Raw genomic sequence first — 57671 nt, 5'->3', positions numbered from 1 at the left:
TGCGCACCGAGGCCACCGGCTACGGCACGGTCCTCTTCGCGCAGCAGATGCTCCGCACGCGCGGGCGCGAGCTCGACGGCCTGCGGGTCGCGGTGTCGGGCGCCGGCAACGTCGCGCTGTACGCCATCGAGAAGGCGCAGCAGCTCGGCGCGCGCGTCGTCACGTTCTCCGACTCGTCGGGCTACGTCGTCGACGAGGCGGGCGTCGACCTCGCGCTGCTCAAGGACGTCAAGGAGGTGCGGCGCGGCCGCGCGGCCGACTACGTCGCCGAGCGTCCCGGCGCACGCCTCGTCACGGGCGGCAGCGTGTGGGACGTCCCGGTCGACGTCGCGCTCCCGTGCGCGACGCAGAACGAGCTCACGGGCGACGACGCCAAGTCGCTCCTGTCGCACGGCGTCGTCGCCGTCGCCGAGGGCGCGAACATGCCCACGACGCCCGACGGCGTCGCGCTGCTCCAGGCGGGAGGCGTGCTGTTCGGCCCGGGCAAGGCGGCCAACGCGGGCGGCGTCGCGACGTCGGCGCTCGAGATGCAGCAGAACGCGTCGCGCGACTCGTGGACCTTCGAGCACACCGAGGAGCGGCTGACCGAGATCATGGTCGGCATCCACGACCGGTGCGCCGAGACGGCCGACGAGCACGGCGAGCCGGGCAACTACGTGCTCGGCGCGAACATCGCGGGCTTCCAGCGCGTGGCCGACGCGATCCTCGCGCTCGGCGTCGTCTGAGCCGCGTCGTCCGACGCCGCCGAACGGGGCGACCGGACGGCGCACCGGCAAGGACGGCCGAGGGGCCGGTGACCGTCGTGGTCACCGGCCCCTCGGCGTGTCCCGGGCGTCGCGTCAGCTGCGGCCGGGCGGACCCCACGGGGTGACGGGCTCGCTCGTGGCGGTCCCGTGCGGGTTCTCGACGACGACGCGCCACGACCGGTCGCCGACGACGTCGCGCGTCGGGACCCTCAGCGTCGTCGTGCCGTCGTGGACGCGCTCGACGGTCACGTCCGTCCACGTCGCGCCGTCGTCGGACACCTGCCAGCGCGCGACGGGCGCGGGGGTGCCCGTCACCTCCGCCTCGAGGACGGCGGCGCGTCCGGGTTGCGTGTCCTGCGGCTGCCCGACGACGGCGGCCGGCTCGACCGTCTGGTCCACGACGGGCCAGCCGTCGACCCACGCGAGGCGCTGGAGGCCGAGCGTCGGGAAGTACGGGACCTCCTCGTTGAGCGCGTCGTAGTAGTGGAACGCGAGGACGCCGTCGGCGACCGACTGGCCGCCCGGCCCGACCATGGCGCCGTGCTCCTCGAGGATCACCGTGCCGCCGCCGCCGAACATGTCGCGGCCGTCCTGGTCCAGGTACGGACCGGTGACGTCGCGCGACCGGCCGACGGCGACCTTGTAGGTCGAGTCGCCGCCCGCACAGCACGCGTCGAACGAGACGAACAGGTAGTACCAGCCGTCGTGCTCGTAGATGTACGGCGCCTCGATCGGGTTGCCGGGCACGAACCGGTCCGCGAGGTTGACCGCGCTCTCCTGCCAGTTCTCGACCGGCTTGCCGCTCGGCCAGTCCAGCTCGACGAGCCAGATGCCGTACCAGTAGGAGCCGATCGCCATCCAGTGCGTGCCGTCGGCGTCCTCGACGATGCCCGCGTCGATCGCGTTGAACGTCTTGCCGTCGGGCAGGCCGACGACGGGCGACGAGACGACCTCGCCCTGGTCGGTCCAGCCGTAGTCCGGGTCCTCGGGGTCGAGCGTCGTCGCGGTCGCGAGCGCGGTGAGCGACGTGCTGGAGCCGAACGTCGAGGCCGAGTAGTAGAGGTAGTACGTGCCGTCGTCCTCGTGGACCTCGGGTGCCCAGAGGTTGTCGAGGCCCGGGATGCGCTCGTCGATCCACGTCGGGATCTCGGGCCAGATCGTGCCCACGTACTCCCACGAGACGCCCGCGTCGCGTGAGATCCAGTGCTGGACGGTGCCGCCGTTCTCGCGGTTGACCAGCCCGGTCGAGAAGACGTGCCACGTGTCGCCCTCGACGACGAGCGCGGGGTCGTGGATCGGCGACGTCTCGCCCGTGACGCTGAGGCCGCCGGTCGGCAGCGTGGTGTCGGCGGGTCGGCCGTCGCTCCCGAGGGCGGTGGCGGGTGCCGTCCCGCTCGGCAGGGCGGCTGCGGTGCCGCTCACGGCCAGGCCGACCGCGGCGACCGCGGCGGTGACGCCGGCGAGCCGACGACGGGTCCACGTCGGGCCGGCCGGGGCTCCCGCGGGGCGGGTGGTGTCGGACGTCTGCATGGGCTGCTCCCCCATCTACATCGTTGTAGAACTGATGCGGCCCATCATGTTCACGCTCACATCGACGGGTCAAGGGGGTGCCCACGGCCCGGGAGCCCTGACTCGAGGGTGCGGTGCGAGACTTCGACGATGGCGTCGTCGATCGTCGTGCGCCGGCCCGTGCCGGCCGACGTGCCCGCCCTCGCCCGCGCGCACGTGCAGAGCTGGCGCGAGACCTACCGGGGGCTCATGCGCGACGAGGTTGTCGACGACCCGAGCGCGGTCGAGCGGCGGGAGCGGTTCTGGTCGACGGTGCTCGCCGACGACCGGCCCGACCGCGTCGCTGCGCTCGCCGAGCGGCACGGCGTCGTCGTCGGCGTCGCGCTCGCCGGACCCCCGCTCGACGTGACCGACGCGTGGTCGCGCCAGCTGTACGTGCTGTACACCCTCGCGGAGGTGCACGGCTCGGGTGCCGGGGCGGCGCTCATGGACGCCGTGCTGGACGTCGAGGGACCGGTCGGCCTGTGGGTCGCCGACCCCAACCCGCGAGCGCAGGCCTTCTACCGCAGGCACGGCTTCGCACCGGACGGCCGGAGCCGGGTCGACGACGGCGTCCGCGCGATCCGCATGGTCCGCCTGGTCCGCATGGCCGGCCCGGCGGCCCTCGCTCACTGACGGCGCCACCGCCCACCGGCACCACCGGCCCCGGACGGCGGGCCGGTCTCGCCGACTTCGCGCATCTCCGGCCGACTTCGCGTCGCTCGACCACGAGCTCGACGCAGATGCGCGAAGTCGGCGTGACGGCGGGCGTGCGGGTCGGCGTGACGGCGGGCGTGCGGGTCGGCGTGACGGGCGTGTGCGGGTCGGCGCGGCGGATGGCGAGCCGGTCAGGCGCGCGCGGTGTGCCAGGCGGCGAGGCGGTGCAGGCCCCCGTCGATCGACACCGCTGGTGCCCACCGCAGGTCGGCGCGCGTGCGGCGCTGGTCGAACCAGTGCGCGGTCGAGAGCTGCTCCGCGAGGAACCGCGTCATGGGCGGCTCGCCGTCGGCCCCCTCGAGCGGGAGGCGCGCCCACGCGGCCTCGACCGCGGCACCCGCACCGCGCGCGACGGCGCCCGGCACCCGGAACCGCGGCGGTGGCGCACCGACCGCCGCGCAGATCCCGGCGACCATCTCCGCCACCGTCCGCGGCTCGCCGTTGGTGACGACGTACGCCCGTCCGCGCACGGTGCCGTCGTCGTCGCCGAGCCGCCCCAGGGCCGCGACCAGCGCCGACGCGGCGTTGTCGAGGTACGTCGTGTCGATGAGCGCCGCGCCGTGGCCGAGCAGCGGCAGCCGCCCCGTCCGGGCCCGCTCCGCAATGCGCGCGACGAGCTGCTCGTCGCCGGGACCCCAGACGACGTGCGGCCGGATCGCGACGACGCGCAGGTCCCCGTCAGCCCCGAGCGCGAGCAGCTCCGCCTCGGCCTTGGTGCGCGCGTACTCGCCGTGCGTCCCGTCCGGGTCGGCGGGTGGCGCGTCCGCCCCGACGATCGACGTGCCCGTGTGCGCGACGGACGGCGAGGACACGTGCACGACGTCGGTCGCGCCGTGCCGCCGCGCCGCGCCGAGGACGGTCCGGGTGCCGTCGACGTTGACGCGCCGGAAGTCCGCGGGGTCGCCCGCGAGCGACACCTTGGCCGCCAGGTGGACGACGGCGTCGACGCCGCGGACGGCGCGGTCCACGTCGTCGGCGTCGGTCACCGAGCCCAGCACGTCCTCGGCGCCGTCGACGCCGCTCGGTCGGCGCTGGAACGTGCGGACGTCGTGGCCGGCGTCACGCAGCTGCTCGGCGGTCGTGCGGCCGAGCAGACCCGACGCGCCCGTGACCAGGACCTTCACGGCCGACCCATCCGGCCGCCCGCGAGGACGCCCTCGGCCCACGTCGCGAGCCGCGCCCGGTCCACCTTGGAGTTGTGCCGCACGTCGGTCGGCAGGTCGGGCACGACGAGCACCGCCGCGACCGGGAGCCCGACCGCGGCGCGCACCCGGGCCGTGAGCTCGGGGTTCGCGAGGCCGGGGCGGCGTGCGCCCCGGTCGGTCTCGACGACGACGACGACCTGCTGCGTGCCCCGCGGTCCGACGCCGACGACGCCGGCGCGCCGCACGCCCGCCACCGACTCGGCCCGCTGCTCGGGGCCGACCGGGGTCACGGGCCCGTCGGCCGTCACGACGACGTGCGCGAGCCGCCCCTCGACCCACAGCCGGCCCTCGGCGTCGAGGTGCCCGACGTCGCCGGTCCGGTGCCACCGCGCGCCCGGCTCGACGGCGACGTCGACGTCGGCCCGGGTCGCGCCGTCGCCGTCGGGCGTCCCGCGCCGGCTCTCGCGGTCCGTGAGCCACAGCCGGTCGTAGTGGTCCTTCACGTGCGGCGCGGCGACGACGACCTCGCCCGTGACGCCGGGCGCGACACCCGGCGTGCCCGTGGCCCGGCCGTCGTCGTCGAGCGCGCTGATCGTGACGGTCACGCCCCGCGCGGGCGGGCCGACGCACACGCCGCCCGGGCCGTCCGCCCCACCCGCGCTCGTCGCACCGTCCATCCCGCCCGCGCCCGCCGCGCGGATCCCGTCGAGCGTGACGTCCGTCAGCAGCAGCCCCTCGGTCATGCCGTACGGCGTGTGCGGGACGGCGTCCGGCATGAGCCGCCCGACGGCGGTGAGCAGCCGCTCGGGAACGGGAGCACCGGCCGACAGCACGAGGCGCACGCCCGCGAGAGCCCGCTCGTCGGCCGCGGTCAGCTCGTCCGAGGTCGCGACGACGTTCGCGACGGCGGCCGGCGAGAGGAACACCGCCGTCGCGTCGGCCGCGGCGACCGCTGCGGCGACGGCGCGTGCGGTGAGCGTGCGCGGCGCGGTGACGTCCATGTCGGGCGTGACCGAGCGGCAGCCGAGCGCGGGACCCAGCAGCGCGAACGGCGCGAACCCGGCCACGAGCCCGGTCCCGACGCCCAGGTCGTACTGGCCCGCGAGCGCGTCGCGCATCGCCGCGAGCTGCTCGTGCGTGTACGCGACGCCCTTCGCCGGACCCGTCGAGCCCGACGTGAACAGCACCGCGGCGAGGTCGGTGGGCGCGGGCTCGGGCGGCAGGTCGGTGACGACGGAGAGGTCGACCAGGTCGGGCAGGCTCGTCTCGACGCCGAGCGCCGCGGCGGTCGCCGCGGGCAGCGTCGTGGTCGACACGCGGCGCCCGGGCCAGCCGAGCGCACGCGCCGCCGCGAGCCCCTTCCTCTCGCCGACGACGACGGCCGGCTGCGCACCCCGGACCGCACGCGTGAGTCCGCGCGGTCCGAGCCCGGCGTCGGCGACGACGACGACCGCGCCGATCCGCAGGCACGCGTACAGCGTCGCGGTGAGGTCGGCGCCGGGCGGGACGAGGAGCGACACCCGGTCCCCCGGACGCACGCCGGCCGCGTGCAGACCACGCGCGATCTCGCGCACGCGGCGCGCGAGCAGCCGCCACGTGACGGTGCGCACGCCCTCGCCCGCGCTCGGCGCCATCTCGACGAGCGCGGTCGAGTCGTCGTCGGCGAGCTCGTCGAGGCGGCGCCACAGCGGCGCCCGGGCGCCGTCTGGCGTCGCGACGGTCGCGCGCTCACCGGCCAGGTGCGTCACGCGCGCCCGCGTGACGTGCACGCCGACGACGCCGTCGTGGCCGTCGTCGGCGCCGTGTGGCTCGGTCGTCGCCTCGCGCTCCACGGAGCCCGCGACGTGGGCGCGCGCCCCCGGCTCGCCGGGCTCGTCGGACGCCCAGGGCTGCTCGCCGAACGCGGCCGGCTCGGCGCGCAGGACGGCCTCGCGGCGGTCGGCGAGCCAGGTCCGGACCGCACCGGCCACGTCGACGTCCTCGGCGACGAGGTGCCCCGCACCCTCGAACCGGTGCACCTGCGCGCCGGGCAGCCGGTCGAGCAGGTCGCCGAGGTAGCCGTCGCCGAACACGGGGTCGCGCGGCCCCCACAGCAGGAGCGCGGGGACGTCGAGGCGCCGGACGCCCTCGGCGACGCGGTCGAGCTCGTCCGCGCTCGGGTGCTCGGGTCCGACGGGGATGTCCGCGACGAACGCACCGATCCCGGACCTGCGGTCGGCGGTCGCGTAGGGCGCGCGGTAGGCGTCCTTGACGCCGTCGGGCAGCGGCGGGTGCGCGAGCGCGAGGGTCGTCTCGAGGAACGCGGGCGTCGCGACGGTCGACGTCCCGAGGACGCCGAGCGCGAGCCGCAGCGGTGCCGGGACGGGCCGGTCCTCGGGCTGGTGGACCGCGGTGTTGAGCAGGACCACGCCCGACAGCACGTCGCGGTGGTCGACCGCCCACCCGAGCGAGACGACGCCGCCCCAGTCGTGGCCGACCGTGACGACGGGGCCGTCGAGCCCGAGCGCGTCCGTGAGGTCGCCGAGGTCCCGCACGCGGCGGCGCAGCGAGCGGTGCGTCCCCGTGCGCTCGGAGAACCCCATCTCGAGCTGGTCGACCGCCACGACGCGCCACACGTCGGGCGGGCCCTCGGGGCGGGTCGCAGTGGCCGCGGCGTCGGCGGCCTCGAGCGACGCCGCCACGACGTCGCGCCACAGGTAGGACCACGTCGGGTTGCCGTGGACGCACAGGAGCGTCCCGACCGGCGTGACGCCGCGCTCGGCCAGCACCGGTCCGGTGTCCAGGACGTGCCACGTGCGCCCGGGCCGAGGCCCAGCGGCCTGCCGCGCGGCGCGGTCGCCGCCGTCGCGCGGGGTCTGCGCGGTGCGGCGCTCGCTGCTCGCCGGGTCACCCTCGGCGTGGGTCTCGCTGCCCCACCCGAGCGCGCCGACCAGGGGCGTCTCGGGGACGACGACGAGACGCGACCAGGCCGCGTCGAGCCCGGGCAGGCCGTCTGGCGGGAGGGACGCGGGCGCCGTCGTCGGCGCGGGCAGGCGGTCCGCGGGGGTGCTCGTCACCAGGCGAGCTCCATCATCGCCGTGTTGATGCCGGAGCCCACCCCCATGAGGAGGACGCGGTCGCCCGGCGAGAGGCTCGGCGCCTCGTGCGCGAGCGTGATCGGGATGGACGCGGGCCCGACGTTGCCGAAGCGCGGGTACGTCAGAGGCACGCGCGACCGGTCGAGCTTCGCGGCCTTGATGATCGCGTTCGTGTGGACGTCGGACACCTGGTGCATGACGTAGCGGTCCATGGCCGACCAGTCGAAGTGCTGGCGGGCCTCCTTCCACGCCGCCATGACGAGCTGCATCCCGCCCTTGAGCAGCGCCTTCGCGTCCGTGTACATGCCGGTCACGCCGCCCACGCACAGGTCGTTGAACTGCGTGGCAGCCCGCGTCACGCCGCCGAGGAGCCGGTGACCCGACGGGTGCTCGTCCGCGCGGCCCAGCACCGCGGCGGCCGCACCCGACCCGAGCGTCAGCGTCGGGAACTCGCGCAGGAAGTCGGCGCGCGTCGTGCCCTCGCGCGACAGGCGCTCGACCGTGTTGCGCTGCACCTCGTCCGCGTCCTCGCCGTCGACGACGACCGCGTACTCGATCTGCCCCGCGTCGATGAGCTGGGCAGCGAGGCTCATCCCGTTGACGAAGCCCAGGCACGCGTTGGCGATGTCGAAGTTCACGGCCGACGACGGCAGCCGCAGCCCGTGGTGCATGCGCACCGCGACGGACGGCTCGAGGTGGGGGCGCGTGACCGACGTGTTGACGAGCAGGCCCACGCGCGAGCGGTCGACGCCGGCCTCGGCGAGCGCCTTCTCCCCCGCCTCGATCGCGGCGGTGTCGAAGCCCTGCCCCTCCGCCCAGTTGCGGCGCTCGTGGACGCCCGCGATCCGCTCGAGCAGGCCCGTCGGCAGGTGGAGGCGGTCCAGGACCGGCCGCAGGCGACCGTCGAGCTCGGCGGACGTCGTGACCCGGTCGGGTGTCACGGCGGCCAGGGAGAGCAGGGCCACGTTGCGGTACGTCGATGTCGCGTTGCCGTCCACTCGCACGCCCCTCAAGGTCACGGAAGGTCCTCATCCTCTCCTGACGGCCGGGTGCGTGCACCTACAGGCCGGACGGCGGTCGGTGGCGGTGTCGGGGGCCGCGGCTAGCGTGGTCGGTCGTGGCCCTCCCCGACCCGTCCGGACCGTCGTCGACCAGCGCCCCCGAGTGGTGGCGCTCGGCCGTGGTCTACCAGGTGTACCCGCGCTCGTTCGCGGACTCCGACGGCGACGGCGTGGGCGACCTGCCCGGCGCGACGGCCCGCCTGGACCACCTCGCCGACCTGGGGGTCGACGCCGTGTGGCTGTCGCCGTTCTACCGCTCGCCGCAGGCCGACGCGGGGTACGACATCAGCGACCACCGCGACGTCGACCCGCTGTTCGGCCGGCTCGAGGACGCGCGCGAGCTCGTCGGGCGTGCGCACGCGCTGGGGCTGCGCGTGGTCGTCGACGTCGTGCCGAACCACACCTCCGACGAGCACCCCTGGTTCCGCGCGGCGCTCGCGTCACCGCCCGGCAGCCCCGAGCGCGCGCGGTACGTCTTCCGCGACGGGCGCGGCGACGACGGCGGGCTCCCGCCCAACAACTGGCGCTCGGTGTTCACCGGACCGGCGTGGACGCGCGTGACCGAGACGGACGGGTCACCCGGCCAGTGGTACCTGCACCTGTTCGACTCGCGGCAGCCCGACCTCGACTGGTCGCACCCCGAGGTGCGCCAGGACATGCTCGACACGTTCCGGTTCTGGGTCGACCTGGGTGTCGACGGCTTCCGCGTCGACGTCGCGCGCGGCCTCGTCAAGGAGGAGGGCCTGCCCGACTTCCCCGAGGAGCTCCAGCACAGCGCGCGCGTCGCACCCGACGGGCGGCGCACGCCCCTGTTCGACCAGGAGGGCGTGCACGACGTCTACCGGTCGTGGCGCTCCTTCCTCGACGGCCTGGGCGGGGTCCGCGGCGGGCAGCACGTGCTCGTCGGCGAGGCGCACCTGCCCCCCGAGCGGCTCTCGCGCTACGTGCGGCCGGACGAGATGCACCAGGCGTTCAACTTCGCGTTCCTCGAGACGCCGTTCGACGCGCGCGCGTTCCGCCGCGTGGTCGACGAGTCGCTCGCGTCGTTCGGCTCCGTCGGCGCGACGACGACGTGGGTGCTGAGCAGCCACGACGACGTGCGTCCCGTGACGCGCTTCGGGCTGCCGCCCGGCACCGTGCTGTGGCACGGGATCGGCCCGGACGACCCGCAGCCCGACGTCGAGGTGGGCCGGCGCCGGGCGCGCGCCGCGGCGCTGCTCATGCTGTCGCTGCCCGGGTCGGCGTACGTGTACCAGGGCGAGGAGCTGGGCCTGCCCGAGCACACGACGATCCCGCCCGAGGCGCGACGGGACCCGACGTTCGCGCGGTCGGGCGGCTCGGCCGTCGGGCGTGACGGGTGCCGCGTCCCGGTCCCGTGGGAGGCGGACGCGCCCGCGTACGGGTTCAGCCCGACCGGTGCGACGTGGCTCCCGCAGCCGCCGGAGTTCCGCGACCTCGCGGCCGACCGCCAGCGCGGCGTCGTGGGCTCCACGCTCGAGCTGTACCGCGCGGCGCTGCGGGTCCGGCGTGCGCACGGGCTCGGGACGGGGACGCTCGAGTGGCTCGACGCAGCCCCCGACGACGACGTGCTCCGGTACCGCGTGCGGGACGTCGTCGTGGTCGTGAACCTCGGGACGCGACCGGTCGCTGGGCCCGCCGGCGCCGAGGTGCTCGTCGCGTCGGAGCCCGTCGCCCGCGGCACGGTCGCGGGCGGGTCCGCGGCCTGGTTCCGGGCCGACGACGCGCGCACGACCACCGCGGAGCGCTGACCGCGCCTGCGCTGTCGGAGGGGCGCGCCGATCACCGGGCGAGCGCGAGGGCGTCCTCGGCGATCCCGACGAGCGTCTCGGCGGGCAGCGCCTGCGCGGGCACGGCGACCGCCGACTGGAGCACGACGACGACGGGGTCGCCGCCGTCGGCCGGCTCGGCGTACCAGGCACCGGCCATCGTGCCGACGGAGCTGCCACCCTTGAACGCGACGTGGGACCACGCGGCGTCGTCGACGGCGACGCCCGGGTTCGCGGAGAGCACCTCCCGCAGGGGGGCGCCCGCGTCGGTCGAGGCGCGCTCGGCGAGGGCGGCGTGCGCCGCGCACAGGTCCGCGGCGGTCGCGAACCAGTCGACGTCGTCCGTCCACGCCGCGACACCGGCCATCTCCTGCGGGTCGAGCTCGGGTGGCCCCGCAGGCAGGCCCGCGAGGATCGCCGCACGGCCCGACGGGTCGGCGCCGCGCCACCGGGTGCGCAGGTCCTCGCCCCCGCCCCAGCCGACGTGGAAGAGCTCCCGCGTGGTCGCGAGCGGCACGTTGCGCGCCGGGTCGGCGTGCCCCAGGTCCGCGAGCGCCCGCTCGACCGCGTCCCGGCCGAGCGCGTCGACGAGCAGGTCGGTCGCGGTGTTGTCGCTGATGGCGATCATGTCCCGCGCGGCCTCCTCCACGGTGAGGACCGTGCCCGCGGGTTCGTCCTGGAGCCGGCCGGACGGGAGCGAGCGGAGCTCGTCGGTGAGGGTGAGCTCGCGGTCCCACGTCAGCCGGCCCGCCTCGACCGCGTCGACGACGGCGCCCAGCACGTAGAGCTTCACGATGGAGCCGATCGGCAGGCTCTCACCCGCCGCTGACCCGGCGGGCATGCCGTCGAGCGGGACGCAGCGGCCGCCCTCGACGCGGGCGACCAGCAGGGACGTCGACCCGGGCAGCGCCTCCACCTCACCGGTGAGGTCGCCCCACGACGAGGCCGGGTCGCGCGGCGGCGCCGCGGGGGTGAACAGCAGGCCGGCGATCCTGCCCTCGGCATCCACCGCGAGCTGCATGTCCAGGTCGTCCTGCGGCCCGGCGAGCCGCACGACGAGGCCCTGCGCGCCGCCGTCGACCGACACCGGCGTCCACGGACCGGCCGCGCGGATCGAGGCCAGCACCTCGACGAGCCGGGCGGCGGGGACCTCGGCGAGGAACCCGTCGGTGAACCTCGCCTCGACGTCGACCACGGCCGGGTCGTCGGCGTCCGCCAGGCGCTCGACCACCCACGCGGCCTGGTGTCCGGCGTCGTCGTCGGGGAGCTCGGCGGGGGCCGCCGTCCCGGTCGAGGTGTCGGTCGACGTGGGCCCAGCGGTCGCGGGCGGCGTGGGACCTCGTGCGCCACCCGTCGAGCACGCCGTGAGCGCCGTGAGCACCGCGAGCACCGTGGCCGCGAGCCCCGTGGCCGCGAGCCCGGCCGCGCTCCCTGCCGCCCCCACGCGAAGGGTCCTGCCGACCACGCCCGTCGTTGCGCCCGAGCGCCTGCGCGCCCGCCCGTCCGCCGCACGCCGGTCGGTGCCGCGCGCGTCCGCGTCCCCCATGCCGCCCCCTCGTCCGCCCCGACCACCGTACGACCTCGTCGGGCCCGCGACGGTGCCCGATTCGTGACCTCCGAAGCCTTCCGCCCGCGCACCGCCCGCCGGTAGCGTCGCGCTCGTGACCGCCGCCACCGACGTCGAGGGCATCGAGCTGCTCGTCCCCGCCGGCTACGACGTGCTGTGGTCCGTCGTCGTGCTGGCGAACCTGGTGCTGCTCGGCGCAGCGCTCGTCGTCTGGTCGCGCGCCCGCGTCACCGGGGGCGGCGGGCTGCTCGACGTTCTGGTCATCCTCCTGGTGCCGTTCCTCGGGCCCGCGGCGTACCTGACGGGCCGGGCGCTCGCTCGGCGTCGGACGGCGTCGTGAACCTGCCCCCGGTCGCCCGGACCGCGCTCACGACCCTGACCGTCCTCCTGGCGGGCGGCGTCTCGCTCGTCGCGATCGGGCTGGGCGTCACCGCGGTCGCGACCGTCGCGGGCGTCGTCGAGGTGGTCGCGCGCGCCGTGACGGGCTGACACGCCCGAGAACCGCGGCCCGCCGGACGGTCGAAGGACGGACCGCGGGAGACCAGCGCGGCCTCACGCCCTGAGCGGTCGCCCCGCGCGGTCGACGAACCGGCCCCCGACCAGCACCGGGACGGTCGCGCTCGAGCCGACCTCGGCGGCGATGCGCACGTCCTCCTCCCAGCCGCCCGCGACGAGCTCCCGACCGCTCGCGCACGCGAGCAGCGCGTCGAGCTCCTCCCCGCGGACCCCGCGGTACGCGTCGACCGCGGCGCGGGCCTCGGGAGACAGCGAGCGCCCCGCCCGGGCCAGCACGTCGGCGACCGCCCCGACGCCCCACAGGTCCTCGACGGCGGGGCGCAGCGACCCGTCTGGCCACCGCTCCCCGCGGCGACGAGCGCGACCGTCCCACCCGCCGCGGCGAGCGCGCGCCCGACCGCGTCCGCGTTCCGCAGGCATGCGCCGACCACGACGACCACCTCGGCGGCGAGACGGTGTGCGACGGTCGACCCGTTGGGCGACGGCAGCACGAGCCGCTCGACGTCGCGCACGCGTCGGACGCTGCCCGGCGACAGCGACACGTCGCCGGCACCCGAGCGCGAGCGGGGCAGCGCGAGCGTCGCGTCCACGTCCCGGGCCAGCTCAGCGGCGCCCTCGTCGCGCCACGGGTACGGGAGCACGGCGACACCGCGGTCGGCGGCGACGGACAGGGTCGTCGTGAAGGACAGCACGTCGACGACGACGGCGCGGTCCGCGCCCGGGGCGACGCACTCGGCGCCGCGCAGCCCCCAGTCGAGGCGGACGTCGAAGCCGGACTGCCCGTGGGCGTCGTCGTGCGGTGTCACGGCGCGATCCTGACCCACGTCGGGGCCCGGCCGCGAGACCGGACCGGTACGGTGCCCGCGGCGCACGCCGCGCCGAGGACGGAGGGGGCGCGCATGACGTACTCGGGGTGGTCGCGTCGACCGGGCACGGGTCACGGGCTCAGGCAGCGCCTGCGGCTCGTCGCGGCCGGCTGGGTCGTCGTGGGCTTCGCGGGTGCGGCGATGGCGGCGCTCGTCGCGGTGCTCGTGCTCGTCGGCCTCGGGCCGTTCGGACCGCAGTCTCGCGTCGACGTCGAGCGCGAGGTGCCGTGGGGTGAGGACGTCGAGACGACGGGCGTCTCGCCGGGCAGCCTGGTCGTGCTCGCGCACCCCGCGTCGGTCGACGTCGAGGCGGTGAGCTGCTCGTGGACGAGCCGGGTCTACTCGACGGGCGAGCAGCGCAGCGGCGAGCTCGAGGTCGGCCGGCCCGACGGGGCTGCCGCCACGATGACGTCCCGGGACGGCCGAGAGTGGGTTCCGGTCGCCGTCACGGGGAGGCAGTGGATGGAGGCGGATTACGTGACGTGCACCGGCGGCGGCGCGACGGTGGTCGGCCTGGCCGACGACGAGCTCCTGACGTCGCGCTTCCGCCTCGGCATCGGCGTGGTCCTCGCCGTCGTCGCACCCGTCCTCGCCGGGCTCGGCGCGCTCGCGCTCTCGTTCACGCGGAAGTGGAACCGCGAGGCCGCCGAGCAGGACGCGGCGATGCGCGCGCACGGCCTCCTCCCGCAGGCGTGGCCGCCCGGCACCTGGGGCCCGCCGCGTCAGCAGGGCCGGCAGGGCCCGCCGCACGCGCAGGCACCGCCGCACGCGCAGGGCCCGCCGGCACCGCCCGCGCCCCCGTACCCGCCGGGTCGCGACCCGTACGCACCCCCGCGCGACTGACGCCCTCACGGAGCGCGGACCTCGTCGAGACAAGCGTTGCCGTCGGCGAGCCGCGCGACACGCCGACCACGAGGCTCATCTCGGCGCGGTGACGGATGCTCGCGCGATATGCGCGGGCCTCCGCGGCGCGCGTCGGCGAGAATGGACGCCCGTGAGCGAGGCCGAGCAGGACCGCACCCCGTCGGGTGACCGACGACGACGGTCCTCGCGCGGCCGCGGACGGGGCCGACGCCCGGACGGCGCCCGTACCGACACGCCGCGCGCTGACGGCGCGGACGGCCCGGACCGCTCACCCGACGCGGCCGGCCGCCGTCGCGGCCGGCGCCCGACGACCGATCCCACGGACCGCGCCCGCGACGCCGTCCAGGCGGCCGCGCGCGAGCAGGCCCGCCGCGAGCGCCGCGCGGCGACCCGACGCGCCGTCGTCGTCCCGCCGATCACGTACCCCGAGGAGCTGCCGGTCTCGGCGCGCCGCGCCGACATCGCGGCGGCGATCCGGGACCACCAGGTCGTCGTCGTCGCGGGCGAGACGGGGTCCGGGAAGACGACGCAGCTGCCCAAGATCGCGCTCGAGCTCGGCCGCGGGCGCGAGGGGCAGGTCGGCCACACGCAGCCGCGGCGGATCGCGGCGCGCAGCGTCGCCGAACGGATCAGCGAGGAGATCACGGGCGGCTCCGGGGCGCTCGGGTCGATCGTCGGCTACCAGGTGCGGTTCACCGACCAGTCGAGCGAGGAGACGCTCGTCAAGGTCATGACCGACGGCATCCTGCTCGCGCAGATCCAGCGCGACCCGATGCTGCTCGCCTACGACACGCTGATCATCGACGAGGCGCACGAGCGCAGCCTCAACATCGACTTCATCCTCGGGTACCTCACGCGGCTGCTGCCGCGCCGCCCCGACCTCAAGCTCGTCATCACGTCGGCGACGATCGACTCGGAGCGGTTCGCGCGGCACTTCGCGGGCCCGCCCACCGACGAGCACCCCGACGGCGTCCCGGCGCCCGTGGTCGAGGTGAGCGGCCGCACCTACCCCGTCGAGATCCGGTACCGGCCCCTGTCGCCCGACCCGGAGCCCGGGCGCGGCCCGGACGACGACGTCCTGCGGGACCTCGACGACGCGCCGCGCCCCGCGAAGAAGGCCAAGGCGCCCCGCGCCGCGGAGGACCGCGACCTCATGACCGCGATCTGCGAGGCCGTCGACGAGCTCGCGCACGAGGGGCCGGGCGACGTCCTCGTGTTCCTCTCCGGCGAGCGGGAGATCCGCGACGCCGAGGAGGCGCTGCGCGGGCACCTCGGCCCGCGCGTGACCGACCCGCGCCACCCGCAGGCCGTCGAGCTGCTGCCGCTGTACTCGCGGCTGTCGGCCGCCGAGCAGCACCGCGTGTTCGCCCCGCACAGCGCGCGCCGGGTCGTGCTCGCGACGAACGTCGCCGAGACGTCGCTGACGGTGCCGGGCGTCCGGTACGTCGTCGACCCGGGCACCGCGCGCATCTCGCGCTGGTCCAAGGCGACCAAGGTCCAGCGCCTGCCGATCGAGCCGATCAGCCAGGCGTCGGCCAACCAGCGGTCGGGCCGTTGCGGCCGCGTCGCCGAGGGCGTCGCGATCCGCCTGTACTCCGAGGCCGACTTCGCGTCGCGCCCGGAGTTCACCGAGCCCGAGATCCTCCGCACGTCCCTCGCGTCGGTGATCCTCCAGATGGTCGCGGTCGGCGTCGCGGCCACGCCCGACGACGTCGCGGCGTTCCCGTTCGTCGACCAGCCCGACACGCGGGCCGTCCGCGACGGCGTGCAGCTGCTCACGGAGCTCGGCGCGCTCGAGACGACGCCGTCGGGCACGCGGCTCACCGAGGTCGGCCGCGCGCTCGCCCTGCTGCCGATGGACCCGCGGCTCGCCCGCATGATCGTCGAGGGCGGGCGGCGCGACGTCGCGCGCGAGGTCATGGTCATCGCCGCGGCGCTGTCCATCCAGGACCCGCGCGAGCGGCCCGCCGAGATCCGCGCGCAGGCCGACGCGCTGCACGCGCGCTTCGCCGACCCGACGTCGGACTTCCTCACCTACCTCAACCTGTGGCACCACGTCCGTGAGCAGCAGCGCGAGCTGTCGGGGTCGGCGTTCCGCCGCCTGTGCAAGGCCGAGCACCTCAACTACCTGCGGCTGCGCGAGTGGCAGGACGTCGTCGCGCAGCTCAAGGAGATGGCGAAGCCGCTCGGCATCGCTGTCCGCCCGCCCGCGCAGGTGAACACCGTCGCCGACGAGGACGTGGACGTCACCGCGCCCGGCGCGCTGCGGCGTGCGTGGGACGCCGACCGGATCCACCAGTCGCTGCTCGCGGGCCTCCTGTCGCACGTCGGGATGCAAGAGGTCACCGAGGTGCGGGTCGGCGGGCCGACCAAGGGCGGCCCGAAGGACCGACCGGGCCGCCGGCCGCAGGCGCGCAACGAGTACCTCGGCGCGCGGGGCGCGCGGTTCGCGATCTTCCCCGGCTCGCCGCTGTCGAGGAAGCCCCCCGCGTGGGTCATGGCCGGCGAGCTCGTCGAGACGTCGCGGCTGTGGGCGCGCGACGTCGCGCGGATCGAGCCCGAGTGGGCCGAGGAGCTCGGGCAGCACCTGGTCAAGCGCACCTACTCCGAGCCCGCGTGGTCGACCAAGCAGGGCGCCGCGACCGCGTTCGAGCGCGTGCTCCTGCACGGCGTCCCCGTCGTCGCGCGACGCCGCGTCCTCTACGCGAAGGTCGACCCCGAGCACGCGCGGGAGCTCTTCGTCCGGCACGCGCTCGTCCAGGGCGAGTGGACGACGCACCACCGCTTCTTCCACGACAACGCCGCGACGCTCGCCGAGGCCGAGCAGCTCGAGCACCGCGCGCGCCGCCGCGGCCTCGTCGTCGACGACGACGTGCTGTTCGCGTTCTACGACGAGCGCGTGCCCGCCGACGTCGTCTCCGCGCGGCACTTCGACCAGTGGTGGAAGCGCGCGCAGCGCGACCAGCCCGACCTGCTGACCTTCCGGCTCGACGAGGTCATCACCGACGAGGCCGCCGGGCTCGGCGAGGACCTCGCGCGGTTCCCCGCCGAGTGGGAGCAGGGCGACCTGCGCCTGCCGCTCACCTACCAGTTCACGCCGGGGGCCGAGGCCGACGGCGTCACGGTGCACATCCCGCTCGCGGTGCTCAACCGCGTGCGGCCCGAGGGCTTCGACCGGCTCGTGCCGGGCATGCTGCCCGAGCTCGTCACCGCGACCATCCGCGCGCTGCCCAAGCCCGTGCGCGTGCAGCTCGTCCCGGCTCCCGACGTCGCACGCGAGGTCGTCGCGTGGATCGAGGCCAACGAGCCGTCGTGGGAGGACACGGTGCGCGCGGCCGACATGGCGCCGTCGTTCGCCGAGACGTTCACGCGCGCGGTGCGCGCGCTGCGCGACGTCGAGGTCCCGCCCGACGTGTGGCCGGTCAACCTGCCCGCGCACCTGCGCATGACGTTCCGCGTGCACGACGAGCGCGGCAGCGGCTCCGTCGTCGTCGACGAGGGAACCGACCTGCTCGCGCTCCAGCGGCGGCTCGCGGCGCAGTCGCAGAGCGCGGTCCGCTCGGCCGTGCGCGACGCCGTCCGCGCGGCCGTCGCGGAGAAGGCCGCGCGCGCGGGGTCGGGGGCGGCGCCGGATGGCGGGCCGGGCGCCGGACCGGGCTCGCCCGGATCGCCGGGTGCGCCCGACGCCGAGACCGGCGCCGCGCAGGCAGGTCACCCGGGGCACGCCGACGCGACGCCGACCTCGACGCCGACCTCGACGCAGGCGGCGGGCGTGGCCGTGCCCGAGCGCGACGCGCTCACGACGTGGCCGGACGGACTGCCCGACGGGCGGCTGCCGGACGTCGTCACCACCGCGGCCGGCGGGTTGACGGTGCACGGGTACCCGGCCCTCGTCGTCGAGGGGGCCCCCGCGGCGGCGTCTCGACCGGTCGCCCTGCGCGTGCTCGCCGACGCGAGCCTGCGGGACCGACGGCATGCGGAGGGCGTCCGCGAGCTGCTGCTGGGCGAGCTGGCGCTCGCGACGGGCCGCATCACGAGCCGGTGGACGACGGCCGAGTCCCTCACGCTGGCCGCGAGCCCGTACCGGACGACCGACGCGCTCGTGCGCGACCTGCAGCGGACCGCGCTCGACGCGCTGCTCGACGAGACGGCCGGCGGCGCCGCGACCGTCCGCGACGCCGCCGCCTACGCCCGCGTGCGCGGTGTCGCGCGCGACGCGCTCGAGGACCGCACGCACCGCGTCGCGCGCGACACCGCCGCCGTCCTCGCCGCGGCGCGCGAGCTCGACACGGCCGTCCGCGGGACGACGAGCCTCGCGCTGCTCAACACCCTCACGGACGTGCGCGACCAGTCGGCGCGCCTCGTCCACGACGGCTTCGTCTCCGCGACCGGCGCCGGCAGGCTCCCGCACCTCGTGCGGTACCTGCGGGCCGCGCAGCACCGGCTCGCCAAGGCCGCGGAGAACCCGGGCCGCGACGAGGGGCTCGCGTGGCAGGTGCACGAGCTCGAGGACCTCTACCAGGACGCCGTCGCCGCGGCGCGCACCGCGTCCGGCGACGCGGCGCGCGACGCGCGGCTCGTCGAGGTCCGGTGGATGCTCGAGGAGCTGCGCGTGAGCCTGTTCGCCCAGCACCTGGGGACGCCGCAGCCGGTGTCCGCCAAGCGCATCCGCACGGCGCTCGGCCGCTGACCGGACCGGTCGTGGCGGCCCTGCGAGCCACCCGCATTCACCCGCCGTTCACCCGTGAGCGGGCTGTCCGGTCGGTCCGGATTGCCCGTACGGTGTCCGGCATGGCGGACACGAACGACCTTGCCCGCGCCCGGGACGCCCTGACCGCACCGGCCGACGTGCTCGACACGTCGCTGCTCGGTGCCGTCCACGACGGCCTCCTCTCGGTCCCCGCGGAACCGACGGCCCTGCCCGGGACCGAGGACGAGGCCCCGCGCCTCGCCGTCCGACGCCGCACGGGCTTCTGACCGCGGGCACCGACGACGGCGCGCGGCTCGGCGCGCGCCTCGGCGCGCCCGCCGGGACGTGAGTGCCGTCCACAGCCCCGGCGGACCCGACCACGAGCGCGTCGGTGGCCTGCGCCAGACTCGCGCTGTGCCCGACGAACCCACTCCCTCCGCGCCCCCGACCACCCCGACCACCCCGACCACCGCGACGACGGTGCCGGCGGTGCCGACGACGACCGGCCGCTGCTTCGGCGACGGCAACCCCCTCTACGCCGAGTACCACGACACGGAGTGGGGCGTGCCGGTCCGCGGCGACACGGAGCTCCTCGAGCGGTTCTGTCTCGAGGCCTTCCAGTCGGGGCTCGCGTGGATCACGATCCTGCGCAAGCGGCCGGCGTTCCGGACGGCCTTCGCCGGGTTCGACCCGGCGGTGGTGGCGGCCTTCGACGACGACGACGTCGAGCGCCTGCTCGGCGACGCGGGGATCGTCCGCAACCGCGCGAAGATCGAGGCGAGCATCGCGAACGCCCGCGCGGTCCTCGCGCTGTGGGAGGACGGCCGGACGCTGACGGACCTGGTGTGGTCGCACGCTCCGGAGCACCGGGTCCGGACACCGCGTGCCGTGACCTTCGCGGAGGTCCCGGCGACCACGCCCGAGTCGGCGGCGCTCGCGAAGGAGCTCAAGCGGTCCGGCTTCCGGTTCATCGGCCCGACGACGGCCTACGCGGCGATGCAGGCGTGCGGGCTCGTGGACGACCACCTCGCGGGGTGCCCGACCGTCAGCGCATGACCTTGCTCGCGTAGAGCGCGGAGTCGGCCCGCGCGACCCACGCGTCGAACGGGTCACGCTCCCACTGCGCGATGCCCGACGACCAGCCGCACGGCTCGTCGTCGCGCCGCAGCCGCTCGAGCAGCACCTCCGCCTGGTCCGCCGTCGTGTTCCGCAGCAGGACGGCGAACTCGTCGCCGCCCAGCCGACCGAGTGCGTCGCCGCGGCGCAGCGTGCTGCGCCAGCTGCTCGTGAGGCGGACCAGCACGTCGTCGCCGGCGGCGTGCCCGCCCTCGTCGTTGACGCGCTTGAAGTCGTCGAGGTCGAGCAGGGCGAGCACGAGCGGCTCGCCGGTCCGCGCGGCCATTGCCGTCACCATCGCGGCGACCTCGCCGAACGCCCGCCGCGACAGCACGCCGGTGAGGGGGTCGACCGTCGCCTCGGCGCGGAGCCGGCGGGTCTTGTCGTTCAGCACGACCGCGACGCCCGTCGTCGTCGCCATGAGGAAGAACCACGTCTGGGCAGGGGACTGCGCGCCCGCCGCGAGCAGGCCCAGCGCGAGCGCCACCGCGACCGCGACGAGGTGGCCGACGACGGCCCGCAGCCCGTGCACCGACGCGGTGTAGAGCGCGACCCACACGAACGACACGGCCGTCACCGCGATCCCGGCGGGCGTCGTCGACACCGCGACGCACACGCCCATCGCGGCGGTGGCCACCAGGAGGATGGCGTGGACGGCCCACGCGGGCGTGCGGTCCGGACGACGCAGCAGCCACGCCCCCAGCAGCGCCGCCGCGGACCCCGCGGTCGCGGCGATCTCGACCGGGGCGGTCGGGCTGAACGGGAACAGCGCGGTCGTCAGGCTCACCGCGCCCACGATGAGCAGCACGCGGCCCAGGAGTCGGATCTCGGCGGGCCCGGGCCCCGGGGCGGTCGATGCCCTCGGGCGCATCGGTCCTCCTGAACGTCTTGGCGGCTTGCCCATCGTCGCCCGGACGCGCACCCTGAGGAAGATCAACGGGCGATCACGCGCGGACGCCGCCCGAACGGGTGACGCGCTGGACGCAGCACGGTGCGGGTCGGGCGACGACTCAGGCGGGGCAGCAGGGACCGGCGGGTCCAGGCCGCCTCCGCCGAACGTCAGTCCTCGGCGGCGACCTCGCGCAGCCGCCCGAGCCGCACGCGCCACCACGCCTTCCGCTCGGCGACGGCGTCCGCACCCTCGACGCCGCGGTGCGTCGCCGACACGCGGGTCCGCGCACCCGCGGGGCCGTCGGGCAGAGCCGTCAGGCTCACCAGGACGCGCGTGCCGTCGGGGAACGTCCAGCGGACCGTCTTCCCCTCGGTCGCGCCGCGCACCGTCGGCTCGACGTCGAGCCAGCGCGCGCGCCCAGCGGGCTCCGTGCACAGCTCCCAGGCCCGCGCGAGAGGGACCGCGACCGTCACGCTCGCACCGGCCTCCCACGTGCCGTCGGGCCGCTGACCCGGGGCGCGCATCCCGCGCGCCTGCTCGTAGCCGACCGTCAGCGACTGGCACCACCAGCCGTCGACGCCGTGCTCGTCACCGAGCCACCGGGCGATCTGCGGGTGCGTCCAGCCCGTGGCCCCCGCGGCGTCGAGGAGCGCGAACCACTCCTCGCGCGGCCGGCCCGTGCGGTCGACGACGGAGCGGTCCGTGACGGCCGCCTCGTGCGAGCGGATCGGGTCCTTGACCATCGGTCACCTCGTGGAGAGCTGGGCGCGGCGCACGAGCGCCTCGACGATGCGGACGTCCGCGTCGAGCCACGGGACGTCGAGCCACGAGCCCGCCTCGAGCCACCGGAGCTCGTCGTGCTCGACGAGCGGCTCGGGATCGCCCTGGGTGATGACCGCGGGCCACAGGCGCAGCAGGTACCGCGACGAGATGTGCCATCCACCGTCGTCGGGCCCGACCACCTCGTCGCCGAGCGCGACGGAGACGCCGAGCTCCTCACGCAGCTCGCGGTGCAGCGCCCCCTCGGGCGTCTCGCCCGGGTCGACCTTGCCGCCCGGGAACTCCCACCGTCCCGCGAGGCTCAGCGGGCGCCGACGGCGCGCGGCGAGCAGCAGCCGCGGGGCGTCGAGGTCGTCGACGACCGCCGCGGCGACCACCACCTGCGGGCGCGACGAGGTCATGCGCCGATTCTCTCAGGCACCCCGAGGCGCGCGCCCGCGCGCGGTCAGCCGGGCAGGTGCCAGGCGCCTCGGTGCGCGGCCAGCACCTCGGCGGCGACGTCCTCCGCACGCTCCTGGGCAGGACGGCCGGTCACCCGGTGCACGAGCCCGGGGCGCGACAGGACGAGCAGGTACAGCTCGACGACGCGCCCCGCGACGGCCTCACGCACGACCAGCCGGTTCAGCCGGCAGCGCTCCTCGTAGCGGGACGTCTGCGCCTCGCGCCGCGAGATCTCGCCGAGGCCGCGAGGGCTGAACAGACGGCCGAGGTCGGACGAGTGGCCCACGTAGCGCGTCGTGCCGTCCTGCACGAGCGCGAAGACGCCCGGGCTCGACGGGATCGCACGCTCGGGGTCGATGCGGCCGAACGGTCCCCGCGCCCATGCGGGGTACCGGTGCTCGACGGCCGCCATGCCCGCGAGGGGCGCGTGCGAGATGACCTGCCCGTGCTGGTCGCGCTCGACGACGAGACGTCCCGCGTACGCGAAGACGCGGCGGGCGAGGACCAGGTGGTCGGGCGCCCAGTGCTCGTCGGCCGGGGGCGGCGCGGCCGCACGATCCACTGTCACCTGCCTGGGGAGGGAGGCCCTGCCGGGCCGGGGAAGGATCCCCCGACACTACCTCCGCCCACCCCGCGGCACGGTCCGTCCCGGCCGCGGTGCGCTCACCCGAGGGTGAGCGCCCTGCTGTCCTGCTGGGTGCTGCTGCGTGCTGTGGGCGAGCTGCGGGCGGCTGGCCGCCCGGTCCGCGTCAGCGCAGGCCGAAGGCGCGGGCGCAGGCGACGGCGTCGGCCCGGTTCGAGACGCCGAGCTTCTTGTAGACGCTGCGCACCTGCGACTTCACGGTGTTGCGCGTGACGAAGAGCTTGGTGGCGATCTCCTCGAGGGTGACGTCCTCGTCGAGGTTCGACAGGATGACGCGCTCGCGACGGGTGAGCGGGTCGGCGGACCGCTGCGTGGGGATCTCGACGTCGGTCGACATGGGGTACCTCCTGGGGGGCCACGGTGCGAGGAGCGCCGTGTCGTTCGCTTGATACCCGATGAGAGGGCCCACCTCGCGGGTCATGACGCGGGTTTTCACCCTTGACCTGCGTGAGATCTCGCTCGGGACGTGCAGGGCTCCATCGGGATCTGCGCCAGCGAGGTGAAGCCGCAGGTCACAGGTTTCTCCCGGCGAACGGGCTCGGCCCCGCGGATTCACCCGAACGGAGCAGCGCGACACGTCCTGCGACCCCGCAGCGACGCCTCGCGGGCGCCTCGACACCCCCCGGGCGCGCCGACGGCCCCCCACCCGGGGAGGGTGAGGGGCCGCCGAGGGTCGCCGCGGGGTCAGGCCTGCACGAGCGCCGCGTACTCCTCGGCGCTGATGAGCGCGCCGGGGGTCGTGATCTCGACCTTGAGGAGCCAGCCGGCCCCGTACGGGTCGCTGTTGACGAGCGACGGGTCCTCGACGACCGCCTGGTTCGTCTCGACGACCCGCCCCGTCACGGGGGCGAAGATCTCCGACACCGACTTGGTCGACTCGAGCTCGCCGCACACCGAGCCGGCGGTCACCTCGGTGCCGACCTCGGGCAGCTCGACGTAGACGAGCTCGCCGAGCGCGTCCGCGGCGTGGCGCGTGATGCCGACCGTCGCGGGCGACGAGCCGTCGACCCACTCGTGCTCGGCGGTGTACTGCAGGTGGTCGGGGACGTTCTCGCTCACGGTGCTCCTCGGGTCCGCTGGGTCTGGTGCGCGGGCGGACGTCGTCGTCCGTCGCGGGTCGGTTCCGTCGGGCGCTCAGGTGGCTCGACGGTAGAAGGGCAGGGGCACGACGCGCACGGGCTCGGCCCGGCCGCGCACGTCGACGGCGAGCTCGGTGCCCGGCGCGCTCACCTCGGGCGTCACGTAGGCGAGCGCCACGGGGTGGCCGAGGGTGGGCGACGGCGCACCCGACGTCACGTGCCCGACCGTCGCACCGCGCGGCGCGAGCACCGCGTACCCGTGACGGGCCGCGCGACGTCCGAGGCCCTCGAGGCCCACCAGGACCCGGGCAGGCTCCGAGTGCGCGCGGGCCTCGAGCGCCTCGCGGCCGACGAACGGCAGCGGCGACCCGTCGTCGTCGGTCTTGTCGAGGCGGACCACGCGGCCGACGCCCGCGTCGTACGGCGTCGTCGTGCGGTCCAGCTCGTTGCCGTACAGCGGCATCCCGGCCTCGAGCCGGAGGCTGTCGCGGCACGCGAGGCCCGCCGGGACGAGCCCGTGGGGCTCGCCTGCGGCGAGCAGCGACCGCCACAGCGCGACCGCGTCGTCGGCGGCGCAGTACAGCTCGAACCCGTCCTCGCCCGTGTAGCCCGTGCGCGCGACGAGCGCCTCGACGGTCCCGCCGTCGACCGCGACGCGGGCGGGCGTGCACGCGTAGTACCGCAGCCCCGCGACGTCGTCCCGGTCGGCGTCGACGACGACGGCGGTGAGGATCGCGGCCGCGGCCGGACCCTGGACGGCGACGAGCGCGGTCGTGGTGTCGACCGGGCCGGCGGGCTCGTCGACGGCCGCGGCACGCGCCTCGGCACCGGCCTCGACCCAGGCGCCCGACTCCGACGTCGCCCCGCTGCACCGCTGCTGGAGCTCGGCCGTCACGGTCGTCGCGTTGGACGCGTTGGCGACGACGAGGAACTCCTCGTCACCCGTCCGGTACACGACCAGGTCGTCGACCACCCCGCCGTCGGGGGCGCAGATCATCGTGTAGCGCGCCCGGCCGACGGCGAGACCCGAGATGTTCCCGACCAGCGCGCGGTCCAGCCCGCGACCCGCGTCAGGACCCGTGACCCGGATCTGCCCCATGTGCGACAGGTCGAACAGGCCGGCAGCGGAACGCACCGCCTGGTGCTCGGCGACGTCCGACGTGTAGCGCAGCGGCATCGACCAGCCCGCGAAGCCCGTCATCGTCGCGCCGAGCGCGCGGTGCTCCGCGTCCAGGGGCGTGCGGCGCAGCTGCTCCGTCTCCCCTGCGGCGGTGGACGACGTCGTCGCGCTCATGCGTACTCCTCGATCGGGGGGCAGCTGCACACCAGGTTGCGGTCACCTGCAGCCTGGTCGATGCGACGCACCGGGGGCCAGTACTTCGCGGCCCGGAGTGCCGGGACCGGGAACGCCGCCGTCTCGCGCGAGTACGGGCGGTCCCACGCGTCGCTCAGGACGCTCGCCGCGGTGTGCGGCGCGTTGCGCAGCGGCGACTCGGCCGCGGACCAGCGCCCGGACTCGACGTCGGCGATCTCGCCACGGATCGCGACCATCGCGTCGCAGAACCGGTCGAGCTCCCCGAGGTCCTCGCTCTCGGTCGGCTCGACCATGAGCGTCCCCGCGACCGGGAAGCTCAGCGTCGGCGCGTGGAACCCGTAGTCCATGAGGCGCTTCGCGACGTCCTCGGCCGTGATCCCGGTGCGCTTCGCGAGGTCGCGCAGGTCGAGGATGCACTCGTGCGCGACGCGCCCGCCCGGGCCCGTGAACAGCACCGGGAAGTGCTGCGTGAGGCGCGACGCGACGTAGTTGGCGCTCAGCACGGCGGTCCCCGTCGCGCGCCGCATGCCGTCCGCGCCGAGCAGCGCGACGTACGCCCACGAGATCGGCAGCACACCCGCCGACCCGTGCGGCGCGGCCGAGACCTGCGTCGCACCCCGCCCGGGCAGGAACGGCACGAGGTGCTCCGCGACCGCGACCGGCCCGACGCCCGGGCCTCCCCCGCCGTGCGGGATCGCGAACGTCTTGTGCAGGTTGAGGTGCGAGACGTCGCCGCCCAGCTCCCCGGGCTGCGCGAGCCCGACGAGCGCGTTGAGGTTCGCGCCGTCGATGTACACCTGCCCGCCGGCGGCGTGGACGAGGTCGCACACCTCGCGCACGTGCTCCTCGTAGACGCCGTGCGTCGACGGGTAGGTGATCATGATCGCGGCGACGTCGTCGGCGTGCTCCTCGAGCTTCGCGCGCAGGTCCGCGAGGTCGACCTCGCCGTCGGGCGCCGTCGCGACGACGACGACGCGCATGCCCGCGAGCACCGCGCTCGCCGCGTTCGTCCCGTGCGCCGACGCCGGGATCAGGCACGTCGTGCGCTGCTCGTCGCCCCGGCTGCGGTGGTACCCGCGGATCGCGAGGAGACCCGCGAGCTCACCCTGGGACCCCGCGTTGGGCTGCACGCTGACCGCGGCGTAGCCCGTGATCTCCGCGAGCCACGCCTCGAGCTGCTCGACGAGCTCGGTGTAGCCCGCGCGCTGGTCGGCCGGCGCGTACGGGTGCACGTCCGCGAAGCCCGGCCAGCTGATCGGCTCCATCTCGACCGCGGCGTTGAGCTTCATCGTGCACGAGCCCAACGGGATCATCGTGCGGTCGAGCGCCAGGTCCTTGTCGGCGAGGCGGCGCAGGTAGCGCAGGAGGGCCGTCTCGGAGCGGTGGACGTGGAAGGTGGGGTGGTCGAGGAACGGCGTCGTCCGCTTGAGCTCGTCGGGGATCGCCGTGGGTGCGTCCGCTCCGGGTCGGGGGGACTGTGCGGAGGTCAGGGCGGTGAGGATCGTGGTGACGTCGTGCTCGCTGGTGGTCTCGTCGGTGGTGAGGCTGATGTGGTGGTCGTCCCAGCGGCGGATGTTGATGCCGGCCGCGAGGGCGGCCGCGACGGCGGCGTCGGGGTCGTCGGTGCGGACGAGGACCGTGTCGAAGAACGCGTCGTGGACGACGGCCAGACCGGCCGAGCGCAGGCCGGCGGCGATCGCCGTCGCCCGTGCGTGCACCGTCCGCGCGATGCGGACGAGGCCGTCGGGGCCGTGGTGCACCGCGTACATCGCGGCCGTGACGGCGAGCAGGGCCTGCGCGGTGCAGATGTTGCTCGTCGCCTTCTCGCGGCGGATGTGCTGCTCGCGCGTCTGCAGCGCGAGGCGGTACGCGGGTGCGCCGTCGGCGTCGGTGCTCACGCCCACGAGACGGCCCGGCAGCATGCGCTCGAGACCGGACCGCACCGCCATGAACGCGGCGTGCGGGCCGCCGTTCCACATCGGCACGCCGAACCGCTGCGCCGACCCCACGGCGACGTCGGCACCGGCCTCGCCGGGGGACGTGAGCAGCGTGAGCGACAGGAGGTCCGCGGCCACCGTCACGAGCGCGCCGCGCCGGTGCGCCTCCTCGACGAGGGGCCGCAGGTCGCGGATGCGCCCGGACGTGCCGGGCTGCTGGACGACGACGCCCACGACGTCGTCGGCGTCGGCGGGCAGCCCGTCCGTGAGGTCGGCCTCGACGAGCGGGAGGCCGAGCGCCTCGGCGCGGCCGCGCAGCACCGTGAGCGTCTGCGGGTGCGTGTCGACGTCGACGACGACGACGCCGTCGGGCCGGCCCTTCACCGCGCGCCGCATGAGCAGCACCGCCTCGGTGACGGCGGTCGCCTCGTCGAGCAGCGACGCCCCGGCCACGGGCAGCCCGGTCAGGTCCTCGACGACCGTCTGGAACACGAGCAGCGCCTCGAGGCGACCCTGGCTGATCTCGGGCTGGTACGGCGTGTAGGCCGTGTACCAGGCGGGGTTCTCAAGCACGTTGCGGCGGATCACGGGCGGCGTGACGGTCCCGTGGTAGCCCATCCCGATCATCGACGGGAGCACGGTGTTGCGGTCCGCGAGCGCCCGGAGGTCACGCAGCACCTCGGCCTCGGAGCGCGCGGCCGGCAGGTCGAGCCCCCCGGACATGCGGATCGTCTTCGGGACGGCCTGGTCGACGAGGTCGTCGAGCGAGAACGCGCCGACGGCCTCGAGCATGCGCTCGACGTCGGCGGGGCGCGGGCCGATGTGACGGTCGGCGAAGCCGTCGGCGGCCGGGGTGTGGGGCAGGGTCACGAGGGGCTCCCGGAGAAGTGCCCGGCGCACGCCGGACGGGGTCAGGGTTCCCCGCTCTGTCATCCGCGACCGGGGTCGCGACCTGAGAGTTTTGCCGGTCCGCCGTGCCGCGAGGGCCGGGGCGCGCCGACTTGCACCGTCGGTGGGCCACCTCCGCGCCGGGCTCGGCACGCGGGTGACCGCTTTCCAGAGTTGCCTCACCGTGGCGGTACGTGGGCCTGAGAGATTCCCGGGGAGGTTGCTCCTTCGGCGCCCGCCCCCGCCGCCAGGCTGGGGCGGGACTCTCCCGTCACGGTTCGAGCAGCGTGTTCAGTTGTCCTGCTGTGGTCGAGCGTACTCGCGGGACGCATCAGCTCCCCTCTCCACCCCTGTCGTCGAGATAAGACTCCGCGTCGGCGTGTCGCGCGACATGCCGACGCGAAGTCTCATCTCGACGGAGGGGTTAGCGCCGCCAGGCAGCGATGCGGGTGACCGCCTCGTCGACCAGGGGCGTCGAGGCCGCGAAGGAGAGCCGGACCCAGCGGTGACCGTCGACCGGGTCGAAGTCCGTGCCGGGGGTGAGCGCGACGCCCGTGTCGGCCAGGAGGCGCTCGCACCACGCGACCGAGTCGTCCGTCCCGACGTCGGCGTAGAGGTAGAACGCGCCGTCGGGCGGGGCCACGCGCCAGCCGAGCTCGGGCAGGCGCCGCAGCAGCAGCTCCCGCGTCGCCGCGTACCCGGCGACGAGCGCGTCGCACTCGGCGTACGCCTCGGGGGTCAGCGCCGCGAGGGCCGCGTGCTGCGCGAGGGCGGGCGGGCACAGCGCGAGGTTCCCCGCGAGCGCGTCGACGGCCGGCACGAGGTCGGGCGGCAGCACGAGCCAGCCCAGCCGCCACCCCGTCATCGCCCAGTACTTCGAGAAGCTCGACACGACGACGGCGCCCGCGTCCCCGTAGCGGGCGGCCGTCGCCTGCTGCTGCGCCCCCTCGCCGTACGTGATGCCGTGGTAGATCTCGTCGCTCACCAGGCGGACGTCGTACTCGGCGCACCAGTCGGCGATCGCGGCGAGCCCGTCGGCGTCGACCATGGTCCCGGTCGGGTTCGCGGGGCTCGCGAGGACGACCCCGTCGAGCCCGCCCGCGTAGTACGCCTCGGTGAGGTGCGCCGTCGTCGGCTGGTAGCGGCTCTCGGGACCGCACGCCACCTCGACCACCTCGACGCCGAGCGACACGAGGATGTTGCGGTACGCGGGGTAGCCAGGACGCGCGAGGAGCACCCGGTCGCCGGGCTCGAAGGCCGCGAGGAACGCGAGCAGGAACGCCCCCGACGAGCCGGTCGTCACGGCCACGCGCGCGGGGTCGACGTCGACGCCGTACCAGCGGCCGTAGTGCTCGGCGATCGCTAGGCGCAGCGCCGGGGTCCCGACCGCCTCGGTGTACCCGAGGTCGCCGTCGGCGAGGGCCTGCCGGGCCGCCTCCCGCACCGGCGCGGGGGCCCCGGCCGTGGGCTGACCCGCGCACAGGCTGATCACGGGCTCGCCCGCGGCCCGGCGCGCGTTCGCGGCGGCCAGCACCTGCATGACGGCGAACGGCGGGACCTGCGAGCGCCGGGAGACCTTCATGCCCCCATCGTGCCCGCCCGACCGCACGCACGGGCCGGCGGGCTCACGGGGCGGGGCCGGGTTGGGGTCCTGCCTGCCCCACCGCCGACTTCGCGTTCCTGCGCCGAGTTCGCGGTCGACACACGCGAACTCGACCAGGAGAACGCGAACTCGGCGGGTGCACGGCGGGAGCCGGGCGGCGACGCGGCCGGTCCGCCGTCCCGTCCGCCGTCCGCCGTCGGGCGGCGGGCGGCGGGCGGCGGGCGGTGTCAGTCGAAGTCGAAGAGGTCCTCGAGGAACGAGCCCTTCTTCTTGCGCTTGCCGTAGGGGCGCCCGGTCCGTGGGTCGATGCCGCGCTGGTCGTACCCGCGCTGGTCGTACCCGCGCTGCTCGTAGCCGGGCTGGCCGTAGCCGGGCTGCACGTAGGGCCGCTCGCCGTAGCCGCCGCCCGGGTACGCGCCGCCGCGGGGGTCGGGTGCGGGTGCGCCGTAGCCGGCGCCGCGCGGGTCGGCGAACCGCGGCTCGTAGGCGCGGTCGTGGTGGTCCGGCCGGTACTCACCGGTCGCGGCGTCCATCGCGGCCTGCGCCGCAGCGGGCGTCGTCGACCGCTCGATGATCTTGTCGAGCTCACCCCGGTCGAGCCACACGCCTCGGCACCGCGGGCAGTAGTCGATCTCGATCCCCTGCCGCTCGGTCATGACGAGCTCGGCCTCGTCGATCGGGCACCGCATGCCGTCCTCCTCGGGTCGCGCGCCCGCCGATGCGTCCGCGCTGGTCGACCCGCCCAGCATCCCCGATGACCACCCACCCGCGCGACGCGGGCCCGTCCGACCGCCGGCAGCGCGGGGCTACGCGACGACGAACCCGCCGTCGTCCGCCCGCACGCCCGCCCGCTCGCCGCCCCCACCACGCCCGAGGCGGACGGGGCAACGTTCCGCGAGGAGCTCGGCGAGCTGCTCGGCCGGGGCGGGCCGGGCGAACAGGTAGCCCTGCGCCTCGTCGCACCCGCACCGCGCGACGAGCTCGCGCTCGGACTCGGTCTCGATGCCCTCGGCGACGATCCGCAGGCCGAGGCTGTGGGCGAGCGCGGCCGTGGACTCGACGATCCGCTCGGCGCGCGGGTCGCCCGCGAGCGCCTCGGCGAAGCTCCGGTCGAGCTTGAGCTCGTCGAGCGGCAGGTCCCGCAGGTACGCGAGCGAGCTGTAGCCCGTGCCGTAGTCGTCGATCGAGACCCGGATTCCGCGCGAGCGCAGCTCGCCCAGGACGGCGCGGCCCGTGACGTGGTCGTGCAGCAGGAGCTCCTCGGTGACCTCGACGACGAGCGACGACCCGTCGAGGCCGTGGCGCTCGAGGATCGCGTCGAGCCGCTCGGGCAGGCCCTCGTCGACGACGGCGTCGGCCGGCACGTTGACGGCGACCGGGAGCGGCCGGCCGTCGTCGCGCCAGCGCCGCGCCTGCGCGAGCGCCGCGTCGAGGACCAGCTCGGTGAGCCGCGGCAGCTCGCCGGCCTGCGCGAGCAGCCCGAGGAACTGGCCGGGGTAGAGCAGCCCCTCGTCGGGGTCCTGCAGCCGCGCGAGCGCCTCGACGCCCGTGACCGCACCCGTGCGGAGGTCCACCTTGGGCTGGAAGTGCACGACGACGCCGCCGTCGCGCAGCGCGGTGCGCAGCCGCTCGACGCGCTGGAGGCCGGTGCGGCTGCGCGTGTCGAGCGACGCGTCGTAGACGACGACGCCCGAGCGCGCCGCCTTCGAGGCGTACATCGCGACGTCGGCGCAGCGCACGAGCTCCTCGGTGGTGGTCCCGTGCTCGGGCGCGTGCACGACGCCGGCCGCGGCGGACACGCGCACGCGCACGCCGTCGATCTCGTAGGACGCGGTGAGCGCCCCGACCATGCGCTCGACCGCGCGGGCACCCGTCTCGGGCGTCGCCCCGGGCAGGAGCGCCGCGAACTCGTCGCCGCCCAGGCGCGCGACGACGTCGCCCTCGCGTCCTCCTCCTCCGCGCCGCGCCTCAGCCGCGAGACGTCGCGCGACCAGTGCGAGCAGCGCGTCGCCGGCGCCGTGCCCGAGTGAGTCGTTGACCTCCTTGAACCCGTCGAGGTCGAGCAGCAGGACCGTCGCCGGCCGCCCGGTCGCGAGGACGCGCGTCGCCTCGTCGTAGAACGCGCGGCGGTTCGCCAGGCCCGTGAGCTCGTCGGTGCGGGCCAGCTCACGGCTCCCGGCGAGCGCGTCGACCTCGCGGAACGCGAGCGCCATGCGTCCGACGGCGAGCAGGATCGCGGCGGCGGCGAGCAGCCGGATCACCCGGTCGTCGCGCGTGGTCAGCAGGACGAGCACCGACGTGACGGACCCGACGACGGGGACGAGGAGCACCTCGCGCCGGACGGTGCGCTGCGGGAGGTCCTCGGTGGCGCGCCCGACGGACAGGGCGAGCAGCACGACGCCCACGGGCCACGTCGCACCGGACCAGCCCAGGTCGTCCGGACGGCCGCCGGCGGCGGCCGCGACGTACAGCGCGTCGCCCGCCACGAGGGTCACGGCCCCCGCCATGCGCAGCCACAGCGACGGTGCGACGCGGAAGCGCCGGGCGAACGCCGCCTGGAGGCAGACGGCGACGAGCGCGGTGTCGCCGACGACGTACGCGGCCTCGTTGAGCACCGCGAGCGCGGTCGTCCCGCTGCGCGTGCCGCTGACCATGAAGAACGTCGAGACGGCCGCGGCGGTGCCGGCCGCGCCGATGAGCACGTCGACCCACATCGCGGGCCGTGACCGGTCGCCCCGCGCGCGACCGTGCAGCGCGATCGCGGGCGCGGCGAGCAGCGGGAACGTCAGCCACATCGCGTCCATCGGGCTCGGGTAGCTCGTGTCGATCCCGGTCTCGTACACGAGGACCCGGTACGCCCAGCTCGCCGCGTAGCCCAGCAGCGCGAGCGTGAGCAGCACGTCGTCGACGCGACGGGGTCCGGCCACGCAGCGGACGGCCGCGAGCGCGACGGCCGCGACGAACACGGCGACCGCCACGGGTCCCTCCCACGCGGGCGGGGCCAGGCCGGACGACGACACGACCGCGAGCGCGACGACGAGCACGAGCAGCCCCGCGTCGAGGACGCGGACGCCGGGCGTCGCGCCCGACGGGGCGACCGCGCGCACGAGCCGCGACCACGCGGGGGCGTCGGCGGAGGCACGGGTCATGCGGTGCTCATCGACCGGCCTCCCCCGCCGTTGCGGAGCGGGGGTGGGTGAAGCGGCTCGTCGCGGAGGGGTCCGGGCGGCCAGCCGCCCGGGGCGGACGGGTGTGGGCCGCCAGCCGCCCGGGCCGGCGGGGGTGTGAACCGTCAGCCGCGCGCGTCGAGCTCCGCGCGGACGTGCTCGACGATCGCGTCGGCGGCCGCCTCGACCTCGGCGAGCGTGACCTCGAAGCCCGCGGCGTCGCCGTACCAGGGGTCGTCGACGTCGAGGTGGTGCTCGGCGACGCCCGTCGGGGCGGCCGGGTCGAACGACCGGTACATCCGGATGCGGCGCTCGACGGCAGGGTCCCCGTGCGCGAGCCGGCGCAGCGCGTTGGCGTGCGACGCCGTCATGGCCAGCACCAGGTCGCGCGCCGTGAGGTCGACGGGCGTCACCTGGCGCGCACGCCGCGCGGGGACGGGGTACCCGTGCGCCGAGAGGACCCGCTGCGCCCGACGGTCGATCGGGTTGCCGTGCTCCTCGTCGCTGATGCCGGTCGAGTCGACGACGACGCGGTCGCCCAGTCCCGCCTTCTCGAGGCGGTCGCGCAGCACCACCTCGGCCATCGGCGAGCGGCAGATGTTGCCCGTGCACACGGTCATGACGCGGTAGGTGCGGCTCACGACCGTCATCCTCGCAGCGCGGCGGCGTGGGCGACGCCCGGCGCGTCCGAGGCGCCCTTCCGGTTGCCCGGCCGGACCGGGGCCGGGCCCGTCGCCCCGACCTGCGGGCACGGGACAGCCCGTGGGCTACCGGTCGGGACGACCGGCGCGTCGTGGTGGACGAGACCACGACTCCCACGGGCTGCGGTGACTGCCTGGGTCTCGCTGCCGCGCCTGATGCGGTAGGGGACCGGAGGCACTCCGTCCGATGCACTCGGGCGACTAGCGGACAGTCACCTCACGCGTCCGAAGAGACATCATCGCTCGGACCACCTCCTTTCCCGTGTGACGACGACGGTACGTCCGCCCCCGGGCGGTGCCGAGGGTTTTTCGCCGACGGCGAGCACGGGCCCGGCGTCCTCCGCGGCGGCCGACGGCGGGCCGCCTGAGCAGGCGCTGTGCGCACCGCGTGAAGCGCGCCTAGGGTCGACCGGGTCCCGAGCCCGTCCGTCGACAGGACCACCACGTGCCCCGTCGCACCGCCGTCGTCACCGTCTCCGTGCTCGTGCTCCTCGGCGCGTGCACGTGGATCGCCGTCGACGCCGCGGCGCCTGCCGGGCCCACGCGCACGGTCACCGAGCAGCCACCCGCCCGCACGACCCCGCCCGAGCCCGTCGTCGTGCCCGCCGAGGTCGCGCTGCCCGCCGAGGCGACCGCGGTCGTGCCGGGGGACGACGCCGCCACCGCGTCGCTCTCGGTGAGCCGCGCGCTCTACGGCGCGGCCCCCGTCGCCGTGGTCGCCCCCGCCGACGACGTCGCCGCGCAGCTCCTCGCCGCGTCGGCCGCCGTCGCGCTCGGCGCACCCGTGCTGGTCGACGCGGACCGCACCGTCGGCGACGACGCCACCGCGGACGAGCTCGAGCGGCTCGGCGCGCGCGTCGTCGTCACGACCGGCGGCGTGGCGGTCGCGACGGGCACGCCGTCGGTCGAGGCGCCCGCCGACCCGGCCGCGCTCGCGACGACGGTCCGCGACCTCGTGCTGGACGCCGAGCCGCCCGCCGCGCAGCCCGTGGACGTCGCGGCCGGCGGCGAGGTCGCGGCGGTCGCGGCTCTCGACCCGGCCGCCCCGGTGCTGCTGCGCACCCCGGGCACCCCGCCCGCCGACGACGACGCCGACGCCACCACGCGCCCGACGGAGCCGGCCGACGACGCCCAGCCCTCCGCCGCGCCGACCGACGACGACGCGCACCTCGCCCGGCCCGAGCCCGCACCCGCCGGGTCGGTCCTGCTGACGACGGGCGCCGCGACCGACCTCGCGGCCGTCGCGACCGCGCGCGCGGCGGGCCTCGGCGTCGTCGTCGTGCCCGGAGGCGACCCGCGCGCGACGAGCGCCACGGTCCGGGCCGTCGCCGCGGCGGCGCCGTCGCGGGTGGTCGCCGTCGGCGGCGCGTTCGGCACCGCGGAGGACCTCGCGTGGCGCGTGACGACCGCGGCCACCGGTGTCGAGCTGCCCGGCGGTGGGCAGGTCCTGTTCCCGGGCCGGCGGCTCGTCGCGCTGTACGGCACGCCGACGACGTCCGCGCTCGGGCTGCTGGGCGAGCAGGACCTGCCCGCCACGGTCGCGCGCGCGCAGGGGCTCGCCGCCGAGTACCAGGCCCTCACGTCCGACACCGTGGTGCCGGCGTTCGAGATCATCGTGACCGTCGCGTCGTCCGGCGCGGGGCCCGACGGGAACTACTCCAACGAGCTGCCCGTCGAGTCGTTCGTGCCGTGGGTCGAGGCCGCGCGCGACGCCGGGATCTACGTCGTCATCGACCTCCAGCCCGGACGGACGGACTTCCTCACGCAGGCGAAGCAGTACGAGCAGCTGCTCCGCTACCCGAACGTCGGGCTCGCGCTCGACCCCGAGTGGCGGCTCGCGCCCGACCAGGTCCACCTGCGGCAGATCGGCTCGGTCGGGGTCGACGAGGTCAACGCCGTCGTCGACTGGCTCGCCCGCCTCACGCGCGAGAACGCGCTCCCGCAGAAGCTCCTCGTGCTGCACCAGTTCCAGCTCCGGATGATCGGCGAGCGCGAGCGCCTCGACACGTCACGGCCGGAGCTCGCCGTGATGATCCACGCTGACGGGCAGGGGTCGCAGCCGGCGAAGGCCGGGACGTGGGCCGCGCTCCGGGCGGGGGCGCCCGCCGGCGTGACGTGGGGCTGGAAGAACTTCGTCGACGAGGACGTCCCGATGCTGACACCGGCCCAGACCTACGGCGTCCAGCCGCTCCCGGAGCTCGTCACGTACCAGTGACGGACGAGGGGCGGCGTCGGCCGCAGGGGGCCGACGGTACGGCGGACCGCTCAGGCGGTGCGCACCTGCGTCGGGAGGGCCGCGAGGCAGCCGCGCGCGCCGGCGAGGGCGGCCCAGCGGGCCAGCACCTGCGGGGGGACCGCGAGGGTCGAGGTGGACGGCTCGTGCGACGCGGCGAGTGCGGCGTTGGCGGTGGCGAAGTCACCCATGATCGTCCTGCTTCCGTTCGGTAGCCCGGCTGACCCTCGTGGGTCCCGTGGCTTTGCGTCCCCGCCTCACGACGGGTTTGCCTTTTTCGCTGACCTGGCAAAGATGCCCGTTCCGTACCGGGACCACCAGCCCCGCCACCCGAACGGAGCAGCGGTTTCACCCGGCGCGCCGGGGCCGGTGTGCTGGAAGTGCTCACGCCCGACGCGCTACGGCCGATCGGCCCCGCGTCACCGTCGTCGACCGCAAGGAACCGCGTGGACGCCCTCACAGGGATCTCGAGCCGGATCCAGGAGATCCAGTCGCGCATCGCCCAGCTGGGCGCCGCGCCGGTCGGCTCCGCCTACGGCACGGTCCTCGGGAGCCCCGTCGTGGGCACCGTCGTGGGCACCGTCGTGGGCACCGTCGTGGGTACGGCAGGCACGGCGGGCGCCGCCGGAGCGGGCACGGCCGTCGCGGCCGGTGCGTCGTTCGACGACGTGCTGCGCAGCCAGGTGGCCGCCGCGACCGGCTCGGGCACCGCCGCCGTCGGCTCCGGGAGGTCGCTGGTCGACGCCAAGGGCGTCCCGCTCGAGCTCAAGCAGTACGGCAACGGCAAGGTCCCCGCGTCCGCGCTGAGCGAGGTGAGCGGCGCGCCCGGTCACCGGCTGTGGACACCCGCCGCGCGCTCGCTCGAGGCGATGCGCGCCGCCGCCGCCCGGGACGGCGTCTCGATCGGCGTCACCGACACCTACCGGACGTACGAGTCCCAGGTGGACCTGGTCAGGCGCAAGGGCCTGTACTCGCAGGGCGGTCTCGCCGCGAAGCCCGGCACGAGCAACCACGGCTGGGCCATCGCGACCGACCTCGCGCTCGACTCGAAGGCGCAGGCGTGGATGCGCGCCAACGGCGGCCGCTACGGGTTCGTCGAGGACGTGCCGCGCGAGCCGTGGCACTGGACGTACCGGCCGACGTCGGCCTGACGTCCGCGCGCCCTGGGCCTCCCCCGGCGCCCCACGCCGCCCGAGCACGCCCGACCAGCCAGACACCCCCCCACGACGACGAACGGCCCGCCACCCCGAGGGGTGACGGGCCGTCGCCGTGCGGCGACCGCGCGGGCTTCCAGGGCGCGCGGGCGCCGACAGCGTGGGGCCTCAGACGACGAGCACCGAGACCAGACCCGAGCCGTAGCCGGTGATGTCGAGCTCCATGTCGAGACGCTTGACGTACGCCATGACCCACTTCGACACGTCGGCCGGCAGCGTCTCGCGCGGCGCGTACGTCTCGTACAGGCGCAGGTGCGGCGCGCCGTCGTGGTTGAACAGGGACGCCGCGACGTTGAGGATCTCGGCGGTGTTGTCGAACAGCATCGGCGTGATGAGGCCCTGCTCGACGCTGTCGCGCGCGGTGGCCGCCGGGATGAGCGCGATCGCGGCACCGGCCCACGCCGCGAGCGGCATGTCCATGAGGAACAGCGCACGCAGCTTGAGCAGGTCGTCGACGTACACGCCGACGACGGCGCCCGGGTGCTGCGTCGGGTTCACGGGGGCGGTCCCGACGGTCGCCTCGACGTCGCGCCCGAGGAGCCCCTCGAGGAGCTCGCGGACCTCGAGCGCGGCCGGGAGCGGGGTCTCGGCGGTGCTCATGCGAGGAACGGGTCGATGGTGTCGCGGAAGACCTCCGCGCTGAAGGGCTTCGCGATGAGGAACAGCGCCCCCTCGGCGTCGGCGAGCTCACGCATCTCGGTCGAGCCCTCGGACGTGATGAAGCCGAAGGGCGTCTCGTCGCCGTTGGCGCGCATCGCACGGAGCAGGTCGATGCCCGTCATCTCGGGCATGTTCCAGTCGGACAGGACGAGGTCCGGCTCCTCGGAGCCGAGCATGTCGAGCGCGACCGATCCGTCGGACGCCTCGACGTACTCCCAGTCGTACCCGGCCTGTCGCAGGGTGCGGATGACGATCTGCCTCATCACCCGGCTGTCGTCGGTCACCAGGACCTTCATGTCGGTTCCACCTCGTGCTGCTGATGTGCTGTCCGGAGTGCGGCGACGCCGACCCGGTGGGCCGCGCGGTGCCGCTTCATGTCGTGGGGAGCTGCCACAGGCTGATTCGGAGGAAGGCCCCGCGCCAGTCCAGGGGCAGCTCGTACAGGAGCGAGGACGGGTCGAGCGCCGGCGCCTCGTGCGTGACCTGCGGGAGCGAGAGCGCGCCCGGGTCGGGCACGAGCGCCTTGACGTTCCCGCCGACGACGTTCGCGACCTCGCCGAGGGCGTCGCGGAAGTCCTCGTCGCTGACCGACTCACCCGCGTCCATCATGAGCAGCGCGCGCGTGATGCGGGTCGCGGTGTCGCGCTCCGTCGTCAGGAGGACGCGGCCGGGCGCGGCGCCGTCGACGTCGACCCACGCGTGCATCTCGTCCTCGACGGCGGGCTGCTCACCGTCCCACGTGCGCAGGTGACCGGGCTCGCCGTCGATCATGGCGGCGAACACGTCGTCGGCGATCGCGAAGATCGGGTCGGCGCCGCCGAACGCGTCGATGCCGAGGGTGTCGGGCGTGACGGCAGGGCCGGCGTGTCCGGGGGTCATGCGATCTCCTCGTAGGCGACCAGCCCGAGGAGCTGGAGCTTGTCCCGGATGGCCTCCGGGGTGAACGGCTTGATGACGTACTCGTGGGCGCCGGCGGCGAGGGCGCGGACGATCTGGCTCGTCTCGCTCTCCGTCGTGATCATCATGAGCGTCACGTCCTTCCACTCACGGTTCTCGCGGACCGCGGTGACGAAGTCGAGGCCGTTCATGACGGGCATGTTCCAGTCGATGCACGCGAGGTCGACCTCGGTGCCGGCCTCGAGGACGTCGAGCGCCTGCCGGCCGTCGGCCGCCTCGATCGTCTCGAAGCCGAGCGGTGCCAGGACACCGGTGATGATCCGGCGCATGGTGCGCGAGTCGTCGATCACCAGAGCTCTCATGCTGCCCTCCGGGCGGTCGAGCGGTAGACGGAGCCGCGGCCGACCGGCACGCGCTCCCAGGCGTCGTCGACCCCGATGGTCGTCTCGGCGGCGCCGAGGAGCAGGAAGCCACCGGGCCGCAGCACCTGCTGCACCCGGCGCAGGACCTGCCGCTTGGTCTCGAGGTCGAAGTAGATGAGGACGTTGCGCAGGAACACGACGTCGAAGGGACCGCCCGCGGGTGGCAGGTCGAGCAGGTTGTGACGCTCGAAGCGCACCCTGTCGCGCAGCGAGGCCGAGATCTCCCACTCGGTGCCGACGCGCGTGAAGTGCTTGACGAGCATCGCCGCGGGCAGGCCGCGGTTGACCTCGAGCTGGCTGTAGCGGCCGGCCCGCGCGCGCCGGACCATCTCCTCCGAGAGGTCCGTCGCGACGATCGTCGGCGTGAGGCCCGGCAGCGCGTCCGCGAGCGCCATCGCGATCGAGTACGGCTCCTGGCCGCTCGAGCACGCCGCCGACCAGATGCGCAGGTCGGTCGCGCCGCCGCGCGCCTCGCGCGCCTGCGGGACGACGTGCTCGACGAGCGCCTGGAACGGCTGCGCGTCGCGGAACCACGACGTCTCGTTGGTCGTGAGCGCCTCGACGACGGCGTCCATCGCGGCCGGCTGCGGCATGACCCGCAGCGCCCGGACGTACGCGTCGACGTCGGCGGCCGCGGCGGCCCGCGCGAGCGGCAGGAGGCGGCTCTCGACGAGGTACTCCTTGCCCGTCTCGAGCTGGATCGCGCTGCGGCGGCGGACCAGGTCCGCGACGAACGTGAAGCTCTCCGTGGTGAGGCTCATCGTGCTGCTCCCGTCCCGGTGAGGGAGGAGGTCACGGCGCGCGTCACGGCGCCGGCCACCTCGTCGAGCGGGACGACGGCGTGCGCGAGCCCCGCGGTGGCGACGGCACCGGGCATGCCCCAGACCACGCTCGTGGGCTCGTCCTGGGCGAGCACCGTGCCGCCCGCGGCGACGACGTCCTCGCAGCCGCCGCGACCGTCGGAGCCCATCCCGGTGAGGACGACGGCGAGCAGGTCGCCGCCGAACACCTGGGTGGCGCTGCGGAACAGCACGTCGACGGCGGGACGGCAGTAGTTGACCGGCGGGTCCTCGGTGAGGCGCGTGCGCGCACCGTTGGCCGACCGGACGAGGGTCAGGTGACGGTCCCCGGGGGCGATGAGGACCGACCCGGGCCGCAGCTCCTCCTCGCCCGCGGACTCGGTGACCCTGCTGGGCCCGATCCGGTCGAGGCGCGCGGCGAGCTGGCGCGTGAAGACGGGCGGCATGTGCTGCACGACGACGACGGGCACGGGCAGCGCCGCGGTGAGCCCGCCGAGCACGCGCGACAGCGCCTCGGGCCCACCGGTCGAGGAGCCGATGACGACGGCGCGCACGGGGCGGCGCGCGGGGGCCGGGCGCAGCACGACGGCGGGGCGCGTGCGGGGTGCGGGGACCGCCGCGGGCCGGCCGGGGGTGGAGCCGGTCGCCGACGCGGTCGCCGGCGCCCCGGCGACGGCGCCGCCGGTCGGGCGCGGGACGAGGGCCTTGATGCGCGGGATGAGCTCGCCGGCGACCTGCGCGAGGGCCTGCTGGACGCTGCCGACGTTCGCGGGCTTGGTGACGTAGTCGTTGGCGCCCGCGGCGAGCGCGTCGAGCGTCGCGGCGGCACCGCGCTCGGTGAGCGTCGAGAACATGATGATGGGGCCGCGGTAGGCCGCCGCCCGGAGCGCCTTGACGGCCTGGATGCCGTCGCACACGGGCATCTCGATGTCCATCGTGACGGCGTCGGGCCGGAGCTGCTCGACCTTCGCCTGCGCGATCTGGCCGTTCGCGGCGATGCCGACGACCTCGATCGCGGGGTCGGAGGACAGCGCGTCGGTGACGAGCCGGCGGACGACGACCGAGTCGTCGACCACCAGGACCCTGATCCGAGCCACCGCACCTCCTGAGAACTGCGCGGACGTCCCGCGCCGACGCGGTGTCCCCCGCGCTGTGCATGCAATCGACCGCGTCGGGGTCCGGATGAGGCCTCCCAGCCCCGAGGAGCGGGTGATACGCGCACAGCCCGCGCCCCTCGTCGAGATACGACTGAGCTGGGGCTGGGCGGGAGGGTCCGGGCGGGAGGGTCTGGGCGGGAGGTCCGGGCGGGAGCGGCCCGCCCGGTCAGAAGCGGAACGCGCCGACCGCGTGGTCGAGCTCGAGGGACATGCGTGCGACGTCGTCTGAGCCCGTGCGGACGCCCTCGGCGACCTGGGTCGCCGTCGCCGAGCCCTCGGCGATGCCGCCCAGGTTCTCGGCGATCTCGCGGGCGCTCTGCGCGGCCTGCGCGACGGACCGGCTCATCTCCGCTGTCGTGGCGGTCTGCTCCTCGACGGCCGACGCGATCGTGACCTGGTAGTCGTGCATCGTCCCGATGACCTGCGTGACGTCCTCGATGCGTGAGACCGCCGCGTGCGTGCGCTCGGCGTTGGTCGACACGCGGCGGGCGATGTCCTCGGCCGCGCGCGCCGACTCCTGCGCGAGCTCCTTGACCTCGCCCGCGACGACGGCGAAGCCGCGCCCCGCGTCGCCCGCCCGTGCGGCCTCGATGGTCGCGTTGAGGGCCAGCAGGTTGGTCTGCTCGGCGATGCTCGTGATGACGCGGACCATCTCGCCGATCTCGGCGGAGCTGCGCCCGAGGTCGGTGACGGCCTCGGCGACCGACCGCGCGGTGGACACCGCGCCGGTCGCGACGGTGGCCGCCTCGCCCGCGTTGCGCGCGATCTCCCGGATGCTCGCGCCCATCTGCTCGGCGCCCGCCGCGACGTCCTCGACGTTCCGGCTCACCTGGCGCGCGGCGTCGGCGGCGACCGTCGTCCGGGCGCTCGCCTCCCCGGCGGCGTCGGTCACGCTCGTCGCGGCGCCCGCGAGGTCCTGCGCGGTGCCCGACAGCGCGCCGGCCCGCTCGGCGACGCCCGCGAGCGTCGTCCGCAGCGACGCCTGCGCGGTCGCGAGGGACTGCGCCATGCGTCCCATCTCGTCGCGCGAGCGCACGTCGGCCTCGACCGTGAGGTCGCCGTCGGCCATCGCGTCCAGCGTGCGCTGGACCGTCTCGGCGGCGCGCCGGATGCCGACGGCGAGCCGCAGCCCGAGGCCGATGAGCACGCCGAGCACGCTCGTCAGGACGACGAGCAGCACCTTGAGCGACATCGCGGCCCGGTCCTCGGCCGCCTTGGCGACGGCCTCCATGCGCACCGCGATGTCGGCCTGCGCGCTGTCGAGCCCCGCGCGGTAGGCGCGCACGAGCGGCTCCGCGTCGTTGCCGAGCACGCGCTCGTACGCCTGCTGGTCGGTGCCCTGCGCCGCGGGCAGCAGCTCGTCGTCGCGCAGGTCCTGCCACGCGGTGAAGCCCGTGACGAAGTCCTGCCACCCCTCGAGGTCGGCGCCGCCGCCGGCCTCGACCGACGCGATCTCCATCTCGACCGCGGTGTCGACCGTGCCGAGCCGCGCGAGCCACGGCTTGCGCACGCCCTCGGTCTCGGCCGCGGCGATCTGCGCGACGATCGCACCCGACTCGGCCTGGTGCTGCTGCAGGCGCGCGAGCGGAGCGGACACCTCGCGCTGGAGGCGCGCCAGGTCGCCCGTCGCACCCGCGATGACCTGCATCGAGGACACGGTCCGCAGCCCGAGGCCGAGGCCCGTGAGGCCGAAGACGACGACGAGCGCGACGAGCTTCGTCCGGATGGACGTCCCTCGCCGCAGCCGGCTCAGCCCCCCGCGCGCAGGTGCCGCGGCAGGAGCCGGACGGGCGTCGTCGTCGGCGTCGTCGTCGGCGGTGGTGGCGTCGTCGGCGGCGGCGGCGGCGACGGTGCCCGCACCCGCGGCGGGCGCGGGCACGTCGGGGGCACCGCCGGCGCGGGCGGGGCGGCGACGCGTCGTCCTGCGGGCCATCGTGACCTCCGGGTCAGTACGTGAACTGCTGCAGGCGGGTGCGCAGGTCGGTGGACAGGCGCGCGAGCTCGGCGACCGAGTCGTGCATCTGGGCCAGCACCTGCGAGGACGTCGACGTCGCCGACGCGACGCCGGTCATGTTGAGGGCGATCTCGCCCGAGCCGGTCGCGGCCTCGGCGACGCCGCGCGACATCTCCGTCGTCGTCGCGGTCTGCTCCTCGACGGCGGACGCGATGGTCAGCTGGAAGTCGTTGATCGTCGCGATGATCTGGGAGATCTCGCCGATCGCGCCGACCGCCCCCGCGGTGTCCGCCTGGATGGCCTCGACGCGCCGCGCGATGTCCTCGGTCGCCCGCGCGGTCTCCTGCGCGAGCTCCTTGACCTCACCGGCGACGACAGCGAAGCCCTTGCCGGCCTCCCCCGCGCGCGCGGCCTCGATCGTCGCGTTGAGCGCGAGCAGGTTCGTCTGCTCCGCGATCGACGTGATGACCTTGACGACCGCGCCGATCTCCTGGCTCGACGTGCCGAGCTGCTCGACGGTGCGCGTCGTGGTCACCGCGACGTCGGTCGCCTGGGCGGCGACGCGCGCGGCCTGGGTCGCATTCTGCGCGATCTCGCGGATCGACGCGCCCATCTGCTCCGTGCCGGCGGCGACGGCCTGGACGTTGCGCGACACCTGCTCGGACGCCGCGGCGACGGCCCCGGCCTGTGCGGACGTCTCCTCGGCCGACGCGGTGACCTGCTCGCCCGCGGCCGACATCTCCTCGGTCGCCGCCGCGAGCGTCGCCGACGCCTCACCGACCTCGGACAGCGTGAGGCGCAGCGACTCCTGCGCCGTCGCGAGCGCGGCGGCCATCCGGCCCACCTCGTCCCCGCTGCGCACGTCGGCCTCGACGGTGAGGTCGCCGTCGGCCATCGCCTCGAGCGAGCCCTGGACCGCAGCGAGGTTGCGCCGCACGCTGCGCGCGAGCTGGACGCCGACGGCCAGCGCGACGAGCGTCGACGCGACCATCACGACGAGCATGAGCGTGCGCGACGCCGCCGCGGTGGCGTCCGCCTCGGCGGCGAGGTCCTCGAAGTGCGCCGTCACGCTCGCGGCGGTCGCGTCGAGCGCGTCGACGTAGCCGTCCTTGAGCGGCTCGGCGCGCTCGGTGAGGACCTGGGTGTACGTCTCGCGGTCGTCGCGCAGCGCGGCGCCGACGAGCTCGCGGTCGCGGACCGCCTTCCAGCCCTCCCAGCCGTCGAGGAACGTCTGCCACTCACCGCGGACCTCCTCGGGCGCCGCGTCGCCGAACGCGAGGATCGCCTCGGTCACCTCGGCGTCGTTCGCGACCTGGTCCGAGAGCCACGCGGACTTGCCCTCCTGCGTCGAGGCGGCGGCGACCTGCGCGGCGATCATGCGGGCCTTGAGCTGCCCCTGGTGCACGGTCTGCAGCGGTCGGCCGACCTCGGCCTCGAGCCGGCTGATCGTCGTGCTGCTCGCGGCGGTCGCCCCGAGGGACGTCACCGCGACGGCGCCGCTCACGGCCGACGCCGCCGCGAACAGCCCGACGAGGCCGAGGATCTTGGTGCGCACCGAGACCGAGCGGCGCGGGGTGGTGGTCGACATGGGGTTCCTCGGGGGGTGGGGGGGCTCAGTAGGTGAACGCGGCGAGCCGGGAGCGGAGCTCGCCCGAGAGTCGGGCGAGCTCGTGCGCGGCGGCGTCGACCTCGGACAGGCGTGCGGTGGTGCTGGCCGCCGCGGACGCGACGCCCGTGACGGTGTGGGCGATGTCGCCCGAGCCGGCAGCCGCCTCGCTGAGGCCGCGGGACATCTCGGTGGTGGTCGCGGTCTGCTCCTCGACCGAGCTCGCGATCGTCACCTGGAACGCGTTCATCCGGTCGACGACCCCGCTGATCCGGTCGATCGCGTCGACCGCGGACGTCGTGCGGGTCGCGTTGTCGGCGATCCTGCGCGCGATGTCGTCCGCGGCGCGGCCCGACTCGCGCGCGAGCTCCTTGACCTCCTCGGCGACGACGGCGAACCCCCGCCCCGCCTCGCCGGCCCGTGCCGCCTCGATCGTCGCGTTGAGCGCGAGCAGGTTGGTCTGCTCCGCGATCGACGTGATGACCTTGACGACCTCGCCGATCTCCTCCGCGCTGCGGCCGAGCTCGGCGACCGTGACGGACGTGCGGCGCGCGTGCTCGACGGCCTGCCCGCCGACCTCGGCGGCCGCGGCGGCGTGCTGCGCGATCTCGCGGATGGACGCACCCATCTCCTCCGCGCCCGACGCGACGGCCTGCACGTGCCGGTCGACCTCGGCCGCCGAGTCGGCCACGACGCCCGTGCGCTCGCTCGTCTCCTGCGCCGACCGCAGGATCTCGGTGGCGGCGGCGAGCACCTGGTCCGCCGACGACGCGACCGTCGCCGCGACGTCGCCGACGTCGCGCAGCGTGCGCGCGAGCGCGTCCTGGGCGACCGACAGCTCCTCCGCCATGAGGCCCACCTCGTCGCGCGTCCCGACCTCGGGACGGACCGTCAGGTCGCCGTCGGCCATCGCGCTGAGCGACCGGCGCATGCGGGCGAGCGGACGCGTGATGCCGAGCGTCGTCGCGAGCCCGAGCAGGAGCGCCAGCGCGAGGCCCGCGCCCGCGACGACGCCGATGACGCGCGGCGCGGCCTGGGCGCTGACCTCGGCGTCCTTGGCGACACCCGTCGCGGCCGTGCCGACGGCCGTCTCGACGCGGCCGAGGTTGCCGTCGACGGACTGCAGCAGCGGTGCGCCGCGCTGGTTCCACGCGTTGGTGTAGCGGTTGATGTCGTCCGCGAGCAGCGCCGGCACGAGCTGCTCGTCGCGGACGGAAGTCCACTGCTCCCAGCCGTCGACGACGGACGCCCACTCGGGCGGCGTGATGCCGAGCCGCGCGGTGCCCTCCTCGAACTGGCCCATCGCGCGGGCCATGACGGTGTCGTTCTCCTCGATGTCGCGCACCGCCATCTGCTGGATGCTCTCGGTCTGCGCGAGCGCGATCCGGGAGACCAGCAGCTCGGAGCGCGTCCGCGCCTCGAGGACGTCCGCGAGCGGGCCGTCGACGCCGTACCGGAGCGTGACGAGCGTGCCCGTCGCGCTCGCGACGGACCGCAGCGTGCCGACCGCGACCGCCGTGACCCCCGCGACGACGACCGCGAACGTCACGAGCAGCGCGACGATCTTGGTCCGCACCGACCGGTCGGCGACGAGGCCGCGCACCCCGCCGAGCACCCGCGCGAGCGCCCCACCCACCCCGCCCGGCAGGGCCGCGCGACGGCGCGGGACGGGGAGGTCGTCGACCTCGTGCTCCGTCTCGTGCGACGTCGTCGTCGTGCTCATCGGTCCTCCCGGGGGCGGGGGCGGGTGCTGTGGACTGGGTCGGTCAGGTCAGAAGGAGAAGCCCTGGAGCCGCGAGCGCAGCTCGCCCGCGAGCGTCGAGAGCTCGGAGACGTACTCGCCCATCTCGGTGAGGACGCTGCTCGTGGAGGTCGCGGCGGTCGCGACACCCGTGATGTTCGCGGCGATCTCGCCCGAGCCCATGGCGGCCTCGGCGACGCCGCGCGACATCTCGGTCGTCGTCGCGGTCTGCTCCTCGACGGCGGACGCGATGGTCAGCTGGAAGTCGTTGATGCTCGCGATGATCTGCGAGATCTGACCGATCGCCTCGACCGCACCCGCCGTGTCGCCCTGGATCGCCTCGACGCGCCGCGCGATGTCCTCGGTCGCGCGCGCGGTCTCCTGCGCGAGCTCCTTGACCTCACCGGCGACGACGGCGAAGCCCTTGCCGGCCTCCCCCGCGCGCGCGGCCTCGATCGTCGCGTTGAGCGCGAGCAGGTTCGTCTGCTCCGCGATCGACGTGATGACCTTGACGACGTTGCCGATCTCCTGGCTCGACGTGCCCAGCTTGGAGACCGTCTCGTTGGTCGACGCCGCGACCGCGGTCGCCTGCTCGGCGACCTTCACGGCCTGCGTCGCGTTCTGCGCGATCTCGCGGATCGACGCGCCCATCTGCTCGGCGCCGGCCGCGACGGCCTGCACGTTGCGCGAGACCTGCTCGGCGGCCGCCGCCACGACACCCGCCTGCGCCGACGCCTCGGCCGCGTCGCCCCCCGCGCGGGCGCTGCCGGACGTGAGCCGCTCGACGTTCTCGGCGACGTGCTGCGAGCTGCCGACGACGTGGTCGAGCGTGCCCGCGAGGTCCGCCACGGCGGCGTCGAGCACGGCCGCGACGCGACCGACCTCGTCGCGCTGGTCGATGCCGGTGCGCCGGGTGAGGTCACCGGTGGCCAGGCCCTCGGCGACGTGCTGGAGCCCCGCGAAGGCGCGACCCGTCGCACGGGCCAGCCACATCGCGCTGAGCACCGTCGCCACCACGGCGACGATGGTGACCCCGGCGAGCATGGGCGCCGCCGACGGGATCTCGCCGTTCGCGTCCGCCTTCGGCGGGTTGGCCGAGAGCACCGTGATCACCACGAGGGCGACGACGGGCCACGTCGCGACCATCCCGGCCTTGACGACGAACGGGAGGTTCGCGAGCGGGCTGCGGCGCGCCGCGGGAGCGGGTGCGGGGCGGCGCTGCGGCGCGGGGCGCTGGGCAGCGGGACGCTGCGCGGCCGGACGGGGGGCGGGACGCGCCGGCGTCGTGCGCGGGCGGTCGGCGAGGGTGGTCACGAGGTGCCTCCGGAGGGTGAGCGGGGGAAGGAGTTCAGGCCGCGGTGGCGCGCTCGACGTCGAGCGCGAGGAGGAGGCCGGTGTCGAGCTTGTAGGCGCCGAGGATCACGTCGCGCAGCGACGGGTCGAGCGTCTCGGGCGGCGACTCGAACTGGTCGGTGTCGACGTCGATCACGTCGCCGATCTCGTCGACGAGCAGGCTGATCGGCTCGCCGTCCACCTGGACGACGACCATCATCGGCTCGGCGTCGTCGGCCAGCGGTGCGAGGCCGAGGCGGACGCGCAGGTCGATCGTGAGGACCACCTGACCGCGCAGGTTGACCAGGCCCGCGACGCCGCCGGGGGCGAGCGGGACGGGCGTGCGGACCTGCGAGCGCAGCGCCTCCTGCACCTTGAGGACGTCGACGCCGTACCGGGCGCCGTCGAGCACGAACGTGGCGAGCTGGCGGCTCATCGCACACTCCCTGTCAGCGCGTCGGCGACGCGCGCTCCGGCCAGCGTGGCGAGCGCCGCCACGTCGGCCCCGTCGAACGGGTCGTCCTGCGCGGTGCGCTCGGGCTCCGCGTAGAACAGCGGGTCCGCGGCCGCGATGGCCGTGCGGACGTCGAGGAGCTCGGTCACGCGGTCCTTGAGGACCGTCGATCCCACGAGCCCGTGGTCGCCGAGGTCGCTGTGCGCCGCGGCGTCGTCGTCGACGATGTCGACGATCTCCTCGACGACGATCGCGACGCTGCGCGCGCCGCGCGTCGAGACGACGACGGTGAGCTCGTCGCGGTCCGCGACCGCGGACCCGAGGATCCGGTCGAGGCGCACGACGGGCGTGATCGAGCCGCGGTACTGGACGACCTCGCGGCCGCCGACGTGCTCGACCATCGCCGCGGGCAGCTTCTCCAGACGCGTGACGGTCGCGAGCGGGATGGCGACGCGACGGTCGCCGCCGATGCCGGCGACGAGGACCTGGACGGTCTCGCGCCGCTCGGCGGCATCGTGCGTGCCGACCGCGCGGGACGCCTCGCCGATCTCGGTCGCCATCGCGCGGCGGCCGATGGCCTGGACGTCGAGGATGAGCGACACGCGCCCGTCGCCGAGCAGCGTCGCGCCCGCGTAGAGCCCGATCGCCTTGAGGCGGCCCGACAGCGGCTTGACGACGATCTCCTCGGTGTTCAGGACGCGGTCGACCACGAGGCCGAAGCGCTGCGTGTCCGCCTGGAGCACCGCGATGACGGTGCTGCCGCCCTCGGCCCGCTCCCCCGCGCCGAAGACCTCGCGCAGGTCGACCAGCGGGAGCAGCTCGCCGCGCAGCCGGTACACCGGTGCGGAGCGGACGTACTCGATCGCACCGCCGGACGTCTGCGTGTCCAGGGCGACGAGCTCGAGCAGGCTGACCTGCGGGATCGCGTAGAGCTGGTCGTCGCACTCGACCGTCAGCGCGGGCATGATCGCCAGCGTCAGCGGGATGCGCAGACGCCACGTGGTGCCGCGACCGACCTCGGACTCGACCTCGACCGTGCCGCCGATCGCCTCGATCTTGGTGCGGACGACGTCCATGCCGACGCCCCGGCCCGACACGTTCGTGACCGCCTCGGCGGTCGAGAAGCCGGGCAGGAACAGCAGCTGGAGCAGCTCCTGCGTCGCCATCGTCGCGACCTGGCGCGACGTGCGCAGGCCCCGCTCGACGGCCTTCGCGGCGACCTTCTCGGGGTCGATGCCCTTGCCGTCGTCCGTGACCTCGACGACGACCTGACCGCCCGCGTGGAACGCGCGCAGCGCGACGACGCCGACGCGGCGCTTGCCGGCCTCGGCCCGCTCGTCGGGGTGCTCGATGCCGTGGTCGACGGCGTTGCGGATGAGGTGCGTCAGCGGGTCCTTGATCGCCTCGAGCAGCGAGCGGTCCAGCTCGGTGTCGCCGCCGACCATCTCCAGCCGCACCTGCCGGTCGCACGCGGCCGCGAGGTCGCGCACCATGCGCGGGACCTTGGACCACACGTGCTCGATGGGCTGCATGCGCGTCTTCATGACGCCCTCCTGCAGCTCGGACGCGATGAGGCTCAGGCGCTGCGACGCACGCACGAGGTCGATGTCCGTCGTGTCGTCCGCGAGGCGCGTGATCGCGTTGCGCGCGAGCACGAGCTCGCCGACCTGCCGCATGAGCGCGTCGAGCAGGTCGACGTCCACGCGGATCGACGACTCGGCCGCCGAGCGGCCCTGCGGCGCGTCCTGCGCGGCCTCCGTCGGCGCCGCGGCGGCTGCCTTGGGCGCCTGGGGCTCGACGGGCTCGTGCGGGTGCGGCACCTCGGCGAGGCGCTGGAAGGTCCCGCGCGGGAGCGCGGGCGACGGCGCGACGGCGGTCGCCTCGTCGGACGCGGGCGGCACCGCGGCGGGGTGGACGGGGGTCGCGTCGGGCACGGTGGCCTCCGGCTGGATCGGTGCGGGCGCCGACGACGACGCCGCGGGGGGTGCCGCGGGCGGCGGGCCTGCGACGGCGGTGGCGGTGGGTACGGCGGGTACGGCGGGAGCGACGAGGACGGCCTCGGGCGCGTGCTCGGCCGCCGAGGCCTGGGCGGCCGATGCCTGCGCGGCGGGAGCGACCTCGGTGGCTGCCTGGGCGGGAGCGACCTCGGGCGCGGGCTCGGTGACAGGCCCGGCAACAGGCTCGGCCGGGGCCTCGGCCGGAGCGGCCGCCTTCGCGGTCCGCCTGGCGCGCGGGACGATCTTGCCCTTCGTCGGCGCGGCGGGCTCGGTCGCGGGTGTCACGGTGCCGTCGAGGACCGCGCGGATCGCGTCGACGACCGGGTCGACGTCGACGTCGCCCTCGCCGCCGCTCGCCTCGATCGCACGGAGGATCGCGCGCACCGAGTCGACCATGCGCAGGAGCACGTCGGTCGTCGTCTGGTCCATGACGCGTCGGCCGTCGCGCAGCTCGACGAGGAGGTTCTCCCCGACGTGCGTGACGCGCTCGAGCTTGCCGAACGCGAGGAAGCCCGACGTCCCCTTGATGGTGTGGATCGTCCGGAACACGCTGCTGAGCAGGTCACGGGACCCGGGTGAGCTCTCGAGCGCGACGAGGTCCGAGTCGAGCTGGTCGAGGTTCTCGTGGCTCTCGACCAGGAACTCGTGGACGATGTCGTCCAGGTCTTCCACGGCGCCCTCCATGGCTGCAGCGCGAGACGGCGGATCCGTCAGGCGCCGCTCCGATCGGCCCCCCGCACGACGTTGTGAGGCGTGGGGTCGCCCACGAGCGGGTGATCCTTCGCCGGGAGGTGGGGCGCCGCCGTCAGGCGTCGGCCGTCGTCGGCCGTCAGGCGCCGGGCGTGGGCGGCCGGAGCGCCCGGAGGGCGTCGACCGCGGCGTCGTCGGCGGAGGCCGCCTCGACGTTCGCCTGCTTGACCGCCTCGAGCACCTCGGCACGGTTGATCCGCACGTGGCGCGGGGCGTCGATGCCGATCCGCACGCCGTCGGAACGCACGTCGATCACGGTGATGACGATGTCGTCACCGATGACCAGGCGCTCACCGACGCGGCGGGACAGGACCAGCATGGTGGCGAGGGTATCCCGTGCGGCTCCGGATGGCTGGGGGCGCGCGCATCCCGGTCGCTCACGGGCCCGCCGCGCCGACGCAGCCCCGCTTCCACACCACCGGCCCTGCCGCGCACCGCCGACGGCGCGCTAGCGTCGCGCGCGACGAGGAAGGGGGCCGTCGTGGGTCTGTTCGGACGAGGACGTCGGACGTTCGGCGAGGGGGACCACCGCGAGGTCGTGGCGCTGCTGCAGCGCGAGTTCGCCGAGCACGGCATCGAGACCGTGCCCGACGACGGCGCGCTCCGCGCGGCCGACGGCCGCACGTACGGGACCGCGGGCATCGCGCACCTGGCGTCGCTCAACCCGCGTCGGCGCTGGGGCCGGCTGGTCGCCGCGCACGTGGCCCAGCTCCTCGTGGCCGAGGCGACGCCCGAGGCCCGGTCGCTCGACGAGGTCCGCGACACGCTCTACCTGCGCGTCGTCCACGTCGAGACGCTCGCGGGCGGCGACCCCGGCATCGAGTCCGCGGCACGGCCCCTGGTCGGCGACCTCGTCGTGCTGCCCGCGATCGACCACCCCGAGCACGTGAGCCTCGTCGACTCGGCCGAGACCGTCGGGCTGCTCGGCGGCTGGGACGCGGTGCGCGAGGTCGGGCTCGCGAACCTCCGCCGGCTGCGACCGGACCAGACGACGACGATCGAGTCCCAGGGCGCGACGATCCACCTGAGCGGCGGCGGGTTCATGAACGCGAGCCGGGCGCTCGTGATGGACGACCTGCTGCGCGAGGACTTCGGCGTCGAGCGGCCGAGGGGCGGCGTGCTCGTCGTCCTGCCCAACCGGCAGGTCGTCGCCCTCCACGTCCTCGGCGGACCGGAGCTGCCGCAGGCCGTCCAGGCGCTCCTCGGGATCGCGAGCGAGGAGAGCGACCAGCCGGGCGGCGTGAGCGAGCACGTCTACCTCGTCCGCGACGGCGTGTGGGAGCAGGTGACCCACCACGAGCCCGACGGGTCGACGAGCGTCCGCGTCGAGGGCGAGCTGGAGCGCGCGATGCGCGACCTCGGCCTCCTCGACGACTGACCAGCGCCCCGGTCAGTCCCAGCGGGCGTCGTCGGCGAGGCGCTCGCTGAGCACGGCGGCCCACACGACCGGCGTCGCGGGCAGGCCGTCGACCCACCCGACGGGGGTCCCGAGCCCGAGCACCGCGCCGGGCGCCTGCGCGTCGAACGTGTTGCACGCCGCGAGCGCGTCGAACGGCCGGTGCGCGCCCACGGCCCGCATCCAGCGCCGCACGTCGACGAGCTTGCGCCGCGCGTCGACCGCGGCCCACGCCTGGTGCGCGGTGAGCGCGTCGAGGATGTCGGCCGCGAGCGTCCAGTCGGACCGCTCCTCCCCCACGCCGACCGCGACGATGGTGGGCACGTCCTCGGCGATGCGGGCCCGGGCGCGCGCGACGGCCGACGGCGTCTGCAGCCGCCGACCGTGACCCGCGACGGGCGGCATCGCGCCCGCGAGCACGATGTCCTGCGGCTCGACGCCCGCCCGGGCCGCCATCTGCATCGAGGTGCGCAGCGCGAGGTCGGGCGCGCCGACGACGGCGATCACCCCGCCCGGCAGCGCGCGCAGCGTCGGCGGCCGGTCGAACCGGCGCACGAGCACCGACAGGGGCAGCGGCGTGTCGGGGCTGCTGAAGCCCTGGAGCAGCCGCGTCGGCACGCCGAGCTCGAGCAGCGCGCTCACGCTCGACCCGTTCCCGGGCCGCGGAGGGGCCTCGACGACGGCGTCGGTTTCGACCGCGTCGGCCGGGACGTCCTCGACCACCTCGGCCGACGACGCCTCCCCGGCGCCCACGTCCGGCCCGGCCTGCGCCGACGTGTCGGCTCCGGCCAGGTCGGACGCCGGCGCTTCCGCCGGCACGGCGGGCGGCGGCGCGGAGCCCTCGGCGGCCGACGCCCCGGCGGGCCCGACCATCTGCCGCATCGACTCGAGGATCTCCGCGAACGACGGCGACGAGGTCGAGACCACGGGCGGCTCCGCGGTCCCTGCGTCCGCCGACGACCGGGCGCCCCCCGCACCGCCGTCGTCGGACTCCGCCGCCTCGGCCGCGGCGAGCAGCGCCTCGATCCCGACCGCCCCGACCGCCCCGCCGGTCCCGGCGCCGGCAGCCCCGGACGCGCCGCTTCTTGAGCCGGCGCCCGCGCGCCCCCGCCCGGCGGGTCGGCGCGCGGTCTCCGGCTCGGGGACCTCGACGGTCAGCTCGTAGCGCTCGCGTGCGAAGAAGCCCGCGACCCCGCCCGTGCGCACCTTCTCGGCCTTGATGATCCGGGCGCCCGGCCCCATCTCCGCCTTGACGCGCGCCATGAGGGCGGGCAGGTCCTCACCCTCGAGCAGCAATCGCCTGGGCATCGTGGATCACTCCGACCGTCTCGATCTGCAGGCCTGCGCCCGTCACCTCGCTGTAGGACAGCACGGGGAGGGTCGGCAGGGCCAGCACCACGGTCCGCCGGAGCGCCGCACGCAGCACGGGTGCGCACACGAGCACCGCCTCGCGGCCCGAGGATTCACCCGCGGCCGCCGTCGTGCGGAGCGTGGAGAGCAGGTGGTCCATGCGGTGCGGCTCGAGCATGAGCTGCGTCCCGCCGTCGGACGGGCGCATGGCCTCCATGAGGTGCTGCTCGAGCGACGGCTCGAGCGTGATGACGCGCAGCACGCCGTCGTGCGCGTACGGCGCGGCGAGCGCGGGGCCGAGCGACGAGCGCGCGGCCTCGACGAGGCCCTCGACGTCGGTGCTGACCTTGGCGCGGAGCGTGAGGCCCTCGAAGATGCGCGACAGGTCGCGGATCGGCACCTGCTCGGCGAGCAGGCCCTGCAGGACGCGCTGCACCTCGCCGAGCGTGAGCAGGCTCGGGACGAGCTCGTCGACGACCGACGGGTTGACCTGCTTGACGCCCTCGGTGAGCACCCGGACGTCCTCGCGCGACAGCAGGCGCGGTGCGTTCGCGTCGATGATCGCGCCGAGGTGCGTGATGAGCACCGACACGCGGTCGACGACGGTCGCGCCGACCATCTCGGCGGCGTGCCGCAGCTCGGCGGGGATCCACTTGCCGGGCAGGCCGAACACGGGCTCGACGACGGGCGTGCCGCCTATGCCGTCGAGGTTGTCGCCGAGCGCGAGGACCCGGCCCCCGGGCGCCTCGCCGCGGCCGACCTCGACGCCGGCGATCTTGACGACGTACGTGGACCGCGGCAGGTCGACCGAGTCGCGCGTGCGCACGGGCGGCACGACGATGCCGAGCTCCATCGCGATCTTGCGGCGCAGCCCGCGGACGCGAGCGAGCAGGTCCTGGTCCGTGCCCGAGCCGACCATGTCGACGAGGTCGGGCGCGAGCAGGATCTCGAGCGCGTGAACGCGCATCTGCTCGATGAGCGCCTCGGGGGTGTCGGCCGACGGCCCGCCCGTCGCGACCTGCTGCACCTCGGCGAGCGCGAGGTCCCGCTCGGCGGCGGCGTCGCGCGCCTTGATCCGCTGCCCCGCGAGCAGCAGCGCGGCGCCGACCAGCAGGAACGGCGGCTTGGGCATGCCGGGGACGAGCGCGAGGGCGATCGCCGCGGCGCCCGCGATCTGGAGGGCGGTGCGGCTCTGGGTGAGCTGCGTGCTCGCCGTCTCGCCCATGCTCCCCTCGCTCGTGGCGCGCGTGACGATGAGGCCCGTCGAGACGGACATGAGCAGCGCGGGGATCTGCGTGACGAGGCCGTCGCCGATGGTCAGGAGGCTGAAGCGCTCGATCGCCTCGCCCGCCGACATGCCCATCTGGAGCATCCCGACCGCGAAGCCGCCGACCAGGTTGATGATCGTGATGATGATGCCCGCGATGGCGTCGCCCTTGACGAACTTCGAGCCACCGTCCATCGCGCCGTAGAAGTCGGCCTCGGCGGCGACGTCCGCGCGGCGCTTGCGCGCGGTGTCCTCGTCGATGAGGCCCGCGTTGAGGTCGGCGTCGATCGCCATCTGCTTGCCGGGCATCGCGTCGAGCGTGAACCGCGCGCCGACCTCGGCGACGCGGCCCGCACCGTTGGTGATGACCGCGAACTGGATGACGACGAGGATGAGGAAGATCACGAGGCCGATGACGAGCGAGCCGCCGACGACGAAGTGCCCGAACGCGTCGATGACCTGCCCGGCGTAGCCGTCGCCCAGGACGAGCCGGGTCGACGCGACGTTGAGCCCGAGCCGGAACAGCGTGAGCACGAGCAGCATCGAGGGGAACACCGAGAAGTCGAGCGGCCGCTTGATGTACATGCTGGTCAGCAGCACGACGAGCGACAGCGCGATGTTGAGGACGATGAGCACGTCGAGCATCGCCGCGGGCAGCGGCACGACGAGCAGGAGCACGACGCCGACGACGCCGATCGGCACGCCCAGCTGGGCGATCTGCTTGCCCTTCATCGGAGGACCTCCTGGCCGGTGCGGGTGCTGGTGCTGGCGCGGGTGCTGGTGCTGGTGCTGGGGGCGCTGCTCATGCGGCGGCCTCCTCGGGGATCTGCGTGGGGCCGCCCGGCGCCTTGTGCGTGCCGGTCGCGCTGCCGCGACGGCGCAGCGCCATGACGAACGCGAGGATCCGCGCGACGGCGACGTACAGGTGCGGCGGGATCTCCTGGCCGAGCTCGCACGCCTTGTGCAGCGCGCGGGCCAGCGGGACGTCCTCGACCATCGGGACGCGCTTGTCGGCCGCGACCGCGCGGATGCGGGCCGCGACGTGGCCGGCGCCCTTGGCGACGACCTTCGGCGCGCCCGTGCCCGGCTCGTAGCGCAGCGCGACGGCGACGTGCGTCGGGTTGACCAGCACGACGTCGGCGTGCGCGACGTCCGCGATCATCCGGTTGCGGCTCATCGCGATCTGCTTGGACCGGATCGCGCCCTTGAGCAGCGGGTCGCCCTCGCTCTGCTTGTTCTCCTGCTTGATCTCGTACTTCGTCATGCGGGTCCGCTTGCGGTTGCGCCGCATGACGACGACCACGTCGGCCGCCGCGAGCGCGAGGCCCGCGACGACGCCCGTGCGCAGCAGCCCGGCGACGCCGCCGCCGACGGTGTCGAGGATCTGCCCGAGCGAGTGCGAGCCCGAGCCGAGGAGCAGCGGCACGAGGCCCTGGACGGTGACGTAGAGGACCAGGCCGATCGCGGCGGCCTTGAGCGCGGCCTTGACGCCGTTCCACCACGCCTCGGGGCCGAGCACGCGCTTGAGGCCCTTGACGACGTTGAACTGCTGGAACTGCGGCTTGAGCTTCTTCGCGGAGACGTGGATGCCGCCCTGGGACGCGGCCGCCGCGATCGCGGTGAGCACGACGACGGCGAGCAGCGGTGCGACCGTGAGCAGCACCGACGCGAGGCCGTCGCCGAGCGCGGTGACCGCGAGCGCGGGGTCCGGCTCGGCGATGACGCGGCGCACGGCCGCGAGCTGCTCGCGCGCCGCGGCGGTCCCGGAGTCGATGACGTACGGGAGCATGAGCGCGCCCGCACCCACGCCGAGCCACGCGGACACGTCCTGCGAGCGCTGGAGGGACCCCTCGCGCCGCAGCTTCTTCATCCGCTGCGGGGTGGCCTTCTCGGACCGTTCGCCGCCGGGGGGCTCGTCGGCCATCAGGTCACCTCCCGACCTTGAGGAGGGTGCCGACGGCGTCGCCCGTGAGCGCACCGACGACCTCGGGCAGCGCGAGGTACGCGGCCGCGCCGAGCGTCACGGTCATGAGGATCTTGAGCGGGAACCCGAGCGCGAACGCGTTCAGGGCGGGTGCGACGCGCGTGAGCAGGCCGAGGCCTGCGTCCGCCAGGAACAGGACCGCGATGAGCGGCCCGGCGACCTGGAGCGACGCGACGAACATGTCGGTCAGGCCCGTCGCGGCCGCGGACGCCGTCTTCGCGAGGTCGAGCCCGGTGCCCAGCGGGAGCGCGTCGAACGTGCGCACGAGGCCGCCGATGACGACCTGGTAGGCGCCGGTCACGAGCAGCAGGACCGTCGCCGTCATCTGGTACAGCCGGCTGAACTGCGCGCCGTTGCTCATGCTCATCGGGTCGAACGCCGCCGCGAGCTGGAAGCCCGCGAACAGGTCGATCATGTTGCCCGCGGCCTGCACCGCGGAGAACACGAGCATCACGAGGAACCCCAGCGCCGCGCCGATGACGACCTGCATGACGAGGTCGGCGAGGAACTGGCCCGTCCCTGCCGCCATCGACGTGCCGGCCCCCTCGGCGCGCGCCGCGCGCGGCGCGACGGCGAGGCCGATCCCGACGGCGAGCATCGCCTTGATGCGCCCGGGGACCGCACCGTGCGCGAACGGCGGCGCGATGACGAGGAACGCCGCGATGCGGACGCCCGCGAGCATGACGACCTCGATCGTCGCGAGGGGGATCGTGAGGTTCACGTCAGCCGCCCAGCAGCGACGGGATGCGGGCGAAGAGCTCCTGGGTGAACGCGACCGTCTCGGCGATCATCCAGTGGCCCGCGATGAGCAGGGCCGCGGCGACGGCGATCGCCTTGGGCACGAAGCTCAGCGTCACCTCCTGCACCTGCGTGATCGACTGCAGGAGCGAGACGGCGAAGCCGACGACGAGCGCCGTGACGAGCAGGGGCGCGGAGAGCTTGGCCGCGAGGACCATCGCGTCGAGCCCGATGTCGAGGATCGCTGCGGTGTCCATCAGCCCGCCCCGGTGTAGCTGCCGACGAGCGCCGTGACGATCAGGCCCCAGCCGTCCACGAGGACGAACAGCAGGAGCTTGAAGGGCAGGGACACCATGACGGGCGGGAGCATCATCATGCCCATCGCCATGAGCGACGACGAGACGACGATGTCGATGACGAGGAACGGCACGAAGACGACGAACCCGATGATGAACGCCGACCGCAGCTCGGACAGCATGAACGCGGGGATCAGCGTCGTCATGCCGACGTCCGCGGGCGAGGCCGGGTTGGGCAGGTCGGCGGCGCGCGTCATGAGCGCGATGTCGTCCTCAC

General features: G+C 75.3%; 50 protein-coding genes, 1 pseudogene and 2 riboswitches (2 of these 53 only partly in view). Of the genes and pseudogenes, 12 read left to right on the top strand and 39 right to left on the bottom strand.

Annotated elements, in window-relative coordinates; all coding sequences use genetic code 11:
* A protein-coding gene (gene gdhA / locus IEV86_RS06835; protein WP_043607463.1) for an NADP-specific glutamate dehydrogenase crosses the window boundary here: on the top strand, positions 1–725 show its 3' portion. The gene continues 613 nt to the left of window position 1, outside the view; only the last 725 of its 1338 coding nucleotides appear in the window; its start codon lies off the left edge, out of view; its stop codon occupies positions 723–725.
* Positions 726–839: 114 nt separating this feature from the next.
* Here gdhA and IEV86_RS06830 read toward each other — a convergent pair whose 3' ends face one another.
* A complete protein-coding gene (locus IEV86_RS06830) occupies positions 840–2291 on the bottom strand; it encodes a glycoside hydrolase family 43 protein (RefSeq protein ID WP_229734530.1) in 1452 nt (483 codons plus the stop codon).
* A gap of 114 nt (positions 2292–2405) precedes the next feature.
* Between IEV86_RS06830 and IEV86_RS06825 the strand changes: the two genes are divergently transcribed.
* The gene (locus IEV86_RS06825; protein WP_043607461.1) at positions 2406–2930 is read left to right on the top strand and encodes a GNAT family N-acetyltransferase; all 525 of its coding nucleotides are present in this window, start codon (positions 2406–2408) and stop codon (positions 2928–2930) included.
* A 212-nt stretch (positions 2931–3142) separates the two neighbouring features.
* Here IEV86_RS06825 and IEV86_RS06820 read toward each other — a convergent pair whose 3' ends face one another.
* Genes IEV86_RS06820 through IEV86_RS06810 form a run of 3 tightly spaced genes read right to left on the bottom strand, consistent with a single transcriptional unit; the run spans position 3143 to position 8237 of the window.
* Complete coding sequence (locus IEV86_RS06820) at positions 3143–4135, bottom strand: NAD-dependent epimerase/dehydratase family protein (protein ID WP_043607458.1); 993 nt, start codon at positions 4133–4135, stop codon at positions 3143–3145.
* Positions 4132–7212: an alpha/beta fold hydrolase gene (locus IEV86_RS06815; protein ID WP_229734528.1), complete on the bottom strand. Its 3081-nt coding sequence runs from the start codon at positions 7210–7212 to the stop codon at positions 4132–4134. Before IEV86_RS06815 ends, IEV86_RS06820 begins: the two co-directional genes overlap by 4 nt.
* Positions 7209–8237, bottom strand: coding sequence for a 3-oxoacyl-ACP synthase III (locus IEV86_RS06810; RefSeq protein ID WP_043607455.1), 1029 nt, complete (start codon positions 8235–8237; stop codon positions 7209–7211). The genes IEV86_RS06815 and IEV86_RS06810 overlap by 4 nt, the downstream gene beginning before the upstream one ends.
* Positions 8238–8350: 113 nt before the next feature.
* Between IEV86_RS06810 and IEV86_RS06805 the strand changes: the two genes are divergently transcribed.
* Complete coding sequence (locus IEV86_RS06805; RefSeq protein ID WP_052426283.1) at positions 8351–10063, top strand: glycoside hydrolase family 13 protein; 1713 nt, start codon at positions 8351–8353, stop codon at positions 10061–10063.
* A 31-nt stretch (positions 10064–10094) separates the two neighbouring features.
* On the opposite strand, the gene IEV86_RS06800 is transcribed toward IEV86_RS06805, so the two are convergent.
* Complete coding sequence (locus tag IEV86_RS06800) at positions 10095–11525, bottom strand: Cpe/LpqF family protein (RefSeq protein ID WP_161784059.1); 1431 nt, start codon at positions 11523–11525, stop codon at positions 10095–10097.
* Between the two features lie 217 nt (positions 11526–11742).
* On the opposite strand from IEV86_RS06800, the gene IEV86_RS06795 reads away from it, so the two are divergent.
* Both IEV86_RS06795 and IEV86_RS06790 read left to right on the top strand, forming a co-directional pair.
* Positions 11743–11988, top strand: coding sequence for a hypothetical protein (locus IEV86_RS06795; RefSeq protein WP_152605681.1), 246 nt, complete (start codon positions 11743–11745; stop codon positions 11986–11988).
* The gene (locus tag IEV86_RS06790) at positions 11985–12137 is read left to right on the top strand and encodes a hypothetical protein (RefSeq protein ID WP_161784058.1); all 153 of its coding nucleotides are present in this window, start codon (positions 11985–11987) and stop codon (positions 12135–12137) included. Before IEV86_RS06795 ends, IEV86_RS06790 begins: the two co-directional genes overlap by 4 nt.
* Positions 12138–12200: 63 nt before the next feature.
* On the opposite strand, the gene IEV86_RS17870 is transcribed toward IEV86_RS06790, so the two are convergent.
* Both IEV86_RS17870 and IEV86_RS17865 read right to left on the bottom strand, forming a co-directional pair.
* Entirely contained in the window at positions 12201–12584 is a 384-nt protein-coding gene (locus tag IEV86_RS17870) for a 2-phosphosulfolactate phosphatase (RefSeq protein ID WP_229734606.1), read from the bottom strand.
* A pseudogene (locus tag IEV86_RS17865) lies at positions 12554–12856 on the bottom strand (2-phosphosulfolactate phosphatase); the annotation flags it as partial. The pseudogene IEV86_RS17865 and the gene IEV86_RS17870, both read right to left, overlap by 31 nt.
* A gap of 207 nt (positions 12857–13063) precedes the next feature.
* Between IEV86_RS17865 and IEV86_RS06780 the strand changes: the two are divergent.
* The 4 genes from IEV86_RS06780 to IEV86_RS06765 all read left to right on the top strand — a co-directional run bounded on the left by IEV86_RS06780 (position 13064) and on the right by IEV86_RS06765 (position 19640).
* Complete coding sequence (locus tag IEV86_RS06780; protein ID WP_152605680.1) at positions 13064–13873, top strand: hypothetical protein; 810 nt, start codon at positions 13064–13066, stop codon at positions 13871–13873.
* Between the two features lie 151 nt (positions 13874–14024).
* The gene (gene hrpA, locus IEV86_RS06775) at positions 14025–18584 is read left to right on the top strand and encodes an ATP-dependent RNA helicase HrpA (protein WP_188484602.1); all 4560 of its coding nucleotides are present in this window, start codon (positions 14025–14027) and stop codon (positions 18582–18584) included.
* 101 nt (positions 18585–18685) lie between these two features.
* Positions 18686–18871, top strand: coding sequence for a hypothetical protein (locus IEV86_RS06770; RefSeq protein ID WP_043608013.1), 186 nt, complete (start codon positions 18686–18688; stop codon positions 18869–18871).
* A gap of 202 nt (positions 18872–19073) precedes the next feature.
* Positions 19074–19640 carry a DNA-3-methyladenine glycosylase I gene (locus IEV86_RS06765; protein WP_229734527.1) on the top strand — a complete coding sequence of 189 codons (567 nt, stop codon included), beginning with the start codon at positions 19074–19076 and terminating at the stop codon, positions 19638–19640.
* On the opposite strand, the gene IEV86_RS06760 is transcribed toward IEV86_RS06765, so the two are convergent.
* The 12 genes from IEV86_RS06760 to IEV86_RS06705 form a co-directional block, all read right to left on the bottom strand.
* A complete protein-coding gene (locus tag IEV86_RS06760; RefSeq protein ID WP_052426366.1) occupies positions 19630–20571 on the bottom strand; it encodes a GGDEF domain-containing protein in 942 nt (313 codons plus the stop codon). The two genes, IEV86_RS06765 and IEV86_RS06760, sit on opposite strands and share 11 nt — an antisense overlap.
* 188 nt (positions 20572–20759) lie before the next feature.
* On the bottom strand, positions 20760–21335 hold the full coding sequence (locus tag IEV86_RS06755) for a DUF4287 domain-containing protein (protein ID WP_052426367.1): 576 nt from the start codon (positions 21333–21335) through the stop codon (positions 20760–20762).
* 3 nt (positions 21336–21338) lie between these two features.
* Entirely contained in the window at positions 21339–21773 is a 435-nt protein-coding gene (locus IEV86_RS06750) for an NUDIX domain-containing protein (RefSeq protein WP_043608015.1), read from the bottom strand.
* Positions 21774–21817: 44 nt separating this feature from the next.
* Complete coding sequence (locus IEV86_RS06745) at positions 21818–22375, bottom strand: GIY-YIG nuclease family protein (RefSeq protein WP_043608018.1); 558 nt, start codon at positions 22373–22375, stop codon at positions 21818–21820.
* 187 nt (positions 22376–22562) lie between these two features.
* On the bottom strand, positions 22563–22793 hold the full coding sequence (locus IEV86_RS06740) for a helix-turn-helix domain-containing protein (protein WP_043608021.1): 231 nt from the start codon (positions 22791–22793) through the stop codon (positions 22563–22565).
* 347 nt (positions 22794–23140) lie between these two features.
* Positions 23141–23515 carry a glycine cleavage system protein GcvH gene (gene gcvH, locus IEV86_RS06735; protein WP_043608023.1) on the bottom strand — a complete coding sequence of 125 codons (375 nt, stop codon included), beginning with the start codon at positions 23513–23515 and terminating at the stop codon, positions 23141–23143.
* A 75-nt stretch (positions 23516–23590) separates the two neighbouring features.
* On the bottom strand, positions 23591–24829 hold the full coding sequence (gene gcvT / locus IEV86_RS06730; RefSeq protein ID WP_052426368.1) for a glycine cleavage system aminomethyltransferase GcvT: 1239 nt from the start codon (positions 24827–24829) through the stop codon (positions 23591–23593).
* A complete protein-coding gene (gene gcvP, locus IEV86_RS06725) occupies positions 24826–27720 on the bottom strand; it encodes an aminomethyl-transferring glycine dehydrogenase (RefSeq protein ID WP_081978833.1) in 2895 nt (964 codons plus the stop codon). The genes gcvT and gcvP overlap by 4 nt, the downstream gene beginning before the upstream one ends.
* A 133-nt stretch (positions 27721–27853) precedes the next feature.
* Positions 27854–27956, bottom strand: a riboswitch (glycine riboswitch).
* 143 nt (positions 27957–28099) lie between these two features.
* Positions 28100–29257: a pyridoxal phosphate-dependent aminotransferase gene (locus IEV86_RS06720; RefSeq protein ID WP_043608026.1), complete on the bottom strand. Its 1158-nt coding sequence runs from the start codon at positions 29255–29257 to the stop codon at positions 28100–28102.
* Positions 29258–29505: 248 nt separating this feature from the next.
* Positions 29506–29967, bottom strand: a complete 462-nt coding sequence (locus tag IEV86_RS06715) for a TFIIB-type zinc ribbon-containing protein (protein ID WP_043608043.1) — start codon at positions 29965–29967, stop codon at positions 29506–29508.
* Positions 29968–30084: 117 nt separating this feature from the next.
* Complete coding sequence (locus IEV86_RS06710; RefSeq protein ID WP_052426370.1) at positions 30085–32427, bottom strand: putative bifunctional diguanylate cyclase/phosphodiesterase; 2343 nt, start codon at positions 32425–32427, stop codon at positions 30085–30087.
* Between the two features lie 143 nt (positions 32428–32570).
* A complete protein-coding gene (locus IEV86_RS06705) occupies positions 32571–33095 on the bottom strand; it encodes a low molecular weight protein-tyrosine-phosphatase (RefSeq protein ID WP_043608030.1) in 525 nt (174 codons plus the stop codon).
* Between the two features lie 496 nt (positions 33096–33591).
* Between IEV86_RS06705 and IEV86_RS06700 the strand changes: the two genes are divergently transcribed.
* On the top strand, positions 33592–35361 hold the full coding sequence (locus IEV86_RS06700) for a hypothetical protein (protein WP_188484601.1): 1770 nt from the start codon (positions 33592–33594) through the stop codon (positions 35359–35361).
* Between the two features lie 50 nt (positions 35362–35411).
* On the opposite strand, the gene IEV86_RS06695 is transcribed toward IEV86_RS06700, so the two are convergent.
* Positions 35412–35570: a hypothetical protein gene (locus IEV86_RS06695; protein ID WP_161784094.1), complete on the bottom strand. Its 159-nt coding sequence runs from the start codon at positions 35568–35570 to the stop codon at positions 35412–35414.
* Between the two features lie 16 nt (positions 35571–35586).
* A riboswitch (cyclic di-GMP riboswitch) is annotated at positions 35587–35662 on the bottom strand.
* Positions 35663–35825: 163 nt separating this feature from the next.
* Here IEV86_RS06695 and IEV86_RS06690 point away from each other — a divergent pair.
* The gene (locus tag IEV86_RS06690; protein ID WP_188484600.1) at positions 35826–36530 is read left to right on the top strand and encodes a M15 family metallopeptidase; all 705 of its coding nucleotides are present in this window, start codon (positions 35826–35828) and stop codon (positions 36528–36530) included.
* 171 nt (positions 36531–36701) lie between these two features.
* Here the strand turns inward: IEV86_RS06690 and IEV86_RS06685 are convergent, their stop codons facing one another.
* From IEV86_RS06685 to csrA, 13 genes are all read right to left on the bottom strand, one after another.
* The gene (locus tag IEV86_RS06685) at positions 36702–37193 is read right to left on the bottom strand and encodes a hypothetical protein (protein ID WP_043610251.1); all 492 of its coding nucleotides are present in this window, start codon (positions 37191–37193) and stop codon (positions 36702–36704) included.
* Positions 37190–37549 (bottom strand): response regulator, encoded by a 360-nt coding sequence (locus IEV86_RS06680; protein ID WP_043610252.1) that lies wholly within the window; start codon positions 37547–37549, stop codon positions 37190–37192. The genes IEV86_RS06685 and IEV86_RS06680 overlap by 4 nt, the downstream gene beginning before the upstream one ends.
* 76 nt (positions 37550–37625) lie before the next feature.
* Positions 37626–38132: a chemotaxis protein CheX gene (locus tag IEV86_RS06675; RefSeq protein ID WP_081978952.1), complete on the bottom strand. Its 507-nt coding sequence runs from the start codon at positions 38130–38132 to the stop codon at positions 37626–37628.
* Positions 38129–38512, bottom strand: coding sequence for a response regulator (locus IEV86_RS06670; RefSeq protein WP_043610254.1), 384 nt, complete (start codon positions 38510–38512; stop codon positions 38129–38131). The genes IEV86_RS06675 and IEV86_RS06670 overlap by 4 nt, the downstream gene beginning before the upstream one ends.
* Complete coding sequence (locus IEV86_RS06665; RefSeq protein WP_043610256.1) at positions 38509–39333, bottom strand: CheR family methyltransferase; 825 nt, start codon at positions 39331–39333, stop codon at positions 38509–38511. The genes IEV86_RS06670 and IEV86_RS06665 overlap by 4 nt, the downstream gene beginning before the upstream one ends.
* A complete protein-coding gene (gene cheB, locus IEV86_RS06660; protein ID WP_188484599.1) occupies positions 39330–40469 on the bottom strand; it encodes a chemotaxis-specific protein-glutamate methyltransferase CheB in 1140 nt (379 codons plus the stop codon). The genes IEV86_RS06665 and cheB overlap by 4 nt, the downstream gene beginning before the upstream one ends.
* 226 nt (positions 40470–40695) lie before the next feature.
* Positions 40696–42462 carry a methyl-accepting chemotaxis protein gene (locus tag IEV86_RS06655; protein WP_052426541.1) on the bottom strand — a complete coding sequence of 589 codons (1767 nt, stop codon included), beginning with the start codon at positions 42460–42462 and terminating at the stop codon, positions 40696–40698.
* 13 nt (positions 42463–42475) lie between these two features.
* Complete coding sequence (locus tag IEV86_RS06650) at positions 42476–44071, bottom strand: methyl-accepting chemotaxis protein (RefSeq protein WP_043609858.1); 1596 nt, start codon at positions 44069–44071, stop codon at positions 42476–42478.
* 25 nt (positions 44072–44096) lie between these two features.
* Entirely contained in the window at positions 44097–45812 is a 1716-nt protein-coding gene (locus tag IEV86_RS06645; protein ID WP_052426542.1) for a methyl-accepting chemotaxis protein, read from the bottom strand.
* Between the two features lie 48 nt (positions 45813–45860).
* Positions 45861–47144 (bottom strand): methyl-accepting chemotaxis protein, encoded by a 1284-nt coding sequence (locus IEV86_RS06640; RefSeq protein ID WP_229734526.1) that lies wholly within the window; start codon positions 47142–47144, stop codon positions 45861–45863.
* Between the two features lie 34 nt (positions 47145–47178).
* Entirely contained in the window at positions 47179–47598 is a 420-nt protein-coding gene (locus IEV86_RS06635) for a chemotaxis protein CheW (protein ID WP_043609802.1), read from the bottom strand.
* Positions 47595–50285 (bottom strand): chemotaxis protein CheA, encoded by a 2691-nt coding sequence (locus tag IEV86_RS06630; RefSeq protein ID WP_052426534.1) that lies wholly within the window; start codon positions 50283–50285, stop codon positions 47595–47597. The genes IEV86_RS06635 and IEV86_RS06630 overlap by 4 nt, the downstream gene beginning before the upstream one ends.
* A 157-nt stretch (positions 50286–50442) precedes the next feature.
* On the bottom strand, positions 50443–50682 hold the full coding sequence (gene csrA, locus IEV86_RS06625) for a carbon storage regulator CsrA (protein ID WP_043609805.1): 240 nt from the start codon (positions 50680–50682) through the stop codon (positions 50443–50445).
* A 162-nt stretch (positions 50683–50844) separates the two neighbouring features.
* On the opposite strand from csrA, the gene IEV86_RS06620 reads away from it, so the two are divergent.
* Complete coding sequence (locus IEV86_RS06620; protein WP_043609807.1) at positions 50845–51741, top strand: DUF1444 domain-containing protein; 897 nt, start codon at positions 50845–50847, stop codon at positions 51739–51741.
* A gap of 12 nt (positions 51742–51753) precedes the next feature.
* On the opposite strand, the gene IEV86_RS06615 is transcribed toward IEV86_RS06620, so the two are convergent.
* From IEV86_RS06615 to fliP, 6 genes are all read right to left on the bottom strand, one after another.
* The gene (locus IEV86_RS06615; RefSeq protein WP_188484598.1) at positions 51754–53067 is read right to left on the bottom strand and encodes a hypothetical protein; all 1314 of its coding nucleotides are present in this window, start codon (positions 53065–53067) and stop codon (positions 51754–51756) included.
* Positions 53039–55108: a flagellar biosynthesis protein FlhA gene (locus IEV86_RS06610; RefSeq protein ID WP_043609745.1), complete on the bottom strand. Its 2070-nt coding sequence runs from the start codon at positions 55106–55108 to the stop codon at positions 53039–53041. The genes IEV86_RS06615 and IEV86_RS06610 overlap by 29 nt, the downstream gene beginning before the upstream one ends.
* 70 nt (positions 55109–55178) lie before the next feature.
* The gene (locus tag IEV86_RS06605) at positions 55179–56300 is read right to left on the bottom strand and encodes an EscU/YscU/HrcU family type III secretion system export apparatus switch protein (protein WP_052426533.1); all 1122 of its coding nucleotides are present in this window, start codon (positions 56298–56300) and stop codon (positions 55179–55181) included.
* Positions 56301–56304: 4 nt separating this feature from the next.
* A complete protein-coding gene (locus tag IEV86_RS06600; protein ID WP_043609743.1) occupies positions 56305–57081 on the bottom strand; it encodes a flagellar biosynthetic protein FliR in 777 nt (258 codons plus the stop codon).
* Between the two features lies 1 nt (position 57082).
* Complete coding sequence (gene fliQ, locus IEV86_RS06595; protein ID WP_043609740.1) at positions 57083–57355, bottom strand: flagellar biosynthesis protein FliQ; 273 nt, start codon at positions 57353–57355, stop codon at positions 57083–57085.
* Positions 57355–57671, bottom strand: the end of a protein-coding gene (fliP, locus tag IEV86_RS06590) for a flagellar type III secretion system pore protein FliP (protein WP_052426532.1). It continues 547 nt past the right edge of the window; 317 of the gene's 864 nt are visible here — the last part of the coding sequence; its start codon lies beyond the right edge, outside the window; its stop codon occupies positions 57355–57357. The genes fliQ and fliP overlap by 1 nt, the downstream gene beginning before the upstream one ends.

It is taken from the genome of Cellulomonas carbonis (assembly GCF_014636275.1).
Classification (GTDB): Bacteria; Actinomycetota; Actinomycetes; order Actinomycetales; family Cellulomonadaceae; genus Actinotalea; species Actinotalea carbonis.
Note: the sequence above shows the minus strand (reverse complement) of the source record. Positions and strands in the feature narration are given on the sequence as shown.

Bases quoted from the DNA above. Each gene is read 5' to 3' on its own strand.
- IEV86_RS06830 (WP_229734530.1), bottom strand. From the start codon at position 2,291: ATGGGGGAGCAGCCCATGCAGACGTCCGACACCACCCGCCCCGCGGGA.
- IEV86_RS06825 (WP_043607461.1), top strand. From the start codon at position 2,406: ATGGCGTCGTCGATCGTCGTGCGCCGGCCCGTGCCGGCCGACGTGCCC.
- IEV86_RS17870 (WP_229734606.1), bottom strand. From the start codon at position 12,584: ATGCCTGCGGAACGCGGACGCGGTCGGGCGCGCGCTCGCCGCGGCGGG.
- IEV86_RS06780 (WP_152605680.1), top strand. From the start codon at position 13,064: ATGACGTACTCGGGGTGGTCGCGTCGACCGGGCACGGGTCACGGGCTC.
- IEV86_RS06770 (WP_043608013.1), top strand. From the start codon at position 18,686: ATGGCGGACACGAACGACCTTGCCCGCGCCCGGGACGCCCTGACCGCA.
- IEV86_RS06760 (WP_052426366.1), bottom strand. From the start codon at position 20,571: ATGCGCCCGAGGGCATCGACCGCCCCGGGGCCCGGGCCCGCCGAGATC.
- IEV86_RS06755 (WP_052426367.1), bottom strand. From the start codon at position 21,335: ATGGTCAAGGACCCGATCCGCTCGCACGAGGCGGCCGTCACGGACCGC.
- IEV86_RS06750 (WP_043608015.1), bottom strand. From the start codon at position 21,773: ATGACCTCGTCGCGCCCGCAGGTGGTGGTCGCCGCGGCGGTCGTCGAC.
- IEV86_RS06740 (WP_043608021.1), bottom strand. From the start codon at position 22,793: ATGTCGACCGACGTCGAGATCCCCACGCAGCGGTCCGCCGACCCGCTC.
- gcvT (WP_052426368.1), bottom strand. From the start codon at position 24,829: ATGAGCGCGACGACGTCGTCCACCGCCGCAGGGGAGACGGAGCAGCTG.
- gcvP (WP_081978833.1), bottom strand. From the start codon at position 27,720: ATGACAGAGCGGGGAACCCTGACCCCGTCCGGCGTGCGCCGGGCACTT.
- IEV86_RS06720 (WP_043608026.1), bottom strand. From the start codon at position 29,257: ATGAAGGTCTCCCGGCGCTCGCAGGTCCCGCCGTTCGCCGTCATGCAG.
- IEV86_RS06715 (WP_043608043.1), bottom strand. From the start codon at position 29,967: ATGCGGTGCCCGATCGACGAGGCCGAGCTCGTCATGACCGAGCGGCAG.
- IEV86_RS06710 (WP_052426370.1), bottom strand. From the start codon at position 32,427: ATGACCCGTGCCTCCGCCGACGCCCCCGCGTGGTCGCGGCTCGTGCGC.
- IEV86_RS06705 (WP_043608030.1), bottom strand. From the start codon at position 33,095: ATGACGGTCGTGAGCCGCACCTACCGCGTCATGACCGTGTGCACGGGC.
- IEV86_RS06695 (WP_161784094.1), bottom strand. From the start codon at position 35,570: ATGGGTGACTTCGCCACCGCCAACGCCGCACTCGCCGCGTCGCACGAG.
- IEV86_RS06685 (WP_043610251.1), bottom strand. From the start codon at position 37,193: ATGAGCACCGCCGAGACCCCGCTCCCGGCCGCGCTCGAGGTCCGCGAG.
- IEV86_RS06680 (WP_043610252.1), bottom strand. From the start codon at position 37,549: ATGAAGGTCCTGGTGACCGACGACAGCCGGGTGATGAGGCAGATCGTC.
- IEV86_RS06675 (WP_081978952.1), bottom strand. From the start codon at position 38,132: ATGACCCCCGGACACGCCGGCCCTGCCGTCACGCCCGACACCCTCGGC.
- IEV86_RS06670 (WP_043610254.1), bottom strand. From the start codon at position 38,512: ATGAGAGCTCTGGTGATCGACGACTCGCGCACCATGCGCCGGATCATC.
- IEV86_RS06665 (WP_043610256.1), bottom strand. From the start codon at position 39,333: ATGAGCCTCACCACGGAGAGCTTCACGTTCGTCGCGGACCTGGTCCGC.
- IEV86_RS06655 (WP_052426541.1), bottom strand. From the start codon at position 42,462: ATGGCCCGCAGGACGACGCGTCGCCGCCCCGCCCGCGCCGGCGGTGCC.
- IEV86_RS06650 (WP_043609858.1), bottom strand. From the start codon at position 44,071: ATGTCGACCACCACCCCGCGCCGCTCGGTCTCGGTGCGCACCAAGATC.
- IEV86_RS06645 (WP_052426542.1), bottom strand. From the start codon at position 45,812: ATGAGCACGACGACGACGTCGCACGAGACGGAGCACGAGGTCGACGAC.
- IEV86_RS06635 (WP_043609802.1), bottom strand. From the start codon at position 47,598: ATGAGCCGCCAGCTCGCCACGTTCGTGCTCGACGGCGCCCGGTACGGC.
- csrA (WP_043609805.1), bottom strand. From the start codon at position 50,682: ATGCTGGTCCTGTCCCGCCGCGTCGGTGAGCGCCTGGTCATCGGTGAC.
- IEV86_RS06615 (WP_188484598.1), bottom strand. From the start codon at position 53,067: ATGCCCAGGCGATTGCTGCTCGAGGGTGAGGACCTGCCCGCCCTCATG.
- IEV86_RS06610 (WP_043609745.1), bottom strand. From the start codon at position 55,108: ATGAAGGGCAAGCAGATCGCCCAGCTGGGCGTGCCGATCGGCGTCGTC.
- IEV86_RS06605 (WP_052426533.1), bottom strand. From the start codon at position 56,300: ATGGCCGACGAGCCCCCCGGCGGCGAACGGTCCGAGAAGGCCACCCCG.
- fliQ (WP_043609740.1), bottom strand. From the start codon at position 57,355: ATGGACACCGCAGCGATCCTCGACATCGGGCTCGACGCGATGGTCCTC.